The 57671-nt window shown below is 68.9% G+C and carries 49 protein-coding genes and 1 tRNA gene; 26 read left to right on the top strand and 24 right to left on the bottom strand.

The genetic code is table 11. The features are described 5' to 3' along the window. The first annotated feature begins 105 nt into the window (after positions 1-105). A complete protein-coding gene (locus AC07EQ_RS37405; protein ID WP_478392543.1) occupies positions 106-1242 on the top strand; it encodes an ATP-grasp domain-containing protein in 1137 nt (378 codons plus the stop codon). A 110-nt stretch (positions 1243-1352) separates the two neighbouring features. Further along, positions 1353-1426: transfer RNA gene (locus tag AC07EQ_RS37400), tRNA-Leu, on the top strand. A gap of 333 nt (positions 1427-1759) precedes the next feature. Here AC07EQ_RS37400 and kynU read toward each other — a convergent pair. The 4 genes from kynU to AC07EQ_RS37380 all read right to left on the bottom strand — a co-directional run bounded on the left by kynU (position 1760) and on the right by AC07EQ_RS37380 (position 7705). After that, entirely contained in the window at positions 1760-3034 is a 1275-nt protein-coding gene (gene kynU / locus AC07EQ_RS37395; RefSeq protein ID WP_478392542.1) for a kynureninase, read from the bottom strand. Between the two features lie 25 nt (positions 3035-3059). Then, positions 3060-4133: an amidohydrolase family protein gene (locus tag AC07EQ_RS37390; RefSeq protein WP_478392541.1), complete on the bottom strand. Its 1074-nt coding sequence runs from the start codon at positions 4131-4133 to the stop codon at positions 3060-3062. Next, positions 4130-5524 carry a cation:proton antiporter domain-containing protein gene (locus AC07EQ_RS37385; RefSeq protein ID WP_478392540.1) on the bottom strand — a complete coding sequence of 465 codons (1395 nt, stop codon included), beginning with the start codon at positions 5522-5524 and terminating at the stop codon, positions 4130-4132. Before AC07EQ_RS37385 ends, AC07EQ_RS37390 begins: the two co-directional genes overlap by 4 nt. Positions 5525-5623: 99 nt before the next feature. Further along, positions 5624-7705 (bottom strand): AMP-binding protein, encoded by a 2082-nt coding sequence (locus tag AC07EQ_RS37380; RefSeq protein WP_478392539.1) that lies wholly within the window; start codon positions 7703-7705, stop codon positions 5624-5626. A 585-nt stretch (positions 7706-8290) separates the two neighbouring features. On the opposite strand from AC07EQ_RS37380, the gene AC07EQ_RS37375 reads away from it, so the two are divergent. Together AC07EQ_RS37375 and AC07EQ_RS37370 are read left to right on the top strand one after the other, a co-directional pair. Next, complete coding sequence (locus tag AC07EQ_RS37375) at positions 8291-8818, top strand: flavin reductase family protein (protein WP_478392538.1); 528 nt, start codon at positions 8291-8293, stop codon at positions 8816-8818. 316 nt (positions 8819-9134) lie between these two features. Next, positions 9135-9722, top strand: a complete 588-nt coding sequence (locus tag AC07EQ_RS37370) for a ClpP family protease (RefSeq protein ID WP_478392571.1) — start codon at positions 9135-9137, stop codon at positions 9720-9722. A 564-nt stretch (positions 9723-10286) separates the two neighbouring features. Here AC07EQ_RS37370 and AC07EQ_RS37365 read toward each other — a convergent pair. Continuing rightward, positions 10287-10415, bottom strand: a complete 129-nt coding sequence (locus tag AC07EQ_RS37365; protein ID WP_478392537.1) for a hypothetical protein — start codon at positions 10413-10415, stop codon at positions 10287-10289. A gap of 283 nt (positions 10416-10698) precedes the next feature. Here AC07EQ_RS37365 and AC07EQ_RS37360 point away from each other — a divergent pair, with 283 nt between their 5' ends. The 5 genes from AC07EQ_RS37360 to AC07EQ_RS37340 all read left to right on the top strand — a co-directional run bounded on the left by AC07EQ_RS37360 (position 10699) and on the right by AC07EQ_RS37340 (position 30093). Then, positions 10699-21465, top strand: a complete 10767-nt coding sequence (locus AC07EQ_RS37360; protein WP_478392536.1) for an amino acid adenylation domain-containing protein — start codon at positions 10699-10701, stop codon at positions 21463-21465. Between the two features lie 25 nt (positions 21466-21490). Beyond that, positions 21491-26032, top strand: a complete 4542-nt coding sequence (locus AC07EQ_RS37355; RefSeq protein WP_478392535.1) for a beta-ketoacyl synthase N-terminal-like domain-containing protein — start codon at positions 21491-21493, stop codon at positions 26030-26032. A gap of 103 nt (positions 26033-26135) precedes the next feature. Then, positions 26136-27125 (top strand): ACP S-malonyltransferase, encoded by a 990-nt coding sequence (fabD, locus tag AC07EQ_RS37350; protein ID WP_478392534.1) that lies wholly within the window; start codon positions 26136-26138, stop codon positions 27123-27125. A gap of 54 nt (positions 27126-27179) precedes the next feature. After that, on the top strand, positions 27180-28742 hold the full coding sequence (locus AC07EQ_RS37345; protein ID WP_478392533.1) for an AMP-binding protein: 1563 nt from the start codon (positions 27180-27182) through the stop codon (positions 28740-28742). Between the two features lie 85 nt (positions 28743-28827). After that, the gene (locus tag AC07EQ_RS37340; RefSeq protein ID WP_478392532.1) at positions 28828-30093 is read left to right on the top strand and encodes an MFS transporter; all 1266 of its coding nucleotides are present in this window, start codon (positions 28828-28830) and stop codon (positions 30091-30093) included. A gap of 328 nt (positions 30094-30421) precedes the next feature. Here AC07EQ_RS37340 and AC07EQ_RS37335 read toward each other — a convergent pair whose 3' ends face one another. From AC07EQ_RS37335 to AC07EQ_RS37320, 4 genes are read right to left on the bottom strand one after another with little or no spacing between them, the layout of a single operon-like run. Beyond that, positions 30422-30610 carry a DUF397 domain-containing protein gene (locus AC07EQ_RS37335; protein ID WP_478392531.1) on the bottom strand — a complete coding sequence of 63 codons (189 nt, stop codon included), beginning with the start codon at positions 30608-30610 and terminating at the stop codon, positions 30422-30424. Between the two features lie 2 nt (positions 30611-30612). After that, a complete protein-coding gene (locus tag AC07EQ_RS37330) occupies positions 30613-31476 on the bottom strand; it encodes a helix-turn-helix domain-containing protein (protein ID WP_478392530.1) in 864 nt (287 codons plus the stop codon). A 4-nt stretch (positions 31477-31480) separates the two neighbouring features. Then, entirely contained in the window at positions 31481-32011 is a 531-nt protein-coding gene (locus AC07EQ_RS37325) for a DUF6879 family protein (RefSeq protein ID WP_478392529.1), read from the bottom strand. Beyond that, positions 32008-32217 (bottom strand): hypothetical protein, encoded by a 210-nt coding sequence (locus AC07EQ_RS37320; RefSeq protein ID WP_478392528.1) that lies wholly within the window; start codon positions 32215-32217, stop codon positions 32008-32010. Before AC07EQ_RS37320 ends, AC07EQ_RS37325 begins: the two co-directional genes overlap by 4 nt. Before the next feature lie 188 nt (positions 32218-32405). Between AC07EQ_RS37320 and AC07EQ_RS37315 the strand changes: the two genes are divergently transcribed. From AC07EQ_RS37315 to AC07EQ_RS37290, 6 genes are all read left to right on the top strand, one after another. Continuing rightward, positions 32406-32660, top strand: coding sequence for an HC3 family zinc finger protein (locus AC07EQ_RS37315; RefSeq protein ID WP_478392527.1), 255 nt, complete (start codon positions 32406-32408; stop codon positions 32658-32660). Further along, positions 32657-32881 (top strand): hypothetical protein, encoded by a 225-nt coding sequence (locus tag AC07EQ_RS37310; RefSeq protein ID WP_478392526.1) that lies wholly within the window; start codon positions 32657-32659, stop codon positions 32879-32881. Before AC07EQ_RS37315 ends, AC07EQ_RS37310 begins: the two co-directional genes overlap by 4 nt. Then, the gene (locus tag AC07EQ_RS37305; RefSeq protein ID WP_478392525.1) at positions 32878-33066 is read left to right on the top strand and encodes a hypothetical protein; all 189 of its coding nucleotides are present in this window, start codon (positions 32878-32880) and stop codon (positions 33064-33066) included. The genes AC07EQ_RS37310 and AC07EQ_RS37305 overlap by 4 nt, the downstream gene beginning before the upstream one ends. After that, a complete protein-coding gene (locus tag AC07EQ_RS37300; RefSeq protein ID WP_478392524.1) occupies positions 33063-33221 on the top strand; it encodes a hypothetical protein in 159 nt (52 codons plus the stop codon). The genes AC07EQ_RS37305 and AC07EQ_RS37300 overlap by 4 nt, the downstream gene beginning before the upstream one ends. 363 nt (positions 33222-33584) lie before the next feature. Next, on the top strand, positions 33585-34091 hold the full coding sequence (locus tag AC07EQ_RS37295) for a glycine-rich domain-containing protein (protein ID WP_478392523.1): 507 nt from the start codon (positions 33585-33587) through the stop codon (positions 34089-34091). Positions 34092-34105: 14 nt separating this feature from the next. Next, the gene (locus AC07EQ_RS37290; RefSeq protein WP_478392522.1) at positions 34106-34987 is read left to right on the top strand and encodes a phosphotransferase family protein; all 882 of its coding nucleotides are present in this window, start codon (positions 34106-34108) and stop codon (positions 34985-34987) included. 49 nt (positions 34988-35036) lie between these two features. On the opposite strand, the gene AC07EQ_RS37285 is transcribed toward AC07EQ_RS37290, so the two are convergent. Continuing rightward, positions 35037-35456 carry a pentapeptide repeat-containing protein gene (locus AC07EQ_RS37285; RefSeq protein WP_478392570.1) on the bottom strand — a complete coding sequence of 140 codons (420 nt, stop codon included), beginning with the start codon at positions 35454-35456 and terminating at the stop codon, positions 35037-35039. A gap of 365 nt (positions 35457-35821) precedes the next feature. Beyond that, on the bottom strand, positions 35822-36271 hold the full coding sequence (locus AC07EQ_RS37280; protein ID WP_478392521.1) for a hypothetical protein: 450 nt from the start codon (positions 36269-36271) through the stop codon (positions 35822-35824). A 390-nt stretch (positions 36272-36661) separates the two neighbouring features. On the opposite strand from AC07EQ_RS37280, the gene AC07EQ_RS37275 reads away from it, so the two are divergent. Continuing rightward, positions 36662-37993 (top strand): SGNH/GDSL hydrolase family protein, encoded by a 1332-nt coding sequence (locus tag AC07EQ_RS37275; protein WP_478392520.1) that lies wholly within the window; start codon positions 36662-36664, stop codon positions 37991-37993. Between the two features lie 193 nt (positions 37994-38186). Then, positions 38187-38432: a helix-turn-helix domain-containing protein gene (locus tag AC07EQ_RS37270; RefSeq protein WP_478392569.1), complete on the top strand. Its 246-nt coding sequence runs from the start codon at positions 38187-38189 to the stop codon at positions 38430-38432. Here AC07EQ_RS37270 and AC07EQ_RS37265 read toward each other — a convergent pair whose 3' ends face one another. From AC07EQ_RS37265 to AC07EQ_RS37255, 3 genes are all read right to left on the bottom strand, one after another. Beyond that, complete coding sequence (locus tag AC07EQ_RS37265; protein WP_478392568.1) at positions 38433-38597, bottom strand: Imm1 family immunity protein; 165 nt, start codon at positions 38595-38597, stop codon at positions 38433-38435. It abuts the gene before it with no gap. 270 nt (positions 38598-38867) lie between these two features. Next, positions 38868-39116, bottom strand: coding sequence for a hypothetical protein (locus AC07EQ_RS37260; RefSeq protein ID WP_478392519.1), 249 nt, complete (start codon positions 39114-39116; stop codon positions 38868-38870). A gap of 248 nt (positions 39117-39364) precedes the next feature. Beyond that, on the bottom strand, positions 39365-40903 hold the full coding sequence (locus tag AC07EQ_RS37255) for a tryptophan halogenase family protein (RefSeq protein ID WP_478392518.1): 1539 nt from the start codon (positions 40901-40903) through the stop codon (positions 39365-39367). 420 nt (positions 40904-41323) lie between these two features. Between AC07EQ_RS37255 and AC07EQ_RS37250 the strand changes: the two genes are divergently transcribed. Continuing rightward, entirely contained in the window at positions 41324-42118 is a 795-nt protein-coding gene (locus AC07EQ_RS37250; protein WP_478392517.1) for a tryptophan 2,3-dioxygenase, read from the top strand. A 92-nt stretch (positions 42119-42210) separates the two neighbouring features. Here the strand turns inward: AC07EQ_RS37250 and AC07EQ_RS37245 are convergent, their stop codons facing one another. Together AC07EQ_RS37245 and AC07EQ_RS37240 are read right to left on the bottom strand one after the other, a co-directional pair. Next, complete coding sequence (locus AC07EQ_RS37245; RefSeq protein ID WP_478392516.1) at positions 42211-42765, bottom strand: response regulator transcription factor; 555 nt, start codon at positions 42763-42765, stop codon at positions 42211-42213. Between the two features lie 832 nt (positions 42766-43597). Then, positions 43598-44152 (bottom strand): ATP-dependent Clp protease proteolytic subunit, encoded by a 555-nt coding sequence (locus AC07EQ_RS37240; RefSeq protein ID WP_478392515.1) that lies wholly within the window; start codon positions 44150-44152, stop codon positions 43598-43600. Positions 44153-44730: 578 nt separating this feature from the next. Here AC07EQ_RS37240 and AC07EQ_RS37235 point away from each other — a divergent pair. The 3 genes from AC07EQ_RS37235 to AC07EQ_RS37225 all read left to right on the top strand — a co-directional run bounded on the left by AC07EQ_RS37235 (position 44731) and on the right by AC07EQ_RS37225 (position 47504). Next, a complete protein-coding gene (locus tag AC07EQ_RS37235) occupies positions 44731-45606 on the top strand; it encodes a helix-turn-helix transcriptional regulator (protein WP_478392514.1) in 876 nt (291 codons plus the stop codon). A gap of 141 nt (positions 45607-45747) precedes the next feature. Continuing rightward, positions 45748-46602 (top strand): oxidoreductase, encoded by an 855-nt coding sequence (locus AC07EQ_RS37230; protein WP_478392513.1) that lies wholly within the window; start codon positions 45748-45750, stop codon positions 46600-46602. 332 nt (positions 46603-46934) lie between these two features. After that, a complete protein-coding gene (locus tag AC07EQ_RS37225; protein ID WP_478392512.1) occupies positions 46935-47504 on the top strand; it encodes a dihydrofolate reductase family protein in 570 nt (189 codons plus the stop codon). A gap of 16 nt (positions 47505-47520) precedes the next feature. Here the strand turns inward: AC07EQ_RS37225 and AC07EQ_RS37220 are convergent, their stop codons facing one another. Beyond that, the gene (locus AC07EQ_RS37220; RefSeq protein ID WP_478392511.1) at positions 47521-48366 is read right to left on the bottom strand and encodes a hypothetical protein; all 846 of its coding nucleotides are present in this window, start codon (positions 48364-48366) and stop codon (positions 47521-47523) included. A 264-nt stretch (positions 48367-48630) separates the two neighbouring features. Between AC07EQ_RS37220 and AC07EQ_RS37215 the strand changes: the two genes are divergently transcribed. Continuing rightward, entirely contained in the window at positions 48631-48810 is a 180-nt protein-coding gene (locus tag AC07EQ_RS37215) for a hypothetical protein (protein ID WP_478392510.1), read from the top strand. 58 nt (positions 48811-48868) lie between these two features. Here the strand turns inward: AC07EQ_RS37215 and AC07EQ_RS37210 are convergent, their stop codons facing one another. The 4 genes from AC07EQ_RS37210 to AC07EQ_RS37195 all read right to left on the bottom strand — a co-directional run bounded on the left by AC07EQ_RS37210 (position 48869) and on the right by AC07EQ_RS37195 (position 51578). Next, positions 48869-49081, bottom strand: coding sequence for a DUF397 domain-containing protein (locus AC07EQ_RS37210; protein WP_478392509.1), 213 nt, complete (start codon positions 49079-49081; stop codon positions 48869-48871). Positions 49082-49100: 19 nt separating this feature from the next. Beyond that, on the bottom strand, positions 49101-49673 hold the full coding sequence (locus AC07EQ_RS37205; protein WP_478392567.1) for a DUF5753 domain-containing protein: 573 nt from the start codon (positions 49671-49673) through the stop codon (positions 49101-49103). Positions 49674-49817: 144 nt separating this feature from the next. Beyond that, positions 49818-50273, bottom strand: a complete 456-nt coding sequence (locus tag AC07EQ_RS37200; protein ID WP_478392508.1) for a CPBP family glutamic-type intramembrane protease — start codon at positions 50271-50273, stop codon at positions 49818-49820. A 387-nt stretch (positions 50274-50660) separates the two neighbouring features. Continuing rightward, a complete protein-coding gene (locus AC07EQ_RS37195) occupies positions 50661-51578 on the bottom strand; it encodes an alpha/beta hydrolase (RefSeq protein WP_478392507.1) in 918 nt (305 codons plus the stop codon). 62 nt (positions 51579-51640) lie between these two features. Here AC07EQ_RS37195 and AC07EQ_RS37190 point away from each other — a divergent pair, with 62 nt between their 5' ends. Further along, on the top strand, positions 51641-52189 hold the full coding sequence (locus AC07EQ_RS37190; protein WP_478392506.1) for a helix-turn-helix domain-containing protein: 549 nt from the start codon (positions 51641-51643) through the stop codon (positions 52187-52189). 92 nt (positions 52190-52281) lie between these two features. Then, positions 52282-52845: a DUF4232 domain-containing protein gene (locus AC07EQ_RS37185; RefSeq protein ID WP_478392505.1), complete on the top strand. Its 564-nt coding sequence runs from the start codon at positions 52282-52284 to the stop codon at positions 52843-52845. Between the two features lie 264 nt (positions 52846-53109). On the opposite strand, the gene AC07EQ_RS37180 is transcribed toward AC07EQ_RS37185, so the two are convergent. The 3 genes from AC07EQ_RS37180 to AC07EQ_RS37170 are packed head-to-tail and all read right to left on the bottom strand — an operon-like array spanning position 53110 to position 54991. After that, entirely contained in the window at positions 53110-53763 is a 654-nt protein-coding gene (locus tag AC07EQ_RS37180; protein WP_478392504.1) for a TetR/AcrR family transcriptional regulator, read from the bottom strand. After that, complete coding sequence (locus tag AC07EQ_RS37175; protein WP_478392503.1) at positions 53763-54425, bottom strand: DUF4166 domain-containing protein; 663 nt, start codon at positions 54423-54425, stop codon at positions 53763-53765. Before AC07EQ_RS37175 ends, AC07EQ_RS37180 begins: the two co-directional genes overlap by 1 nt. Beyond that, positions 54422-54991 (bottom strand): hypothetical protein, encoded by a 570-nt coding sequence (locus tag AC07EQ_RS37170; protein ID WP_478392502.1) that lies wholly within the window; start codon positions 54989-54991, stop codon positions 54422-54424. The genes AC07EQ_RS37175 and AC07EQ_RS37170 overlap by 4 nt, the downstream gene beginning before the upstream one ends. 194 nt (positions 54992-55185) lie before the next feature. On the opposite strand from AC07EQ_RS37170, the gene AC07EQ_RS37165 reads away from it, so the two are divergent. Further along, entirely contained in the window at positions 55186-56352 is a 1167-nt protein-coding gene (locus tag AC07EQ_RS37165) for an ROK family transcriptional regulator (protein WP_478392501.1), read from the top strand. A 2-nt stretch (positions 56353-56354) separates the two neighbouring features. Beyond that, positions 56355-57383, top strand: a complete 1029-nt coding sequence (locus AC07EQ_RS37160; RefSeq protein WP_478392500.1) for an extracellular solute-binding protein — start codon at positions 56355-56357, stop codon at positions 57381-57383. Positions 57384-57671 lie beyond the last annotated feature (288 nt).

Below are 57671 nucleotides of genomic sequence, written 5' to 3'. Positions count from 1 at the left end.
TGCCGCCCTACTGCGGAGCGGTGCTGTTGAGGAAGGTCCGCTCGCGGACTTCGCGGAGGACTACCAGGAAGCGGCTCGGGTCTTCCGGAAGAAGGACGACTGAGCATGGACGAGGCCGGGGGACGGCCCGCCGACCTCGGAAACCCGCCCGGGGCGGCCGCCCAGCCGTTCCTCCGCCCGACCCCGATGCTGCTGCAGGGGCAGGACTACTTCTTCCGCTCGCCGGACACGCTGCTGGACTTCCAGGAGCGGGTGTTCGGCGCGGACCTCGTCGCCGATGAGCCCGGCGACCCGGTGCCGTGCGTGCTGGTGCTGGCGCGCGCCGCCGACATGGAGATGAACGAGCTGTCGCTGGCGCTGGCCGAGCACGACATCCGCATGGTGCGCCTCGATGCCGACCGCAGCCTGGACCTCGCCCTCACCATCTACACGGACACGCCGCTGATCGAGTTCCAGCGCTGGTTGCTGCGGCCGGTCCTGGTCTGGCGACGGCACTTCGACATCAGCGCGATCCCGGTCGACCCGACCACGGTGCACGGCGCCTACGTCCGCGAGCAGTGGAGCGCGGTGGCGAACTGGCTCGCCTGCCGGGATGACTGGGAGCAGGTGAACTCGGTGCGTTCCACCGAACACCTCGACCGGCTGACGCAGCTGCAGGGCGCGTCGGCGGTCGGCCTGCGGGTGCCCCGGACCGCGGTGACCACCATGCCCGGGCGGAGCCGTCCGGGCGGCGGCCGGTGCATCGTCAAGACGGCCGGGCACCACCTGCTCGAACCCGAGCCGGGCGCGCTGCGCGGCCTCTTCCCGCGCCCGCTGGACATCCGGCTCACCGGCGAGGCCCGCGAGCCGGCGCCGGTGCTGGTCCAGCAGTACCTCGACGCGGATCACGAGCTGCGCGTGTTCGTCATCGGCGATCGGGCGATCGGCTTCCGGGTGCAGAAGCTGGACCCGGCGCAGCTGTGGGTCGATCCTGATTCGGTAGTGGTGGAACGCGCGGAGGTGCCCGAGGACCTGGTCCAGCGGCTGTTGGCGCTGTGCCGGCAGTGGCGGCTGGACGTGGCCGGCTTCGACTTACTCGGCGTCGGCGGCGAATGGGTGTTCCTCGAGGTCAACGTCAACTGCGACTGGCGCTGGTTCGAGCACCGGGCCGACTGCGCGGACGTCTCGACCGCCGTGCACGACTGGGTGCGGAGCCGCTTCACCGAGCTCTCGACCGCGAGGAACGGCTGGGGGAGCTGGTGACCCAGCGCCCGCCGGGACACCGAGGTGTCCTTCAGCAGTTCGAGGGAACCGAGCGAAGCGCCACTGCGTCGTAACGTGTGCGGCATCCGCCGCGACGAGCAGTGCTGACCGCCCCCGTAGCCCAACTGGCAGAGGCAGACGACTTAAAATCGTCCAAGTGTCGGTTCGAACCCGACCGGGGGCACTCATCATCCCAGGTCAGAGACCTGCGTCGGTGTTTCCAGGCTTGTGTAGCATCGATAGCCCAGCGCTTAACCAGCGGTTTGGGCCAGCGCAAGGGAGTTGGTCGGCAGCCACGGCAAGATCAACGCGACGCGGCTGGATGACCCTGCCTCGATGTTCATGTCTGCGACACTCCCTGGTTTCCCAATGTCGAGCATGGCCGACCGAGCCGCTTGATCAATGCGAAGCAGCGGAAGATTTCGCTTAAAGCAGCGCGAACTGCCTTTTCGCGCACTCGAAACGCAGGTCACCAAGTCCGGGGCGTGGTCACCTCGTGCAGCTGTCGGCGACGACGTCAAGGAGTGGGTGAAGCCGGACCCATCCCGTCGAGCGGGGCGCTGCGGGAGCCGACGAGTTCGGCGAGCAGCGATAGTCCACGGTGGACTTCGGTGAAGCTGGTGCCCAGCGGTGCCAGGCCGATGCGGATGCCGTCGGGAGCGCGGAAGTCCGGGATGACGCCGCGTTGCCAGAGCCGGTCGTTGATCTCGCGGAAGTCCTCTCGGCGCAGCGTGATGTGGCCACCTCGACGTTCGGGGTCGCGCGGGGAGGCCAGTGCCACGCCGTGGTCGAGCAGCCAGGCGTCGGCCAGTTCGAGGGCGTAGTCGGTCAGCCGGAGCGATTTGGCGCGGACCGCTTCGATGCCGGCCTCCTCGAGCATGTCCAGGCCGGTCAGCAGCGGCAGCATGCCCAGGATCGGGGGAGTGCCGCTGAGCATGCCGCGCACACCTTCGACGGGTTGATATCCGGGATCCATCGCGAGCGGGTCGCGGTGTCCGATCCAGCCCCAGATGGGTTGCCGCACATGACCGTGGTGGCGCCGGTTGAGGTAGCCGAACGCGGGGGATCCGGGGCCGCCGTTGAGGTACTTGTAGGTGCAGCCGACGGCGAAGTCGGCGTTCCAGGAGTCGAGGTGGACGGGGACGGCGCCGACGGAGTGGCTGAGGTCCCAGAGCACCAGAGCGCCCGCATCCTGGGCGGTGCGGGTGATCGCTTCGGCGTCGGCCACGTACCCGGATCGGTAGGCGACGTGGCTGAACACGACGAGTGCGGTGCTCGGGCCGACCGCGCCCGCGACCTGTTCGGCGGTGATGCCCTCGGCGGGGTCGGTGTCGATCCACCTGAGGTTCAGGCCTCGCTCGGCGGCGATGCCTTCGAGAACGTAGCGGTCGGTGGGGAAGTTGTCGGTGTCGATGACGATCTCGTCGCGGCCGGGCCGGGCATCCACGGCGGCGCGGGCGAGCTTGTAGAGCAGCACCGTGGTCGAGTCGGCGACCAGGACCTGGCCGGGTGCTGCGCCGAGGGCCACCCGGCCGAGGCGGTTCCCGATCTCTTCGGGCCAGTCGAACCAGCCGTCGGTCCAGCCGCGGATCAGCTGCCGCCCCCACTGCTCGCGGATGAAGCGGTCCATCCGCTCGGCGGTGGCCAGCGCGGGGCGTCCCAGGGAGTTGCCGTCGAAGTAGGCGACGACATCGCTGTTCTCCGGGATCAGGAACCGGTCCCGGAAGCCGCGCAGCGGATCGGCTTCGTCCAGAACGCGTGCCTTCTCCAGGAGATCGGCGTGGCTGAGCATGTGTTCCTCACCTTCCGATGACGGATCAGGCGGGGAGGTCCGGTGCGACCGGATCCACTACCTGTGCGGAGCTGAGCGAGTCGGCGAAGCGCGAGGGGGTCGGGTCCAGCCCGCCGGGAACCCAGCACGGTGGGACCGGACTGCGCAGATCGGTCATGGCGGTGAGCACGTCGTCGGGCGCGAGGCCGGCGGCCAGCAGCGCGGTGACCTCGCGGGGGTTGACGCCCTGCGGTAGCGGCCCGTTGCCCAGGTCCGTTCCGTAGTGGATGGTTCCGCCGTGCTCGACGAAGCGCCGCAGGTTGTCCGTCGCGGTGCGCAGCTGCGGGGTGTCGGTGCCGAAGCCGTGGATGTCCAGGGTGCTGATCCAGCTCATCCGCTGTGCCGCATCGGCGAGGAGCCCTTCATCGACGCGTTCTGTCCACGGGGTGTGCGCCAGCCGGTCGATGCCCTTGTCGTAGGCCTGCCGCATGGTGCCTTCGCCTTCGACGTGCGCGATGACGGCGAGACCGGCGGCATGTGCGGCGGTGACGATCGCTGCGAGCACGGAGTCCCGAAGCACGGGGCCCGCGTCGGAGTTCAGGGCGACCTTGATGGCATGTGCGCCGACCTGCTGCTGCTCGCCCACGGCGGCCTCGGCGTCGAGCGGGGAAAGCACTTCGCGGAAACTCCCGGCAGCGGCCCAGGACCTGTCGCTGGGGTAACCGCGCGGAGCCGTCAGGAAGGCACCGACCACCCGCGCCCTCGGCAAGGCCGGGTCGTCGACGCGCAGGGCTTCGAGCACATCGGGGGCGCTGCCGAGATCGTGCACTTCGGCGATCCCTCCGGAGCGAACCGAACGGAGGTCCACCAGCCCGGAGTGCACGTGCGCATCGCGCAGTCCAGGAAGGACGGTGCCGCCGAGTCGTCTCGTCCGGGCGCCGGCCGGAACTTCTTCGGGGGCGACAGGCGTGGAACCGGCGGGTTCGCCGTTGCGGAGGCGCAGGGCGCACCGGCCGAACCAGCGGCGGGCGCCCCACCAGGCGGAGTCGGCCAACAGCCATTCCTCTGCGATGTCCATGTTCTCCAGCCCTTGTTCCCGAAGCAGGTCGACTCGCGTCACGCCGCGCTTCTCGCGGGAGTGGTGTGCAGCTGGAGCCGCCGCAACAGCGGTCCCGTGACCGCCGTGGTCACCAGCGCCATGCAGGTCAGCATGGTGAACAGGCGAGGCGACAGGACCCCGAGGGACAGCCCGATCTGCAACACGATCAACTCGGTGACACCTCGGCAGTTCATCATCAGCCCCAGGCCGGTCGACGACCGCCAGTCGTGGCCGAGCAGCCGGGCGAAGATCGCGACACCGGCGATCTTGCCCACCGCCGCGACGACGATGATCAGCGCGAGGACGCCCCAGTCCGCAGGCCCGCCGATGCTCGCGAGATCAAGCTTGAGCCCGACCACGGCGAAGAACAGGGGGAGCAGCAGCCACATCGTCAAGCCCTCGATCTTGCCGAGCACCTCGCGGACCGTGGCCGAATCGCGCGGCAGGACCAGACCGGCCAGGACCGCCCCGAAGATCGCGTGGGCACCGATCGAATCGGTGATCCACGCGGAGGCGAACACGCAGCACAACAGGAACGCGGCCACCGCCGTGTGACCGGACCGCTCGAACGCCGCCACCAGCCGGGGCATCGCGGGACGCATGAAGGCGATCAGAGCGCCGCCGTAACCGATCACCAGCGCGCAGGCGACGAACGCCGACAGGAGCGATCCATTGCCGATCACCGCGCTGACGACCATGAGCAGGCACCACGCGATGGCGTCTCCCGCTCCTGCCGTGGCCAGGCCGAGCGTGCCGACCGGCGTGTCCGCCAGCTTCTGCTCGTGCAGGATCCGCGCCAGCACCGGGAAAGCCGTGATCGCGAAGGCCACGCCGACGAAGAGCACCAGTGCCAGCAGAGGCGTGCCGTTCGTCCGGTAGTCGCCCAGCGCCCAGGCCGCGAGCAGCGCGCCGAACAGGAAGGGGACGACGGTGCTCACCTGCGCCAGCGCCAGCGCGGTGCCACCGCTGCGGCGGAGCAGGTCGAGCGGCATCTCCCTGCCGACCAGGAACATGAACAGGATGACGCCGAACTGCGACAGCGTTTCCAGCGAGGGCACCACGTCCGCGGGGAACAGCCACGCCGTTGCCTCCGGGAGCAGCAGCCCGAGGACGGAGGGGCCGAGGATGATCCCCGCGGTGATCTCGCCGACCACGCTCGGCTGGCCGACCAGCCGCAGCAGCGCGCCGAACAGCCTGGTCACGGCGAGGATGACCGCGATGGCCAGCAGCAGCCGGTGCCCGCTGGACACGATCGAATCCGCTCCCGGCAGGGCGGCGACACCGTTGTTCCCCAACGACTGGACCAGCGCAACGACCGCGACGAGGGGCAGCACCACGAGGAACAAGTAGCCGGGCAGGTAGCGGGTGCCGAGCTGCAGCCGGGGCGACAGAGGAGGTTCTTCGTTGTTCACGCGGGTCCTTCACTGCGGGATGCTGCTCGGCTGGTTGTTCGCGGCCAGGGGCAGGACGGCGTGGGCGAATGCCGATGGCGCCGCCAAGGTCCGGTCGGCTCAGTCGCCTTCCTGGTCGCCGACTTCGCGCAGCACCACCAGGGACAGGTCCTGGACGGTTCCGTTCATGAATTCGGACATGGGGAGGGAGACCCCGTAGTCCCGTTCCACGTCGTGGCGCAGCCTGATCATGCGCACCGACTCCATGCCCAAACCGATCAGCGGCTTGTCCTCGGGCAGTTCTTGCCAACTCGCGCCCAGCGCGGATGCGATCCGCTTGCGCAGCTCCGTGGTGACGGCGGAAGCCCGGACCTCGGGCGGCAGCGCGAGCAACAGGTCGCCCATGGCCGATCTGGCGGCCGTGGGTTCGGCGGCCGGCGCCACCCGCGTGCTCGTCGCCAGCGGTACGAGCTCGCCGTTGAGGTAGGACTCCCGGCAGCCGCGCCTCCGGACCTTTCCGCTCTGCGTGCGCGGGACCGCCGCCGGTTCGACGAGGACGACCTCGTACACCTCGACCTGGTGCGCGCTCGTGACCCCCAAGCGGATTCGCTCGGCGAGGTCGGTCAGGTCGGTCAGGTCGGCGTTGGCGCCCGACTCCACCGCCTGCACGACGACGAGCCGCTCCCCGTCCTCCGAATCGACCGAGAAGGCCGCGACCGGGAGGCTCGCCAGCGAGGGCGAGACCTGCTGGGCCGCGCCCTCGATGTCCTGCGGATACAGGTTGCGGCCGTTGATGATGATCAGTTCCTTGAGCCGGCCGCAGGGCACGAGGTCGCCGTCGTGGAAGAACGCGAGATCGCCGGTCCGGACGAACGGGCCGTCCCCGTCGGCCAGGGTGCCGCCGAAGGTCTCGGCCGTCTCCGCCGGCCGGTTCCAGTACTCCTGGCAGACGACCGGGCCGCTCACCCAGACCTCGCCCACCTGACCGGCGGCGCACTCGGTGCGGGACTCGGTGTCCACGACCAGCACGCGCCCGAACGGCCCGGCGCCCCCGCAACCCACGAGTTCTTGCGCCCGCGCGGAGCCCTCCGCCGGCACCAGCTCGGCGCGACCCCGCTCCAACTCGGCGGCATCGACCGCGACGCTGAGCGCGTCGGGTTCGCGCTTGCCCACGACGATCTGCATGGTCTCGGTGAGGCCGTACGCCGGGAACAACGAAGTGCGCCGGAAACCGGCAGGCCCGAAGGAGCCGACGAACCGTTCGAGGGTGGCTTCCTGAACTCGCTCGCCGCCGATGAGCGCGACCTCCCAGCCCGACAAGTCGAGCGCTGCCCGCTGGTCCTCGCCGATCAAACTGCAGCACCGCTCGTACGCGAAGTTCGGGCCCCCGCTGAACACCGGTCCCTCGGTCGCCGAGATCGCCGCCAGCCACCGGAAGGGATCGGCGACGAAGTCCTCCGGCGTCATCAGCACGGCTTCTCCGCCCGCCAGCTGCGCGAGCAGCACCTGCCCGAGCCCGAGCGCGTGGAGGGACGACATCCAGCACACGACGTTGCCGCCCGCCGGGAGTTCGGTGAGCGCCCGGAAGTTGGCGATCTGGGCCGCGAGGTTGCCGACCGACACCGCCACGCCCTTCGGCCGGCCGGTCGATCCCGAGGTGTACTGCAGCAGTGCCAGGTCATCCGCGACCGCTCGGGGCGGAACCCAGAGCCGTGCGTGGTCCTCGCCCAGCGCATCGACGTTGAACCACACCCCGGGCGGCGCGAGGTCCCCCCACCTGTCGCGCAACGCCGGCGCGAGATCTTCGGTGGTGAGCACCGCTGCCACGTCGGCGTCCGCTGCCATGGCGATCAACCGGTCGGCCGCGTCTTGCGTGGCATCGCCGATGTCCGGCGAGCACGGCACGGCCGCTACGCCCGCGTACAGGCATCCGAGGAATCCAGCGAGGAAATGCGGGCCGGGCGGCAGCAGCAGCAATGCCCGCGCGCCTGCGATGCCCTCCTGCTGCAGCGCCGCCGCGACGGAGCGCGCCCGCTGGTCCAGCTCCCCGCGGCTGAGGACCACGCCGCGCTCGCCCGGCGCGTGACCGGGAGGCAGGAACCGGAGAGCCGTGGCACCCGGCGCGCGCTCGGCGTTGTCCCGGAGCACCTCGAACAGCGAATCGATCCGGGCGTCCGGGCGGCGCGCGGCGAGATCGGTCATGCCCAGGCTCCTGTCCATCGGTTGCGTGCCACGTGGCATGCCGAGGATCACCAGCGCGGGAGCATCTGACCAACCCCGGAAGGAGCCGCCGAACGACTACGGGTGGGGTAGCCGTTCGGTGACGCTCCATTGGAATACACCGGTCGGGGACTCCCCTGTGGTGCCGCCGCACCAGCACCTCGGTGCCCTTCGCGCGAGGTCCCACTGAGGTTTTTCCAGCCTCGTTTTGCGTGGCGGTGCGGGTAGCGGAACCTCAGAGGCTTCCTGGACTGTGGGTGCCCTGACTTATGTATGGCCCGATACACGGCGTCAGGGCCGTCCTCGCCGGGAGAACCCCGGAGGGGTGGGCACGGTGAACCCGCGGCGGTGCCGGTGTCGTAGGTGGGTTATGCGCCTGCGGCGCATGCGACACCTCATCGACGTGCGGCTTTGCGGCCCGCGGCTGCGGGCCGACCAGGATGAAAGACGTTCAATGCCCATCTCGGGGGGCGCCGTTCAGGCACTCGCGGACTCCGCGCGGCTCTATATCGTCTTGATCGGCAGTCCGTCAGGGCGAGTGGACCGACGACCGAAGGGACCCACCTGATGCCAGACAGCGTGCCGGCCAGTGCCCTCGACAGCCCGGTGCAGCAGGACGCGGCAGCGTTCAAGGAACTGATGAGCGCGTTCCCCAGCGGCGTCGCCGTGGTCACCGTCACGGACCGCAGCGGCGAACCCCACGGATTCACCTGCTCATCGCTTTGCAGCGTCGGCTTGGCGCCACCGATGCTCTTGATCTGCGTTTCCAACCGCAGCGGAACTCTCGCCATCATCCGGGACCAGGGCCGATTCGCGGTCAACCTGCTCCACAGCCAGGGACGCCACGCCGCAGAGGTCTTCTCCTCGGGCGCCCCCGACCGGTTCTCCTCGCTGCCCTGGGCGCGGACCCGGCGCTTGGGCCTTCCCCATCTCGTGGAGCACGCCCATGCCATTGCCGAGTGCGAGGTCACCACGACCACGGTCGCCAGCGACCACGTGATCGTGCTGGGCGAAGTCGCGGCTGTGACGTACCGCCAGGAGCCGCCGCTGCTGTACGGCCTGCGGCAGTACGCCACCTGGCCTTCGGGTGTGTGAGGGGGCACCGCCGCTGGTGCGGCCGCCACGCGTTCAGCACCAGCACGACGCCCTCCGCCGCGGACGCTGATCCGGCGCATCGGCAGCACGTGATCAGCGCCGACCACCTCCGTTGACCTCATCGGCTGCCGAGCAGGCGGGGAGGCCTCGGCCGGGTCACGCTCTGAGCGAAAGTGGGCGGGTTCGGCGTTCCGCGCCGCGCATGTTGGTTAGGGTTGGTCACGTAATGTCGCAAGATCAGTCAGTCCTGACCGGGCGGCATGCGGTACGGGCGACGAGAAGGTAGGTAGACGTGACGCACGACCACAAACTGAGCATGCGGACCGGTGGTCTCAACCTGACCGACTCGGTGTACGAGCGACTGCTCCAGGAACGCATCGTCGTGCTCAATTCCCAGGTTGACGACGACGCGGCGGGCCGGATCACCGCACAGCTGCTGCTGCTGGCGGCCGAGGACCCGAAGTCCGACATCCGGTTCTACATCAACTCGCCGGGCGGTGCGGTGTCGGCCGCGTTCGCCATGTACGACACGATGCAGCTCATCGAGCCGGACGTGGCGACCTTCGCGCTGGGAATGGCGGCTTCCGCGGGCCAGTTCCTGCTCTCCTCAGGGACGCCGGGCAAGCGGTACTCGTTGCCGCACGCGCGCATCCTGATGCACCAGCCGTTGGCCGGCGTCGGTGGTACCGCGTCCGACATCGCCATCCAGGCCGACCTGTTCGTCAAGCAGAAGCACGAACTGGCCCGGCTCACCGCGGAGCAGACCGGCCAGCCCATCGAGAAGATCCTCGCGGACGCCGACCGGGACCGCTGGTTCACCGCGACCGAGGCCCAGGAGTACGGCCTCGTCGACCACGTGGTGAGCCGCGTGTCGATGTCCGGCGCGGCGAACGCGGACGGCTGAGCCGCGATCGTCGAGCATGAACTGCGCCTTCCCCCGCAGGCCGGCGTCGGCACGACCACGCTGCATTGGGCGAGCTGAGACCGCTTTCGGGTGGTCGCCGGGGTCGGCGTGCGGGGCCGGCGTGGGCATGCCCGCGCGAAGCGGGCGTGAGGTCCGCTGGTAGCGGAAATCCGGCCAGAGACATCTCGATCCGGCTGCGGACCCCACGTGCTCGTGAGCGAGCCGCGCTCGGTGCGCAGTGGTTCGCAGCGGGCGGCCCGGTTCTCCCGGGTCCTGAATCCGGCCGACTTCCTCCAGCCGACGTGGACTGCAGGGCTCGGTACGCGGTCGACGTCGCAGTGCGGGGCGAGGACCAGCGCCGGCCAAGCCCAAGACGTCGGCAACGACCGGCCCGCGACGACCGGCCCGTGATCGTGGTGCTTCCGGTGCGACCGGCTGCTGATATCTCACGAGGTCGTCGACGTGCTGGCCGACCAGGCCCCCGGCACCGCACGACGTCCGGTGCCGGATGACGGCGCCGCATATCTGATCTGAGCGGAAATCAATCGCCTCCGGCCTCGCCGATCACATGGCGAACTCCGCATTCGGTGCCGAACGCGTTGAGCGGCCGTGCTGAAAACCGGTATCGAAATCAACGCGCCGCCATGCTGTTTCAAAGCCCGTTTCAAAGAGGGCGGCGGCGTGGGTGGCCATACGGGCACCTCTGAAGGACACGCCAGCGAGGCGGTGTCGCTCTCCCCTGGATCTGTCAGCATCGGTGGGTACGGCAGCCAGCCCAGCGCGGTTTCTTCCAGAAAGGGCACTCATGCCTTCCAGTCGCCTACCTGAGAACAGGTCCGGAGGTGCCGGCGGCAACCCGGCCGTGCGGGCGGAGGATCTGCCTACTTCGTCTGATGGGCACGTTGGCATGCCACTTCGTGAAATCGTTCAGCGGTACGACGCGGGTACGCTTTCGACAACGGATTTGCTCACCGAATTGACGGAGCACGCAAAGCGTCCCCTGTCGGAAGGGCAGCGCGGTTTGTGGGCGCTGCACAAGATGGAGCCGGACACGTATTCGTACAACGTGCCGGTATGCCTATCGTGCGAGCACGTCGACCAGGCCGCTCTCGAGGACGCATTCCGCGATGCGGTATCGCGGTACCCGATTCTTTCGGCAGCCGTCCGGGAAGGGGTCGGCGGGCCTTCTTTGTCGCCTGGTGGCGCCGATCGTTTCCAGGTCGAATACGCGGACATCTCGGATGTCCCCGCCGATGATGTGCTCGAGCACCTGAAGCGGCGAGCGCAGCGGCCGTTCGACCTGGCCGGCGAGCCCCTGATCCGGCTGTCCGTGCTGCGTCGTGCCGAGTCCGAGGTGTACGTCCTCGTGGTCGTCCACCACATCATCCTCGACGGGCCGTCGCTGTGCCTCGTGCTCGACACCTTCCTGCGCGCCTACCAGGCCCGGGTCGGTGGCCGGGAACCATCGTCCCAGCCCGGCGCCGCGGAGTTCGGCGAGTTCGTCGCGTGGGAGGACGAGTACCTCGGTGATGCTCGCGCCGAGCGCGACCGGGATTTCTGGAAGCGGGAACTCGCCGGCAGAATTCCGCTCACCGGTTTGCCCACCGAGGCGACGCTGGCTCCCGACGCGCCGCACGAAGGCGAGGTGTGCACTCGGCGGTTGCCGAAGGAACAGGCCGATGCTATTTCCTCGTTCGCCGCGGCGAACGGGATCATTCCCGGCGTTTTCCTGCTCGCCGTCTTCAAGACATTGCTCCACCGGTACACGGGGCAGGAGGACATCGTCATCGGGATGCCGGTGTCCGGGCGCCCGTCGGAGCGCTTCGACTCGTCGGTCGGCTATTTCATCAACACCCTGCCCATTCGAAGCAAGCCGGCGGCATCGGACGAATTCGCGCTGTTCGCCCAGCGGCTGCAATCAACGGTTTTCGAGGCGATCGACCACGCTGCCTATCCATTCCCCCGCATCGTGCGGGATCTCGATGATCGCGATGCGGACCTCCGGTCACCGGTATTCCAGGTCGCCTACAACTACCAGAACTTCTCCCTGGCCGGAACTTTGCAGAACCTGGCGGACGAGCTCCGCGACACCTGGCCGTTCCGGGTGGTGGAAGGTCTGCACCAACTCGGTGAGTACGACCTGACGCTGGACGTGGTTCCCGGTGACGGATTCGAACTCGTCTGGAAATACCACCCCGCCGCTTTTTCCGCCGCCACCATCGCGCGGATGGCCGACCACTTCGTCAACCTGATCGATGACGTCGTGGCTTCGGGCGGCCATGCCGAACTCGGCCGGCTGAACCTCATGGACACCGCTGAGCGGCGGCTCCTCCTGGACGAGTGGAACCGCACGGACGCCGACCATCCCGAGGACCGGACGGTCTGGGATCTCTTCGCGGAGCGGGCGGGGTCGAATCCGGACGCGCCCGCGGTGACCTGCGGGGAGCAGACCCTGACCTATCGCGAACTCGCCGATCGCAGCTCGGCGCTGGCCGATGCGCTGCGGCGCCGAGGCGTCGGGGCCGGGGACAACGTGGGTGTCTGCTTCGAGCGTTCGCTCGATCTGATCGTGGGTCTGCTCGCGATCATGAAGCGAGGCGCGGCGTACGTGCCGTTGGATCCCGACTTCCCGGCAGAGCGCCTCTCGTACATGATCCGGGACAGCGGGGCCGAGCTCGTCGTCTGCCACGAGGCCGTGATGGGCGCGTTGTCCGCGGTGGAGACGCACGGGGCGAGGCTTTACGTGACGGACCGCCCGGACGACGGTGACGAGGTGCGGGAACCGCGGGCCGCGCGTCCCGGGTCGACGCCTGGTGTCGCGTACACCATCTACACCTCGGGCAGCACCGGACAGCCCAAGGGAGTGGTGGTCCCGCATCGGGCGCTGACCAATTTCCTGCTGGCCATGGCCGGGACCTTCGGGGTGACCGCGGGCGACCGGTTGCTGGCCGTCACCACGTACAGCTTCGACATCGCCGGCCTGGAGCTCTACCTGCCGCTGATCACCGGCGGGCATTGCCGCATCTGCGATTCGACGACGGTCAAGGACGCCACCTTGCTCGCGGCGGAGGTGGACGCGTGGCGGCCCACTCTCATGCAGGCCACCCCCGCTACCTGGGCCATGCTGCTGCGCGTGGGGTGGCAGAACGCCTCCGGTGTCAAGATCCTCTGCGGTGGGGAGGCGTTGCCGGAGAACCTCAAGGACCAGCTCGTGTCCCGTGGCGAGACTTGGAACCTGTACGGGCCGACGGAAACCACGATCTGGTCGACGGCGCGGCGGTTGCGCCGCGACGAGCCGGTGACCATCGGAACGCCGATCGCGAACACGCGGTTGTACGTCCTCGACGAGAACATGCAGCCGGTGCCCGTCGGGGTTCCGGGCGAACTGTGCATTTCGGGCCGTGGTGTCGCGCTGGGATACCACGGGAAGCAGGACCTGACGGCGCAGCGCTTCGTCGAGAACCCGTTCGTGCGCGGCGAGCGCCTCTACCGGACCGGTGACGTCGCACGCCGGCTGCCCGACGGCGAAATCGTCTTGCTCGGGCGGATGGACAACCAGATCAAGCTCCGCGGTTACCGCATCGAACTCGGTGAGATCGAGGCCGTGCTCAACGGTCATCCGGACGTCGCGAACAGCGTTGTCGTGGTGGAGCGCAAAGGCCGATCGGAACGGCTCGCCGCGTATTTCACGGTGCAAGGCGACAGTCGGCGTGCCATCGACGCCAAGGCGCTGCGCGCGCATCTGGAGAAGACCCTCCCGGCCTACATGGTGCCGAGTGCGTTCGTGGCGCTGGAATCCTTCCCGCTCACGGCCAACGGCAAGATCGATCGGGCGCGGCTGCACGACTCCGGTGAGCAGGCGCCGGTCGTGCGGTCCACCTCCGATGCCGCCGCGGGTGCGGTCCGCGTCGAGCGGAGTGTGCGCAAGATCTTCGGCCAGGTGCTCGGCCGCGAGGACGTCGACCGCGACGAAGCGTTCTTCGAGGCGGGCGGCGACTCCTTCTCGGCCATCGAAGTGGTGGAGGAGATCAACCGGACCTTCGGGTGCCGGCTGCGGCCGGTGGCGCTGTTCTCGAACCCGTCGATCGCGGCCATGGCTCGGCATGTGGCCGGGCTGCTGCCATCGGAAGCGGCACCCCCGGCGCGAGCAGCAGCGCAGAGTGCGCCCCGGCAGCTCGATCCGCTTCCCGACGGTCGTGCGGAGGAGCCTGCCATCGGTGACGGATACCTCGACGACTCGATCGCAGTGGTCGGCATGTCGTGCCACTTTCCCGGGGCCGGGAACCCCCGGGAGTTCTGGCGCAATCTTCAGGAAGGCAATGGCGGCAGCACGTTCTGGTCGCCCGAGGAGCTGCGTGCGCTCGGGGTGCCGGACGAACTGATCGGCCGGCCCGGGTACGTGCCGCAGCGGGCGGTCATCGATGGCAAAGCGGAATTCGATCCGGCGTTCTTCGGGATCTCGCCGCGCGACGCCGAACTCATGGACCCGCAGGGACGTCTCCTGCTGCTGCACGCGTGGAAGGCGTTGGAGGACGCCGGATACCGCCCGGAGGACGTGCCCAACACCAGCGTCTTCACGTCGACGAGCAACAACTTCTACCAGGCGCTGTTGCCGAGCCTGATGGAGAACGCGGCGGGCGCGCGCGTTCTGGCCAGCAATGAGGGATACGTGGCCTGGCTGCTCTCGCAGGGCGGCAGCGTGCCCACGATGATCTCGAGCAAGTTGGGGCTGAGCGGCCCCAGCATGGCTGTGAGCACCAACTGCTCCTCGGCATTGAGCGGACTCCACCTCGCGTGCCAGGGACTGCTCGCCAGCGAGGTCGATCAGGCGCTGGTCGGCGCGGCCAGCCTCTGCTCCACGATGGAGCTGGGCTACGTGCACCAGCCGGGCCTGAACTTCTCGAGCGACGGGCTTTGCAAGCCGTTCGACGACACGGCCGACGGCATGACCGGCGGTGAAGGCGTGGGCGTCGTCGTTCTCAAGCGCGCCCGCGATGCGTTCGCCGCCGGCGACCACGTCTACTGCCTGATCCGCGGGGTGGCGGTCAACAACGACGGCGGTGACAAGGCCGGGTTCTACGCCCCGAGCGTGCGAGGCCAGGTCGACGTCATCCGCAAGGCGCTGGACAAGTCGGGCGTGGACCCCGAGTCGATCCGCTACGTCGAAGCGCACGGCACGGGCACCAAGCTGGGCGATCCCATCGAGGTCGCGGCGTTGACCGAGGCGTACCGGCACTTCACGGATCGCAGCCGGTACTGCGGGATCGGGTCGGTCAAGAGCAACATCGGCCATCTCGACGCCGCCGCCGGGATCGCCGGTCTGATCAAGCTGGCCCTGAGCCTCCACCACGGCGAGGTTCCGAGATCCCTGAACTGCGACGTGCCGAACACGCAGATCGATTGGGAGAACTCCCCGTTCTTCGTGGTCGACCAGAACCTGCCGCTGAGCGGGACGGGCTCCGAGCCTCCGCGGGCGGGGCTGAGCTCGTTCGGCGTCGGCGGCACCAATGCGCACGTGGTGCTCGAGCAGGTGGCCCCGCGTTCGCGCGCGATACCTTCCGCCGAGAGTCCGGAGGAGCATCTGGTCGTCCTCTCGGGACGGGACGGCGAACGCCTCGAAGCCCTCGCCCGGGATCTCCTGGCGTTCCTGCCGGAGTACCGGGGCGCAGGCGGGGACCTGGCGTCGCTGGCGTACACGCTGCAGACCGGACGGCGGGCGATGGCCAGCCGGATAGCGTTCATCGCCGACGACTTCGAGACGTTGGCCGCGCAGCTCGGCGCCTACGTCGAAGGGAACGTGCCGGAAGCGGCTTTCGCCGGCACCGTCCGGCGCCAGGACGACGAACTGGTATCGCTGTTCGCCCGAACCGAGCAGCTCCAGGAGCTCGCGACGGAATGGTTCGAGCGCGGCGAGTGGGAGAAGGTCGCACCCCTGTGGGTCAGCGGCATCGACGTCGCCTGGAACTCGTACTACGGCGCGCAGGTGCCGGGACGGGTGAGCCTGCCGACGTACCCGTTCGACACGAAGCCGTTCTGGCCGACCGCGGAACCGGTGCGGCCGAGGCAGCCCGCGCAAGCGGTGGAGTCGGCCGTGCCCCAGGAGAGCGCGCCGGTCGACGCCGATGCTGTGCTCGGGGCCGGAACCGATGGGGTCGAACGGTTCCTGGCGCGGCACCAGCAGAGCACGGCCGAGATGAACGGGATCCTGCGGCAGCTGATGCTCGCGCAGCTGTCGACGATCGGGCTCTTCCGGGAGCCCGTGCGGTACGAGCAGGTCGGGGCGGGCGTGATCGCGCCCAGCTTCGCGAAGTGGCTCGACCACAGCGTGAACGTGCTGGTGGACGGCGGCGAGCTCGTCCGGGAAGGCGACTTCCTGCGGACGCGGGACGGCGCGCCGGACGCCGAGCAGGCGTGGCGAGCCTGGCGTGCGTGGCAGGACGGGCGCGGCAGCGATCCGGAGCTGGCAGCCAAGACCGCGCTGGTCGAGCGCATGGTCGAGGCCATGCCGGCGATCCTGACCGGAGAGCGGCCTGCCACGAGCATCATGTTCCCCGGTGGGACGCTGGAACTCGTCGAGGCGGTCTACCGGCGGAATGCGACCGCCGACTACTTCAACGCGATGACGGCCGGCGCGGTGCGTTCCGAGGTGGCGGAGCTCCTTCGCGGAGCGCGATCCGGGATCCGGGTGCTGGAGATCGGCGCCGGCACCGGGAGCGCCAGCGATCGCGTGTTCCAGCAGTTGGAGAGCTTCGAGCGCGATATCGCGGAGTACTGCTACACCGACATCTCCAAGGCGTTCCTGATCGAAGCGGAAAAGCGGTTCTCACCACGCGTTCCGTACCTGACGTGCAGGACGTTCAACGTGGAACTGCCGCCCGGCGAGCAGGGATTCGCGGCAGGGCACTACGACATCGTCATCGCCAACAACGTGCTGCACGCGACCAAGGACGTCGTGGAATCCGTCGAGCATGCCCGCGAGCTGCTCCGCCCTGGCGGTGTTCTCCTGCTCAACGAGCTCGCCGAGAACGAGCTGTGGTCGCACCTGACCTTCGGGTTCCTCGACGGCTGGTGGCGCTACACGGACGGCTGGCGCATCGATGGCGGCCCGGCGCTGTCGTCGGCTTCGTGGCGAGACGTGCTCCGCGACAAGGGATTCGGCACGGTGCACTTCCCGGCGGAGCGGGCCCGGTCGTTGGGACTGCAGACCGTGGTGGCGCGGGTCGGCGCGCGGGCGTCGCTTCCCGCCCCGAGGAAGGCCGATCGGGAACTCTCGCTCGAAACGCACGTCGAAGAGGCCCTCGTCCGGAGTCTGATGGCTTCGTTGAAGCTCCGCAGGGAAGAACTGGAGGACGACAAGCCGTTCGCCGACTACGGGCTGGACTCGCTCACGGGCGTCAATCTGGTGCAGCAGCTCAACGAATCGCTGGGCACCGACCTGGATCCCAGCGTCCTGTTCGACAATCCCTCCATCCGGAGGCTGGTGCGATTCGTTCTGGCGGAGCACGGCGACGCGATCACCGCCGACGCGGAACCCGAGACGAGCCCGCTCCCCGCTCCGGTCGAACCTGCGCGCGTCGAGGCGCCACGGACCATCGAAGCGCCACGCGTCGCCGAAGCACCTCGGGGCACCGAAGTGCCACGCACCATCGAAGCGCCACGCGTCAATGAGGCGCCACGGACCACGGAAGCGTCTCGGGGCGGCGACCCCATTGCCATCATCGGCATGAGCGGCCGGTTCCCGGGTGCGCGGAACGTCGATGAGTTCTGGAGCCAGCTGGTAGCGGGCCGCGATCCGGTGACAGAGGTGTCCCGCTGGGATCTGTCGTCCTTCGGAAGCCGTTGCCCGGACGGCGGATTCATGGACGGCATCTACGAGTTCGATCCGCTGTTCTTCGGGATTTCCGGGGTGGAGGCCTCCTACATGGAGCCGCAGCAGCGGTTGTTCCTGCAGGAGGCGTGGAAGGCGCTCGAGGACGCGGGTCATGCGGGCGAGTCGCTCGACCGCGAGCGTTGTGGGATCTACGTCGGTTGCGGCGCCGGTGACTACTTCGACCTGACGACGTCGTCCGATTACCCGGCGCAGGCGTTCTGGGGAAACATGAGCTCGCTGGTGCCCTCCAGGATGGCGTACTACCTGGATCTGCACGGACCGGCGATGGCCGTCGACACCGCGTGCTCCAGTTCGCTGGTGTCCATGTACCTGGCGTGCCAGGGATTGTGGGCGGGAGAGGCCGATCTGGCGATCGCCGGCGGCGTCTTCGTCCAGTGCTCGCCCCGCCTCTACATCGCGGGATCGCGCGCCGGGATGCTGTCCCCGACCGGAAGGTGCCACACGTTCGACCAGGCCGCCGACGGATTCGTCCCCGCCGAAGGCGTCGGAGCGCTGGTCCTGAAGCGGCTTTCGGATGCCGAGGCCGACGGGGACCACATCTACGGCGTGGTCAGCGGGATCGGCATCAACCAGGACGGCACGACCAACGGGATCACCGCGCCGAACGGGAATTCCCAGGAGAAGTTGATCCGGCAGATCTACCGGGACTTCGAGATCGACGCCGCGGGGATCCAGCTGATCGAGGCGCACGGCACCGGCACGAAGCTCGGCGATCCGGTGGAGTTCAACGCGCTCGTGCGCGCGTTCCGGGCGCACACGAGCGAGGAGCAGTTCTGCTCGCTGGGGTCGAGCAAGGCCAACATCGGCCACGCCCAAGCCGCGGCCGGCGTGATCGGGATCATCAAGACGCTGCTGGCCATGAAGCACGAGACGATGCCCGGGCTCCTGCACTACCGGACGACCAACCCAGGCATCGCGCTGGAGGGCAGCCCGTTCTACGTGCACGCGGAGCCGAAGGAGTGGGTCGTCCCGCAAGGCGGCAAGCGGCGCGCCGCGATCACGTCGCTCGGTGCCAGCGGGACGAACGCCCACGTCGTCATCGAGGAGGCCCCGGCATCGCCCCGGCGGAGCAGGCCGGAAGGCCCCCGGCTGATCGCGCTGTCGGCGCGAACGGGAGAGGCCCTGCGCCAGCAGGTTGCCGATCTCGCGCGAGCATGCCGGGAGCGCCGGGATCTGGATCTCGGTGATGTGAGCTGCACGCTCCTGCTCGGGCGGACGCACTTCCAGCACCGGTGGGCCCGCGTGGTCGACGATGTGGCCGAGCTGGAACGCGCGCTCACCGCTTGGCTTTCCGGCGATTCCGCGGAGACCGCAGTCGGGACGGCCGCGCGGCCGCACGTCCTCGCCGCGGAGTACCTCGACGGACGGACACCCGATTTCGGCGAGTTGTTCCGGGACGGGCGCTACGGGCGCGTGTCGTTGCCGGTCTATCCCTTCGACCGGGCCCGGTACGAGTTGCCGGGCGATGTATCGCCCAATGGCGTGCTGCTGAGCGGCATATCGCCGAGCGGCGCATCGCCGAGCGGCGACCGCCAGCCGGACCGGACGACGCTCACCGGCGACGAGTTCTACCTGCGCGAGCACCGGGTGCAGGGAACCGCCATCGTGCCGGGAGCGATGTACCTGCAGTGGGCCTACGAAGCCGCCCGGCACAACGCTTCGGACGGCGTTTGCTTGCAGGACATCGTCTTCCTGCGTCCCCTCGGCGTGGCGGAGGGGCCGCGCACGGTGCAGGTGGAGCTTCGTCCGGAAGGCAGCGGGACCCGCTTCGAGGTGCATTCCGCGGCAGCGGGTGCCGCGAACGCCGGCGGTGAGTCGGTGATTCATTGCCAGGGCGGGATTTCGCGCCTCGAGCGGTCGGCGCAGCCGATGATCGACCTGTCCGGGATGCTCCGGGACTTCCGGCGCACCGCGACGGGACCGGAACGCTTCTACGCGGAGTACCGGGAGCTCGGGATCGAGTACGGTCCGGCGTTCCAGGGCCGCGGCGCGGTGTACGAGGCCGAAGGAGCGGTGCTCGCGGAGTTGAAGTTGCCGGATGTCGTGCTGGACACCGCGCGCAGCTTCGCGCTGCACCCGTCGCTGGTGGACTCGGCGATGCAGTGCATGCGGCTGCTCGTCGGATCCGAGGGCAGCGACGTCGGGTTGGTCTTCTCCATCAAGAAGGCGGAGATCTTCGCACCGTGCGCCGAGAAGATGTGGGCCTGGGTTCGCTGGAGCGACGACGCTCGGGACGCCGGGCGGATCGACATCGACCTGGCCGACGAGCGCGGCAAGGTGTGCCTCGCCCTCCGGGGGATCACGGGCCGCCGCACCGCGCGCACGGCCGCCCCTGACGAGGGGAGCGAGTCGCCCGCGGTGACCCTGCTCCCCACGTGGGACCAGGCCCGCGAGGTCGAGACCGAGGCCTGGCCGCGGACTGCCGAATCGGTCGGCATCATCGCGGCGACGCAGGACGCGCGTGACGCCCTGGTCGCGAGGTACCCGTCGGCGCACGTGCTGGCGGTTCCACCGCACGGTTCGCAGCACGACATCGAAACCGCCATTCGGTCGGCTCCCGCGCTCGACCACCTGATCTGGGTGGCGCCCGAGTACGCGGAGGCGGCATCCGGTGAGGGCATCGTCGACGGCCAATCCGCTGGAACGCTGCAGGTCTTCCGCACGGTGAAGGCGCTGCTCGGGGCCGGCTACGGCAACCGCTCCCTGGGGTGGACCGTGATCACGAACCGCGCGCACCAGGTGCACGAGGCCGAGCCGATCGATCCGGCCAACGCCGGCGTTGCGGGCCTGGCCGGCTCGGTGGCGAAGGAGTACCCGAACTGGAAGATGCGGGTGGTGGACGTGGACGCGTACGACACCGCGTCGTTGTCCGCCGTGCTGAGCCTGCCCGCCGATCCGGACGGCAACATGCGGATTCGCCGGAGCAGCACGTGGTTCCGGCAGCACCTGACGACCGTTCGCCCGAGTTCGCCGACGTCATCCCGGTTCCGGGCAGGCGGCACCTACGTCATCGTCGGCGGGGCAGGTGGATTGGGCAGGGCCCTCAGCGCGCACCTGATCCGCCAGTACGGCGCGCAGGTGGTGTGGCTCGGGCGAAGCCCGCGGGACGCGCGAATCGAGGCGGCCATCGCCGAAGCAGCGGGTTCCGGCGGACCCGCACCGCTCTACCTGCAGGCCGACGCCACCAGCACCGAGTCCCTCCGGCAGGCGCGGGACGAAGTCGAACGGCGTTTCGGACGCGTGCACGGCGTCATCCACTCGGGCCTGGTCTTCTCGGGTGCGAGCCTGGCCAAGACGACCGAGGCGGAATTCCACGACGTGCTTCGGGGCAAGGTCGACGCGAGCGTGCGGTTGATGGACGTCTTCGGCGGCGACTCGCTGGAGGTCGCGCTCTTCCTCTCGTCCATCAACTCGTACCTCAAGGCCATCAAGCAGGCGAACTACGCCGCCGCTTGCACGTTCGTGGATTCCTTCGCGCACGCGGTGGAACGCCGCTACGGATGCGCCGCCAAGGTGATCAACCTCGGTTACTGCTTCAACAACGCGGTGGCGGAGAACGACCGTGCGGCGGTGGTGGGCGCCGGCGTTCCGCTCATCCAGGCGAGCGAGCTCATGGCGGCGATCGAGCTGCTGTGCGCGGGACCGGTGAACCAGCTGACCCTGATGAAGTTCAGCCCGGCCTTGAACACCCGGGGAATCACCGTGGGAGACGACGAAGTCGTGCTCCGCTGGGACGAGCCTTCGCCGTCGTTCGCCGCGGTCCACTCCGACCACCGGGAGCTGCGAGACGCGTTCGGCGATCTCGAGCGGCTGCGTGCACGAACCAAGGAACTGAACGCGCTCGTGATCTGATCGCGCAATTTCGGAGGGACCGATCATGAAACGGCTGCTGTGCGACTTCTTGTGGTCTCACCTGCGTGGTCTCGGGGCGTTCAGCCGATCCGAGCAGACGTTGGGTGCGGCGCGGGAAGCGGCCGGTCTGCTGCCGGTGTACGACTTGTGGTTCGCCGAGTGCGTTCGCGTCCTCGAGATCGAGGGCTACCTCGAGCGCCGGGACGACGGCATCCTGGTCGGCGAAGCCCGGGGGCACCGGCCGCTCGACGAGCTGTGGCGCGAGTGGGAGGCGGAAAAGCCGCGCTGGCAGGGGAATCCCGACCTGGCCGCCACCCATCTGCTGGTGGAGACGACACTCCGGGTCCTGCCCGACATCCTCACCGGGAAGCGGCGTGCCACGGAGGTCATGTTCCCGGGTGCGTCGGTGGAGCTGGTCGAGAACGCGTACAAGTCCAACCCGGCATCGATCTACTTCAGCACGGCACTGGCCGCCAAGCTGGTCGCCCACCTGCGGCGCCGGGCCGATGCCGAGGCCGGTTTCGAGCCGCGGATCCTGGAGATCGGCGCGGGCACGGGCGCGACGAGCGCGATCGTCCTGGACGCCATCCGGGCCGAGGGGCTGGCGGTGCGGGAGTACCGCTACACGGATCTCTCCCGGGCGTTCCTGGAACACGCCGAGCGGTCCTACGGGCCGACCAGCCCGTTCCTGGCCTACGGCATTCTGGACATCGAGAACGCGGTGGCGGAGCAGGGAATCCCCGTCGGCGAGTACGACGTGGTCATCGCCGCCAACGTGCTGCACGCCACCCGGAACATCCGGAACACGTTGCGAAACGCCAAGGCGCCCCTGAAGAGGGGCGGAATCCTGCTGCTCAACGAGGTGACGGCGAACAACTTCCTCAACGCGTTCACCTTCGGTCTACTCGAAGGGTGGTGGCTCTACGACGACGCGGAGTCGCGCATCCCGGGCAGCCCCCTCCTGTCGGTCGAAGGCTGGCAGCGCGTCCTCGCCGAGGAGGGGTACGGGCCGGTCACCCTGCCGCTGCGGGAAGCCACGGATCTCGGTCAGCAGATCATCGTGGCCGAGAGCGACGGAGTCGTGCGGCAGGCGAGCCCTGCGGCGCGCGAATCCGTGCCGGATCTCGCGCCGGAGTCGGTTGAGAGGGCGCCGGTGCGCGAAAACCCGGCCGCGGCCGGCCCGGGCGGCGAGTCCGCGCCCGCGGATCGCCTGCTCGACCACGTTGCGGGGACAGTGCTCGACGTGCTGGCGGAATCGCTGCGCATCGACCGCTCCCGCATCGCGCGTGACGAGCCGTTCTCGAACTACGGCCTCGATTCCATCTTCGCCGTGAACGTGGCCCGTGCCGTCGGTGAGCAGCTCGACATCGACCTGGACATCACGGTGCTCTTCGAGCACGGGACCGTAGCGGATCTCAGCGAGTTCATCGTCACCGAGTACGCCTCCGAGATCCAAGCCCCGCTCGCGCCCGGAACCCCTGGCCCCAGCGGAGAAAGCAGCGCTCCCGCGGAAGTGAGCGCACCTGCTGAAGCGGAACCGGTCGGGGAGGAGGCCGAGCCCGAGGGGATGGCCATCGTGGGGATGTCCGCGAGGTTCCCCCAGGCCGACGACATCGAGGAGTTCTGGCGAGTCGTCGAACAGGGCGAACGGTGCATCACCAGCCCGCCGATGCGGCGTGCTGACTGGGCGCTCCAGGGCGACGGCGTGGACGCGGCCGCGATCCGGGGCGGGTTCATGGACGAGATCCACGAATTCGACCCGCTCTTCTTCGGCATGTCGATGACCGAGGCGCGGCAGGTGACTCCCGAGCTCCGCTTGATGTTGATGGCGGCGTGGAACGCCATCGAGGACGCGGGTTATCAGCCCGCGGAGCTGCGGACGCGGCCCACGGGGGTCTTCGTCGCCGCCACCGCCAGCGAGTACGAGCCCGGAGCGCCGGACGCCGACGGCGGGCCGAGCCTGATGAGCTCGCCGGCGCCCGCGCTGATCCCCAATCGCATTTCCTACCTGTTCGACCTGCAAGGCCCGAGCGAGCAGTGCGACACGACGTGCTCGTCGTCGCTGGTGGCCCTGCACCGCGCCATCCGGTCCATCCGCGACGGGGAGTGCGACCAGGCCCTCGTCGGCGGCGTGAACCTGATCATGTCACCGGCCCGCTTCGCCGGAATGCGGGCGGCGGGGATGCTCAGCCCCAGCGGGGACGTGCGCCCGTTCCAGCAGGACGCCGACGGCACCGTGCGCAGCGAGGGTGCCGGCGCCGTGCTGATCAAGCCGCTCAGCAGGGCGATCGACGACGGGGACACCATCTACGGCGTTGTGCGCGGCACCGGCGTCGCCCACGGCGGCAAGGGCGTGTCGTTCACGGCGCCGAACGTCCGCGGCATGAAGTCCGCCATCGCACGCGCCTACGCCGACGCGGGTATCGACCCCGGCACCGTCTCCTACGTCGAAGCCCACGGCATGAGCTCGATGCTGGCGGACAGCGCGGAGATCGCGGCGCTCCGCGCGAGCCTGGGAGGCGACACCGCGGCGCCGGACGGCGAAGACTCCGCCATCTACCTCGGCAGCGTGAAGCCGTCCATCGGGCACACCGAGGTGTTCTCGGGTCTGGCGGCGCTGGTGAAAACGGTCCAGGCCGTGCGGCGCGGCGTGGTACCGGCGATTCCCGGTTTCGGGCGGCTGCACGAGAACATCTCCCTGGCGGGAACCCGGCTCCGGGTGGCCGCGGAGACCGTCCCGTGGCCCGTCCGCACCGGCGACGACGGCCGTGCGCTCCCGCGTCGTGCGAGCATCAACAGCTTCGGGATCGGGGGCGTGAACGCGCACGCGGTGCTCGAACAGCACCTGCCCGTCCACGGCGAGGACGCGCAGGAGAGCGCGCTTTCCCCGCAGATCCTCGTGCTTTCGGCCAAGACCGGGAACGCCCTCCGCGAACGGGCGAAGCAGTTCGTCGACTGGGCTGCGAAGGCGGGCCCGGAGAATTGGGCGGACGTCGCATACACCCTGCAGGCCGGGCGCGAGGCGATGGACTGCAGGCTGGCGCTGATCGCGGCCACCGCTGAGGAGGCGGCCGAGGTGCTCCGCGGATGGCTCGGCGACGACCCGGAGATGCGCGCGCGGGTGGCAGTCGCCGACGGTGCGCAGCGCGACCGCGGCATCGTCGACTCGTCCGCCGACACCGACGAGTTCCTCCGTTCCCTCGTGGCGCAGCGGCGCATGGATCTCCTGGCCGACCGCTGGGTGGCGGGCGCGTCCGTGGATTGGAGCCTGCTGCACCAGGGAACGCGACGCCGGAGGATTCCGCTGCCGGGTTACCCGTTCGAACGGCGGATGTGCTTCGGCATGCGGTCTCCGGGCCGGTCGGCCCCCGCCCCGGCGGCCGTCGGTGAACACGTCGGCAATGCGGGACCGGAGGACTTCGTCACCGGTCTCGTGGCCTCGGTGCTGGGCCTGGAAAAGCACGAGGTCGACGGCTCGAAGGCGCTGGCCGACTACGGTCTCAACTCGCTGCTCCTGGTGGCGGTGCTGGGCCGCCTCCGCGGCGCGTTCCCGGCGTTCCAGCCGGATTGGCTGCAGCCGAACGACACCCTGGACGACGTGGTCGCGCGGCTGTCGACCGTGGCCGCGGACGGCAGCCTGCCCGGGGGCCCGCAGTTCCCGGAGCTCGTGCACTTGAACGGCGTGACCGAGGGCAGGCCGGTGTTCTGGATCCACGGCGCGTTGGCCAGCGTCGAGTCGTACCGCACGATCGCCGCGAAGATCGACCGCCCGTTCTACGGAATCCAGGCCCGTGGCTTCATGACGGAACACGCGCCCGTCGAAGGCATTCCGAAGATGGCCGAGTACTACACCGAGATCATCCGCGCGGTGCAGCCCGAGGGGCCCTACGACGTCGGCGGGTTCTGCCTGGGCGGAATCGTCTCCTACGAGATCACCCGCCTGCTCCAGCAGCAGGGGCAGGTCGTGAACTCGCTGATCATGGTGGATTCGCCGGACGGCACCGGCCTGGCGAAGTCGAACGCCAACGGGTCCGCGACGGCCCGGAGCGCGGCCATCCAGGTGGTGAACTCGTTGCTCTGGCCGGCCGGGGTCAAGGACCTCGCCGAGGTGACGCGACTGCTGATCCACCAGGACGAGGTCGACGCCACGATGGACGAGGCCGGACTCGTGCGGCGGCTCGCCGATCTCGCCGTCGAGCGGGGCCTGTCCATGAGCCGCGAGCAGATCGTGGACTTCACCCTCCGCAACATCGGGGTGCAGCTCGCCTACGGGCTCGCCGACTACGAGGTCCGGCCGCTGGTGGACCCGACGGCCGTGGACTGCACGTACTTCCGGAACCGCAGGGGGCTCTTCCTCGGTGATCTCGAACCGTACTTCCAAGTGGCCGGCGAGACCTTCTCCCTGGACCACGTCAACTACCGGCAGGACTGGGAGCGCGAGCTCCCGGCGTTGCGGGTGGTGGACATCGACGCGGCCAACCACATGACCATCCTGCACGACGACGGGCCGCTCGCCGCGATCGAGCAGACGTGCGTGGAGACCTACGTCGAAGTCGGTGCCGCCTGATGAGCCCTTTTCGTCCTGCTGCGACCGCAGCCGCGACGCCCGAGCGCGCACCGCTGGGCAGAACGAGGTTGCAAAACCCTCACTTCCGATGCGAGGTCAGTTGATGCGATCCTACGTCTTCCCGGGTCAGGGAGTGCAGAAGAAGGGAATGGGCAAGGGCCTGTTCGAGCACTTCCCGGAGCTGTGCCGGCAAGCCGACGAGGTGCTCGGGTATTCGATCGAGGCGCTGTGCCTGGAAAATCCCGACCGGCAGCTGAGCAGAACCACGTACGCGCAGCCCGCGATCTACGTCGTGAACGCGCTGCACTACCTGACGGCGCGCCGGCAGGACGCGGCGCCCGCGGACTACCTGGCAGGCCACAGCCTCGGCGAGTACAACGCGCTTTTCGCGGCAGGAGCCTTCGACTTCGAAACCGGCTTGCGGCTGGTGAAGCGTCGCGCGGAGCTGATGGGCCAGGCCGACGGCGGCGGGATGGCGGCGGTGGTCGGCGTGTCCGGGGAAACCATCGCGGAGACGCTGGAAGCGCATGGCGTCGCGGGCGTCGTCATCGCCAACTACAACGCCCCCGAGCAGCACGTGCTGTCCGGGAGCAAGGAAGGACTGGAGCGGATCAAGCCGGTCTTCGAAAAGCTGGAAGGCGTCCGGGGATTCGTTCCGCTGCGGGTCAGCGGGGCCTTCCACTCGCCGTGGATGGCGACGGCCGCCGAGGAGTTCCGGGCGTTCCTGGACACGGTCGAGTTCGGTGAACTCCGGACGCCGGTCGTCTCCAACGTGACCGGCCTGCCCTTCGGATCGGACGCGCAAGCCGTCCGGGAAGCGCTGGCCGAGCAGATCACCCACGCGGTCCGATGGGTGGAGTGCGTGCGGTACATGCGAAAAGCCGGCGTGTCGGCCTTCGAGGAACTGGGCGGGAGCAAGGTCCTGACGTCCCTCATCGACCAGATCCCGGCGGAGGAGCCGAAAAACGCCGCGCCCTGGCGCGAATACCGCGACGAGCGCGTACTGGCACTGCTTCGCGATTGCGCGAACGGAAACCGCGGCGTCGACGAAGTCGTTGCAACGATCCGCGCCGGCGGAACGTCTCATCGGTGAGCGACCGAGCCGTCGCTCAAGCGCACATCTCGCAGCAATGGAGTTCTTCCAGTCATGATGTTCATCGACTACCTCGACCGAGGTTCCAGCATCAACCCCCAGGCGCCGTGCATGGTCGATCCCGACGGCACCGTGCTGATGACGCACGAGGAGTTCACCTCGGTCAGCCACCGGGTGGCGGTGGGGCTGTTGAACGAGGGCTTAGAGCAGGGCGAACGCGTGTCGATACTGAGCCCGCCCGACGCGTACGCGTTCGCCTGCGCGGTCGGCGTGATCCGGGCGGGCGGCATCTGGATGGCGGGGCACGCGGCCAGCGCGGCGGACGACCTCGTCGACTTCCTCAACCTCGCGAAGTGCACCCGGCTGATCTACCACGGTTCTCAGGCCGATCTCGCCGCAACGCTCATCGAGCGCGTCCCCACCCTGCGGACGACGGTGTCGATCGGTCCTGGCCGCGACGGCGACCCGGAACTGACCACCTGGATGGCACCGGAAGGCGTGACGGCGCCGCTGCTCCCGGTGGATTCCAGCCAGAACATGCTGTTCATCAGGACCGGCGGCACCACCGGCAAACCGAAGATCGTGCCGATCAACAACCGGCAGGCGCACCTGATGTACGTCGCGGTGAGCGCGCACGCCGCCGAACCCGAGCCGCCCCGCTACATCTGCGCGACGCCGCTGGCCCACGCCGGCGGTTCGTTCGCCTTCCCGGCGATCGGCGCAGGGGGATCGGTCATCATCCACCGGGAAGCGGCGCCCGAGGAGATCCTGACCTCGATCGAGCGCAACCGGGTGACCCGCATCTTCCTGCCGCCCTCGAACCTGTACGAGCTGCTGGCGCATCCGTCGGTCCGCGACCACGACTACTCCTCGCTGCGCCACTTCTTCCTGACGGCATCGCCCGTCGCCCCCGAGCGAATGGCCGAGGCCGTGGACGTGTTCGGGCCGGTCATGACCCAGTTCTACTCGCAGTCCGAGGCGCCGCTGGCCCTCACGGTGCTCACCGCCGAGGACGCCGCACGGGCCGTGGCCCCGGGCGGTGACCGCAGGCTGCTCGCCTCCTGCGGCAAACCGACGGTCGTCGCCCGCGTCGAGATCATCGACGACGACGGCAACGTCCTGCCTCCCGAGCGGACCGGCGAGATCGCGGTCCGCTCCGACCTGGTTTTCCCCGGCTACTGGGAGAACCCGGAGGCGACCGCCGAAACCCGGCGGCCGGGCGGCTGGCACGGCACCGGCGACATCGGCCTGCGCGACGCGAACGGCTACATCTACATCGTCGACCGCAAGAAGGACCTGATCGTCACCCGCGGCGGGCTCAACGTGTTCTCCTCGGAGGTGGAGGCGGTGATCCACACCTTCCCCGAGGTCCACGACTGCGCGGTGATCGGCCTGCCGGACGACGAGTGGGGCGAGGCGGTCACGGCGGTCGTCGAGCCGAAGCCGGGGCGGGACATCGATGCCGAGGCGATCATCCGGACCTGCGAGGAGCGGCTCGGCCCGGTGAAGGCGCCCAAGTCGATCCTGGTCCGCGGCCTGCCCCGGTCGCCCGCCGGGAAGGTGCTCAAGCGCGAGCTGCGCGACGAGTACTGGAACGCCCAGGCGCGGAAGGTGTGATGGCGGCAGTGCGTCAGGACCCGCCGGCGGCGGACTTCCGCCCGGCCTGGCGGTGGAAGTCGAAGTACGTCGCCAGGAGGAATCAATGAGTGAAACAGCGGGGGGCAGGCTCGGCCGCGATCAGGTGGCCGGGCCCGGTGCCGAGATCCTGCACGGCTGGCGGCCGTTGACCGCCGCCACGATCGGTATCGGTCTCGGGATCGCGTCGCTGCCGTTCTACACCTTCGGGTTGTTCATCCCGGAGCTCGAGGCGGAGTTCGGCTGGAGCCGCAGCCAGATCTCGTCGGTGCTGTTCATCGGCTCCATCATCAACATCATCCTGTCGCCCCTGATCGGCTTGGTCGTCGACCGCTACGGCGTGCGGATCCCGTCGGCGGTGTCCCTTGCCGCGCTCGGTGGGATCTTCATGGCGCTCTCGGCCGTCGGGCAGCCCTTCACGAGCTTCCTGTTGCTGTCGGCCCTGATGTACGTGCTGGCGGCGGCCTCGTCGCCGGTCTCGTTCACGCGCGCGGTCAACGAGCGGTTCGACCGGGCTCGCGGGATCGCGCTCGGCATCGCCTTGGCAGGTGCGGGGCTCGTCGCCTTTCTCGCACCGCAGATCCTCGGCGCGCAGATCGCGGAGGACTGGCGCGGTGTCTACCGCATCCTGGGGATCGTGGTGCTGGTGGGCGCGGTGGTCGTCGGCGTGCTGATGCCGCGCTCGCGCGGGCTCGCTCGCGCGGCAGCCCGCAAGGAGGTGTCCGCCGCCCCGCGGCTCGCGCCGCTGCTGCGCACCGCGCTTTTCGGCCGCCTCGCGGTGACTTTCCTCCTTCTCGCGCTCGCCCTCGGCGGCATGTCGGTGCACTTGGTCCCGCTGTTGCGCGACGCCGGTGTGTCGCCCGCCTCCGCGGCGGGAACGGCCAGCCTCGTCGGCGTGGCGCTGATCGTCGGGCGACTGGTGGTGGGTCTGCTCGTCGACCGCTTCTTCGCGCCGAAGGTCGCCGCCATCGTCCTCGCCGTCGCCGCGGCCGGGTTCCTCGCCCTGCTGCTCGGCGGTCCCGACCTCGCCGTCGTGGCCGCGATCGGCCTCGGCCTGTCGCTGGGCGGCGAGGTGGACGTCATGGGGTACCTCACCGCCCGCTACTACGACCTGGCCTGCTACGGCCGCCTGTTCGGCGTGCTGTACGCGATCTTCGTGGTCGGGATCGGTGCCAGCCCGTTGCTGATCTCGTGGCTGCGCAGCGCGACCGGTGGTTACGACATCGCCCTCGTCGCGTCCGTGGGACTTCTCGCCGTCGCGAGCGTTCTGCTGCTGACCGCACCGCGGTTCCCGGACAAGACCACGGCAGAGCGGGAAGAAGTGAGCGCGTGAAGCAGCCTCCCGAGGTCTGCTCATCGCGATCTAGTTGATGACGCCTTCTGCGGCGCCGTCCCGTCGGGTAGGTGAGCCCGGCGGTGGACGGCGCCGCAGTCTTCGTGCGAGCCGGCGAGCGAGGACGAGGAGAGCGTGACCGGCGAGGATCGCCTGCGCGGGAAACGCCGCAATCGCCACGCCTCGTGAACGTCGGGATCGGACGGGGCGAACACGGTCACTTCCTCCGCATCAGGCCGGTTTCGAGGTACTCCTCAGACTGGATAGCCGCGGTGCCGGAAAACGATGAAGCGCCCCGCCGGCGGGGCGGGCGCTTCTTTGTTACGGGTCAGGCGTCGAACTTGCCGCCCTTGATCGCGGTGAGGAAGTCCGCCCAACGCTCGTTGGTGAAGCTGAGCAGGCTGCCGTCGCGGTCCTTGGTGTCGCGCACGCCGGTCATGTAGGGGGCGGCACCGACCTCGACGCACTGTTCGGGGTTGTGCAGGCTCTTGGTGGACTTGCGCCAGTTTGTGAACATGGTCAGTCCTTCGTACTCGGTGGATCAGGCAGCCGGGCGATATCCGTGGAGATCTGCACAAGCAACCGCCGTGCCTCGTCTCCTTCGACGGCGGCCTGCCACAGGCTGTCGGCGAGCCGGTTGTAAAGGGCGACGTCGTCGGGGTCGTCCGTGTTGATCTCGGTGTTGACGGTCTCGACGAACACGGTGTCGCCGATGATCCAGAACCCGCTGGCCGGGATGTGCGGCAACCGGGTGTTGAGCGGGATGATGCCGAACCGGACGGTTGCCAATCCGCACAGGGCGATCAGCCGGTCGACCTGCGCCACCATCGTCTGCAGCGGGCAGGCGAAGTACCGCAGGGCCGACTCGGCGATGAGCAGTTCGACGTGCTTGGCCGAGTCGTAGAGCGCGTGCTGCCGCTCCAGGCGAATCTGCACGGCGGCGTCGGTGTCGTGCGGCACCTGCTGTAGCGCGGCGGCCGAACTGAACACGTGGCGGGCGTAGTCGGCGGTCTGGACGAGACCAGGCACGACGACGAGTTCGAACGCGCGGATCGTGCCTGCTTCGGCCTCGATACCGCGGCTGCGCTCTTGCCGTCGCCGGTGCCCGGTACGCAGCTGCCGCTTCCAGCTGGAGGACTCCAGCCGGATCGTCCGCAACTCGTCGCGGAACTCGGTGGCCCTCGGCTCCGGAACTTCGGTGAGTCGCACCCAGATCAGCAGATCGGCGTCGGTCGGGAGCTGCCTGCCGTTCTCGATCTTGGAGATCTTGGACGGTTGCCACCCGGTGGCGCTGGCGAACTCCCTGCCGGAGTAGCCGGCGCGCTCCCGGAGTTCGCGGAGTCGATCGCCGAATTCGAGCTTGTGCCGTTCGGGTGTGCTCACTGGTTCATCTCGTCGGGTCAGGGGTCAGGACTGTTTCAAAGGGTGCCGCATGACTCCAGGCGATCTCGCGCCACCTCCTGTGCCTTGCCACGGTGTCGGCGTCGTCGATGAGTTCTGCGGCGATCATGCCGTGGGCGTCGAAATGCATGATCGCCACCAACTCGTCGTCGAACAACCAGAAGTCGTGATCGGGCAGGTTGTACTCAACGGCAGCGGTGGTCGACATGACGCGGATGTCTTCACCCGCCGCGGCGTTGCCTGGCGCCGCGAACATCTCGAACCGCAGGTAGTCGGTCAGCGGCTCGGTGAGCACCCGCACCCGTTCGAAATGCCGCCCTGACACAGTGGCCTGCCTGACGTTGGCCAGCCATTCCATGGTGAACGACATGTCGGGCGTTTCGCCTGCGAGGAACTGCCGGAACGCCTCGGCCTCGTGCGGTTCCCGATACTCAGGCTGGCATTCCCAGCGCCAGGCCGAGCGCGTGAAGGTCTCGAACAGCCGCCCGAAGTCCTCGCCGCGTACCAGTCGGGTCATCGCGTGTCCTTCGGCGCGAACGACAGCAGTCCGGCGGGGATCTCGACCGCGGTTTCCGTCTCGGGCATCCCTCGGTCATGGAGAGCCGCGAGGGCTTCCGGGTCATCGATCTTGTAGCCCTGCACGACGTAGGTGCCCCGGTCGGTGGCGTACAGGTTCGGGCACGAGCCGTTGATGCTGGTGGTTCCCAAGAACGTGAGCTTCATAGCCCCTCCAGGTCGTCGAAACATCGAGCATCATGCAAGCAACACGAGCAACGGTCAACGCCCAGTTGGGTGCCGCCCTTAGGCTCAGCTCCACTCGACGCAGCACAGCTACCCCAGTTGGGCGTAGTTGCTTCAAAATTTCTCAAATTGCTTGCTTAGTTGCTCGACCGAGAGTCACAGTCATCGCCATGACCAGCATTGGCGCGACGTACAAGCCGCACCCCTTCCATTGGGTTCCGGCTGATGGTCAGCGGCACGCGAGCGCTGACGAGCACCCGCCGGGCGCGTCGATCTACCCGGACGGCACCGCGGTCACCACGCTGTGCGAACAGAGCCTTGCCGCCGAGACCAGCGACACTGCATGGCTGTGGGTGACCTGCCCGGATTGCAACGCCGCGGTGCGGACGCGCATCGGGCTGCCGCCGATGGCGAGCGCGCGATGACCCCGGAAGATCGCCAGAAGTTCGCGAAGCTCGCGACGACGATCCGGGGCGCGATCTTTGCGCTCGGATACGCGGTCGACGACATCGAGGCGGGCCGTTGGAGCTCTGCCGAACTGCTGAACCTGGCGAAGAGCATGGACAAAGTGGGGGAAGAGCTGCGCGGTAGCGCGGCCATCGAGAGCAGCCGCGTTGTCATCGACTCGGTGAGGGCTGACCGATGATGGCCGCGTTCGTCGCAACGGCCCTGCTGGGTGTTGGCGGAGTCGCGCTGTGGGCGACGTTCTACTACGCCCCGGCCCGCCACGCCGGTAGCGGCGAAGGGGCGTTGACGGTCGCCTACCTGGTGGCGCGAGTCGACGCGGAACCCGCGGCCATGGTCGGCACCGATTGCGCGAGCCGGTCGTGATGCGCGGCGACCTCGCCGACGCCGTCGCCGCCGAGGAAACCCGACATCTACCTGTGATCGAGTCCGGGTTGCCAGTCGACGACCGCGAGGCGATGCAGTGGCATCCGGGGATGCTGCGCCGTCTCCTGGACGCGCTGCGCGACCTCGCCCGCTGATCCCGGTGGAGACGTCGCCGCCCCGAACCGGCGTCCCCACCGTCACCACGTGCCCAAGCGCCACCAACCCCAGCGGTGGCCGGGCACACCGATGGGGTCGGGCCGCGGAAGCCCCCCGACGTGGCCCGACTCCATCCCCTCCAGCTCCCCGGCGCGGCGCGGGTCGCGAATTCGGGACGGACCGCTGATCCGAGCGCCCCGCGGCAGGGGTTGACGCGCGGCAGTTGGGCCGCAACCGGCCCCGACCGCGCCGGGAACCCCCTTTCCGATCCAGCCAGAAAGGAGGACACCAGCGCGGGCCGTGCGCCCGCTGCACATCGACCCACCGGCCGAAGTCCGCACACGTACTGACAGGAGGACCACATGACCGCTGTCATCGAGCAGGCAGCAGCACGAACCCTGATCGACCCCACGCTGTTCGACCGGCTCACCGCCCGCATCGCCAGTGAGCACCAGGTGCCCATCGACTACGCCGAACGCATCATGGACCAGGCGCTAGCGTTCCTCGCCGTCTCGGCCGACCACGTAGGCGAACCACTCGCACCGACCCCCGAGGTCGACAAAGGCTGGCACACCTTCATCCTCTACACCCGCGAGTACGCCGAGTTCTGCAACCGGATCGCGGGGCGGCTCATTCACCACGTGCCCAACGACGCCCCGAACGCGCTACCCAGCAGGAACACCCCCGGTGCGGCTCGGGCCCGTACGGTGACGGCGATCCAGCGCGCCGGGTACCTGGTCGACGGCGCGCTGTGGACCGACGTGGCCGCCAAGTGCTCGCCCGGTGACGCCGAGGACGGTTGCTGTGCGGCATCGGGCGTCGACGGCAACGAGAACACCGAGAATCAGACGCCACCACCGGTCAGGTAAGGAGATGGGCCGACGTGACCACCTGGCACGAACTACCCGATCACGTACGGGACGCCGTACAGGGGCACGTCGGCCCCGTCTCGGCGGCCACCGACATCACCGTGGGCCTGCACAGCGACCTCGCTGCGGTGCTGGACACCAGCGCCGGGCGGGTGTTCGTCAAGGGCGTCGAGAGTGTCAGCCGCCGGATGTGGTTCCTACGCAACGAAATCACAGCCGGACAGTTGGCGGTCGGCATCGCGCCCGCGGTGGTGTTCTCCGAAGACGTCGGCGAGTGGCTGGTGGTCGGGTTCGAGTACGTGCCCGGCCGACCGGCCGACCTTTCTCCCGGGTCGCCGGACCTGCCGCTCGTCGCCGAGGTCGTCGACCGGCTCGGGGAATGCCCCGCGACGGGACTGCGGTCGCTGCGGGATCGGTGGGGCGCTGCGGACTGGTGGGGCCGTCTCGCCGAACAGGCGCCCGAGGTGGTGCATGGCTGGGACATTGCGGGCATGCGGCAATGGGCGGCGCAGCTACCCGAGCTGGCCCACGGCGACCGGCTCACGCACACCGACCTCCACGGCGAGCAGTTCCGCATCGGGCCAGACGGCGCGGTGCACCTGATCGACTGGGGCTTTCCCGGAGCCGCGGCCCCGTGGGTCGACGGCGCGTATCTGGTGCTGCGCCTGGTCGAAGCAGGACACGCGCCCAGCAAGGCGGAATCATGGGCGCACGCCAACCTGACCGCGTTCGCCGACATCGCCGGCGAGCACCTGACCACGTTCGCCGCGTACCTGGCGGGCATGTGGTCGCACTGGGCCGCCACGAAGAACGGGTCCGGGATGCAGAACCGGGCCCGACTCGCGCGGGACTACGCAGCATGGCGCCTGCGCCAATCCCTCGCAGCCACTCGCTGATCGCAGAAACGCGCCCCGGGCCCGGTGGTGGATGCGGGCACACCCCGCATCATCGACTCGGAGACGTTCGATTTCCCGTCATCTCCACAACAGCGTGACCGTTTGTGCCGTCTCCTGGCTTGTCCTCAACAAGCACCACCCACCCGTCAGATGGTGCGGACAGGGATGCCTCAGGGTAGTGAGGTTGCCAACCAGCAGGGAGGACGGAATCCTCTGGCGAGCGAACCTTAACGTCCCGGAACACGAGATCATCGTGGAAGGTCGCGGTCGCGAACTGGACGGCGCCGTGGAACGTCGTCTTCTCGAACTGGACGGCGTCGTGGAACGTTGAACTCGCGAACCAGGCGGAGTCTCGGAAGGTCGCGTGGCCGAACCAGAGTCCAGCTCGGAATGTCGCGTTCGTGAACGAGGCGAAACCATGAAATGTTGCGCCGTCGAATCGGCAGTGTAAGGCGTGACACTGCTGCATGTCCCAGTCGATGAGGGTGGCGCCGGTGAGGTCAAGGTTGATGTCGTTCCAGAACTCGTCGGCGCGGGGGTTGCCTTCCTCATCGGGGTAAGCACGTAGGTGGCCTGTGATTAGGCGTTGTGCAGTGAGGCGAACTTTGAGTTCCTGCTGGGCACTCTCGGCGTGGCCGCTGCGAGCAGCTGTGCCGACTGCGGTCGATACGCGCTGCGTGCTGCGATATCGATCTGGAGGACGTAGTCCGAGACGACGTGTGGTGCTCGGTGCGGAGCGGCGTTGTGCGGTTGTCTCGGGTGGGGTAAAGGGCATGCACAGGTACGAGCAGAAGACATCGATGACGGTCTGGCGGTAGTCAGGATTGTTCCGCCCTAGCCGGTCAAGGGCGTGCAGGCCGGCCAGGCGGACCGGGCCCTTGTCCGAACCGAGTTGTTCAGTCGCGGCGGTGAACTGCTCGGAGACACGACGGTCGGTGGCATCGTGCTCGGTGACGGCGGCGATGCGCTCCCGCTGCGCGTGGTCGAGAGCGCCGCGGTGTGGGCCTTGTGCGCAAGGTCGAGCTCGGTGGTGCGTTGCCGCCGGGCGGCGAGCAGGAGTGCGACCGCGCCACCGGTGCCGATCACGATGCTCCCGGCGAGCTTGACCACCTCCAGCCGGACCTTGTCCTGCTCGGTGCCCCCACCGAACAGGCTCAGTAGGACGAACACCGATACCGACGCGACGACCAGCAGCACTCCGGTACCGGCCCAGATGACCCAGGCGGGCATCACCGGGATCGGTTTGGGACGGTGCTGCTCAATGTTCGGCTCAGGACTACTCATGATCTACAGGGTGCCCCCAAATCGATCGGCACTGGGCTGGTTTCGGCGTACGCGCCTTGCATGGCGAACGCGCCCCCCACACCCCCCGGTATCGGCCGGGGCGCTTTCGGCTTGATCGCAAGCCGCCGAGCTCTCCAGCCTTGACTGCTGAGAGGAAGGGAGCACGGCCTTCGCAGATGATCATCCGCATTGGACGTTGCCGTGCGGTCGGCGCTGATCGCCATGGCTCGCGACCGGGTATGGCCAGCCATACCCGGGGTTCGGGTAGTAGCCGTACTGACCTGCGGCCGGTGACGCGGTGAGATCGGTGGGACTGCACGCCGCCCTGCCGACAGGGCGCAGATACGGAGGCAATTCCCCATGTCCAGCCCGAGAAAACCCCGGCAACAGATGAGAACTGCCACGGCACTCGCCGGTGCGGTACTCGCCGGGAGCACGCTGCTCGGTGCCGTCGGCTGCGCGTCGCCGCGGGACACCGGACCAGTCGCGGAGGCGGGCGGAACCGGTCCGGGGTGGGCGGTGGCGTGGGCGGCCGCGGCGCAACGGCCGGTGGCCGGCGACGACGACCTCGGGCCGAACTGGTCTGAGCAGGGCTTCGCCGACCAGACGCTTCGCCAGGTGGTCCGGGTCAGCACCGGCGGTTCCCAGGTCCGGATCAGGGTGTCGAACGTCTACGGCAGTTCGCCGCTGCGGGTGGCCGGTGCGTCGGTCGGCCTGCCGGGCGCTGCCGATCCCGCCCGGCCCGGCCTGGCCAACGGCGGAAACGCCCAGGTGTGGCCCGGCACGATGCGGACGCTGACGTTCGCCGGCGCTCCGGACGTGGCGATCCCGGCCGGGCAGGAACTGGTCAGCGATCCGGTTCCACTGCCGACCGAGCCGCTGGAGAAGCTGTCGGTGACGCTGCGATTCACCGATCCCACCGGTCCGGCGACCTTCCACCGGCTGGGACTCGCCACGTCCTACCTGGCGGCCGGGGACCACCTGGCGGACAGCGACGGCGGTGCCTACACCGAGTCCACCGAGTCGTCCTACTACCTCGCCGCTGTGGAAGTCGCCGATCCCGCTCTGGCGGAGCGGAACACGGTGGTGGCCTTCGGCGACTCCGCCACCGACGGTGCCGGCTCGACCTCCGGTGCCAGCAGCAGGTACCCGGACGTCCTGGCCGAGCGGCTAGCTGCGGCGCACCGCCCGGTCGCCGTGGCCAACGCCGGGATCGCCGGTAACCGGCTGCTGTCCGACTCGCCTTGCTACGGGCAGGCCGGTCGCACCCGGTTCCAGCGCGACGTGCTGTCCCGGCCGGGCGTTCGCACGGTGATCATCGAGTTGGGCGGCAACGATCTGCTCGGCGGCTTTCTCGATAGCCCCGAGCAGTGCTTCCCCCCGGATGGCGAGGTGACCGCACAGCGGATGATCGAGGGCTACCGGGAGCTAGTCCGAGCCGCACGCGAGCACGGCATCAAGCCGGTCGGCGCGACCATAATCCCGTTGCGCGGCTTGCAGTTCCCCTACGACCAGGACTCGGCCGAGCAGGTTCGCGTCGAGGTCAACGAGTGGATTCGGACCAGCGGCGAGTTCGATTCGGTCATCGACTTCGACCGGGTGATGGCCGACCCCGCCCGGCCGGGACTGCCCCGGCCCGGCTACGTCTACGACGACAGCCTGCACCCGAACGACACCGGCTACCACGCGATCGCCAACAGCATCGATCTCGATCAGCTCTGATCCGGTGGCAGCCCGCTGCGGCATCCCCCGGGTCCGCCCCGAGGGATGCCGCAGCGTGGAACCACTTCCTGATGCATCTGCCCCGGGGCATCGGGAACGCCGATACCCGGGGCACGTGTCCCGCTGAACGGAACAATCCGGATTCCGGTGTTGCCAGAGTTGCCGCCCTCGACGCGCAACACGCGGGTCGGAGATCGCGCGGTGCGCCGGGTTGCCGAAGTCGACGACCTCGCGTTCGGTCCGGGATCTGGTCGAGCACGGGTTCCTGGCGCGCGACGGGGCGAACCTGCACTTCGGGACGCGGTTGTTCGAGTTCGGTGCCGAAGGCATTGCCGAGATCCGCAGGTGTCATCCCGAAGACCAGGTCAGCTTCCAGGATCGCTACGTCTTCGTAGTGGCGAAGGCATCCGGCCCGACCGACAATCACCGGTCGGGGTAGTCACAGGTCAGGCAACGGAAAGGGATCGGGTTGCCACTCCACGGCCGTCGGCCGCTGTGCAGTCCGCAGGAATTCCTCCAGTGCGCTCTCGACAAGGTTGCGGGGCACCCAGGCGTCGGCGGGGGGGGGGGGGGGGGGGGGGGCGCAATGTTCTCGTCTTCCCAGCCTTCGACCGCGGGACCGCTTCCTCGGCTGTAGTGTCGCGGTGTTTCGGTGTCCCAGTACGACAACGCGGCCCTGCCGTCCGTACCGAACGCCACCACAAGCTCGTGGTCGGGGCCCTGCTCGTTCCAGCTGGGGCGGTCCTGGTGCGTGATGATCGCGGACCCGGTGTCCTCTGCGGCAAGCTGGTCGACGAGAGCCGGCAGCTGGTCCACATGCTCTACGACGACATGCCGTTCGTGTCCGCCTTCGGAAAAGACCCGGACCGAGACGTCAAGCTTCATCGCGCTGCTCTCCCTGGACCTCGCGGCAGATCTGCCATGCCCGGTCAATGTCCTCGCGAACGCCGCCCATCGCGGCGATCGCCTCGGCCAGTTCGCCGTCGTCGGTCTCCTCGGCGAGCGAGTACAGCACCGTACCCGCCTCATCGAGGCATTCCCCGGCCTGCTGCAACGCGGCAGGCGGCAGCGTTGCTATCGCCGCACGAATCTTCGCGGCCACCGCCGCCACGTCATCGCCCACGCAAACTGATACTCGGCACGACTACGACAGAATTCCGGCCCAGCAGCCGACCATCACCGAACCCGACGAGCAACACCACCCGAACAGCCCAGAGAACACCGAGTTGCGCTGCCGCCGCCACAGCTCCTCGTCCGGGAGGTCCTGGCTCGGTGATCCCGTGCAAAGCAATCGGGCCTCTGCGGATCACGGTGTGATCCGCAGAGGCCCTCCTGCTATCCGTCACCGGGATCAGGACGGGAACCCGGCGGTCAAGACGTCAGGTATTCGTACTGGCTCGGCAGGGAAGCGACGAGCCGGGCGCTCTCCTCCCGCACCCGGGCCATTTCCGCACGCGCCGCGGTGTCGTCGAGGAAGTCGAGCGCGGGCAGCGACCGCTTGGGCAGATGACCGCCGAGGCCGAGCAGCATGACGTTGTAGGAGTACGGCTCGAAACCGTGGTAGTAGGGGTAGACCGACGTGTGGTCGGGTAGCCGGACGGACCACGCCTCCAGCCGCTCGTCCAGACCGGGCGGCAACGGCCGCTCCTTGGTCGCCTTCCAGTACGGCGTGTCGGCCCGTGCGGCGCACCGGTAGTGCACCACCAGGAAGTCGCGGACGCCGTCCAGGCAGCGCGCGACCGCCCGGTTGTAGCTGGCGATCAGCTCCGGTTCCCAGTTGGCGTCCGGGAAGTGCTTCACCAGCTGCTCGACGCCGTGCTGGATGAAGAAGATCCCGGTGGACTCCAGCGGCTCGACGAACCCGCTGGAAAGCCCGATCGCCACGCAGTTGCGCACCCAGGAGTTCCGGTTGCGGCCGATGCGCATCCGGATGTGGTTGGCTTCGGTGTCGGCGGCCTCCGGGCCGACGAACTCGCGCAGGGTCTTCTCGGCTTCCTCCGGCGAGCAGAACTCGTCGGCGTAGACGTAGCCGGTGCCGATGCGGTTGGACAGCGGAATCGTCCAGATCCAGCCGGAATCCTGCGCGGTGGCCGTCGTGCACGGGCGCATTCCGGTCTGCTCCACGTCGGCCGGGACGCGCAGCGCCACGGCGCGGTTGTTCGGCAGGTACTCCTGGTAGGACTCGAACGGCTCCTCGAGCACCTGGTTGATCAGCAGGCCGCGGAATCCGGTGCAGTCGATGAACAGGTCACCGGTGATCTCGCCGTGTTCGCGGGTGACCAGGTGGCTGATCCAGCCCCGCTCGTCCTGGCGCACCTCCAGCACGTCGTCGCGCACCCGGCGGATTCCCCGGCGGGTGCCGAAGTCGGCGAGGAACTCGGCCAGCAGGGATGCGTCGAAGTGGTAGGCGTACGGGAACTGGGTGTCCTGATCGGACATCGTGCTCTGGCGCTTCCGGTCACCGCCGTCGTGCAGGGACCGCTCGAACAGTTCGCCGTCCGAGTACTTGGGCGCCCGCTTGGCGTCGACCAGCTCGGGAATCACCATGCAGTCCTTGTCGAACCGCTCGCCGCCGAGCTTGAGCCACCAGTCGGCCATGGTGAACCCGTGCACCTTGGCCATCCGTTCGAACGGGTGGTAGAAGACGTGGCCCGGTTCGCGCCAGTTCTCGAACCTGATGGCCAGCTTGTAGGACGCGTGGCAGGCCGGCATCCAGTCCCGTTCGGCCAACCCCAGGTAGTCGAAGAAGTGCCGAACGGTGCTGAAGGTCGCCTCTCCCACGCCGATGGTGGGCACGCGGGCGGACTCGACCAGGGTCACCGAAATCCGGTCGCCGAGTGCTTCCTTCAGGTAAGTCGCGGTCATCCAACCGGCAGTACCTCCACCGACTATGACGACGTTGCGGAGCATGTCCCACCTCTTCGCGGATCTTCACCGGTTTTCCAGCCGCAGTGCAGCACGGCCGGCCGTCCGCGCGCGACTGCTCGTTCGGGCACTGGTCGTGGACCATTGGTGGGGCTCGTTGGGGCGTCCGTTTGGGCACTGGCCACCGAACGGCCCCGTTCCTAACCTTGGCTTCGTGACCGCCCAGAGCAGTCCCTCCGCCGAACCGGCGCGCGAACGACGGGCGCGGCCGCGTTCGAGGAGCCGATGAGCGGTTTCCCGGTGGAGTCGCCGTGGTGAAGTCCATCGGACGCGACGCCGTACCGCGGGGACTGCCCCGCGTTTCGTCGTGGCCGAGTCGGTCTCCGGCGACACTCCGCTGCGGTGCGGCAGGCACGGTTCACGACCGCGCCCCCGCCGGCAGTGCCGAGCCGAACGGTTTCCGAGATGTTGTCGACCGAGGAGGTTTCCGTGGTCCAGCCGGACCGGCGAAACTGCGCTGAGCACGCTGTGGGGTCCCGCTACCGCGAAGTACTGCGGCTCGATCAACTCCTGAGCTGCCAACCGGAAAAGGGCACGCACGACGAATTGATGTTCGTCGTCGTCCACCAGGTGCACGAGCTGTGGTTCAAGCTGATGCTGTTCGAACTGGAGGAGGCGCGCGACCTCCTGCTGGCCGACCGGCTCGACGCGGCCGAACACCTGCTGCGCCGGCTCGTCGCGATCCAGAACGTGCTGATCTCGCAGTGGGCCGTGCTCGACACCATGCTGCCGATGGACTTCCTCGCCTTCCGGGACACCCTCCAGGGCGGCAGCGGCTTCGAGTCCGTGCAGCATCGCGAGATCGAGTTCCTGGCCGGGCGGAAGGACGCCGGCTACCTCGACAAGGTGCAGCTCACCGACGCCGAGCGCGAACGCCTGGTCCGCAGGCTGGAAGAACCCAGCTTGCGGGAGGCGTTCATCGCCCTGGTCGAGAAGCGGGGGGTCGATTCGCTCGCCAAGGTCTGGCAGCACGGCTATCAAGACCTGCCCGCCGCGCACTGGGAACTGCTGCGCGTGGCCGAGGCCCTGCTCGACGTCGATCAGGCGTACGGCCGGTGGCGAACGCACCACGCGCTGAGCGTCGAGCGCCAGATCGGGTACAAACCGGGCACCGGTGGATCATCCGGAGTGGAATACCTGCGCTCTCGCATAACTTCCCGCCTCTTCCCGGAACTCTGGGAGGTCCGGTCCCAGCTGTGACGCCGGTGGTGCTTGCGCGGATCCTCCTCCGCGGCCGAGGTTCGTGGGGTGGGCGTGTGCTCCGCTGCAGCGCCCACCCCGCCCCCTTCAGGTCAACTGGTCAACAAGCCATCGCGGATGGCGTAGGCGACCGCGAGAGTCCGATTGGGACAGTTCAGCTTGGCCAGCAGGTTGGCGACATGCCGCTTGGCTCCGTGCGCGGAGATGCCGAGCCGGCGGCCGACCTGCTTGTTGCTCATCCCCTCGGCGAGCAAGCCGAGGACCTGCCGTTCGCGCGGCGTGAGGCGGACGGTGCTCGTTCGCGGTTGGCCTCGGCGGCGAAGCTCCGTGATCAGCTTCCTGGCGAGCGAGGACGGCAGCGCCATATCGCCACGCTGCAGTCGGAGCAGGGCATCCTCGAGGTGCTGCGGATCGACCGCGGACTCCAGGAGGAATCCATCCGCGGACAGCGTCGCAGCCTGGGCGACCACGTCATCGCTGGCGTCGCGCAGCAGCGCCACCGTCTTCACCCCGCGCTTCGCCGCGACCGAGGAGATCTGCTCGAACTCCGCCAATTCGTCGGCGGAAATGAGGGCAACGTCGAAAGGGCGGTTTTCCAGGAGGGTCACGGCCTCTCGGAAATCGGCACAGCCGTGCACGAAGTTCACCAGGGAAAGACTGCGCAGCATGTACGTGAGGCCCCATCGCGAGACCTCGTTGGGAAGGGACACCAGGACGGCCAGTTCCGCGTTGCGGAATCGGGCGGTGCCATCCGCATCATGTCGACCTGTGGCGGGTTCCCATTTGTTTCCTAATGGAATTATATCCCCGTTGATGACGCAACTTCCTTTCGTGCGGGGCGGACTGCTCGTATCGTTGGAATTGCTCCGTACTTCTTCGATGCGGACATCTTTGTCGGCGTGGCGTCGCGCTATCGCTGGCCGTGCTCGTGCTGCATCCCCAGATTTCCCGGTTTCGTACGTCCCAACCGCGCCGTACCGGCCCTGCCGGTCCCAGCGGCCTTATCGGGGCGGGCGCCGCCGTTCGTTACTCATCGCTCCGTGCCCTGCCCCTCCGTCTGCTCCCGCTGGGAAACCGAACGCCGATGCTACCGACGTCAGGTGACAAGTCGAAAATATCGAGTGCATCACGAGTATGTCACTGTGATCCCGGAAGATACGCTCAATGCAGTAGCGGAGCACTAGGCGAAAATCGTCAAATGGTGCAGTCGGGGCCGCCGGAAGACGCAGCGGCGTGGGGGCGGTGTCCGATATCGGTCGTAACCCCACCCGCCAAGTGGTCGGTCTCGCGCCGGGCCGGTGTGCCCGGATTCGGAAGTAAGTGACGTGCAGGACAATGCGCTGGTCAGCGCGTTGGGTGCACCCTTGGGTCGACTGGTCCTGATCTTGGCGGCGGAGACCCGTTCCCGGCGTGGAGTGCGTTCGCCGATCGTGGTGGCGGTCACGCCGACCGCCCTCGATCGGGAACGGGACTCGCGCGTCAGTTTCCCTGCGGGGCGTACTTGCCGTCGGCCATGACCTGATCGACGATGCCGTAGGGGGCCGCATCGGTGGTCGAGAGGCGAAGGTGGTTGCGGAGATCGCGAGCGATGGTGTCCGAATCCTGCCCGGTCTTCGCGACGAGGAGTTGCACCATTTCATCGGACCATTTCTGATGGTCCGCCGTCGTCGGCGTCACGGGCTCCCCGTCGAGACCCTCGTCGTGGTCGGGTTGCCGTAGGACCACGTTCGATCCCGGGAGCATGTACCTCTTGCCGTTCGCTCCGGAGCACAGCACGAGAATCGCCGCTGATCCCACCGTGCCGATCGCCCAGGTCGAAACCTCCGGCTTGATGCAGTTGATCGCATCGCAAATCGCGAATCCGGCCGGTAAGGATCCGGTGGCACTGTCGATGTAGAGCTTGATTTCCGCATCCGGATCTGTGGCGTTCAGCAGCAGCAACTGCGATATCGCGGCGGTCGAGGTATTTCTGCTCAGCTCGCCGCTGATGACGATCGTCCGATCATCGAACATATCGCTCATCAACTTGTTCATCGCCCAACTGTGTATGGGCATCTCGCGCTGCTCGCTTCCCTCGTCGCGGTTTCGCGTGCGAAGATCACTGTAGTCTTGATCGCCGGACCACGTGCTTTCGGCGCGAGCGGTTCGCTGAGAGCGTACGTCCGCGGCAAGGAAAATAGAGGTCTTGGAAGCGTTCGACCGAACGCATTGCGCGCGCTCCGCGGCACAACGCCGACACCGGCACGGTTCAGGCTCGGCCTTTCGTGGCCTGTCCTAACAGGACGATCGTTTTCCGGCTCGGGAGTTCAGGCGGGGACGGGGTGCCGGTCGGAGCCGTCGAAGGGCGGGTAGTTCTCGCCGACCGTGCAGGGCAGCAGATACGCGGTGTCCTCTGAGGACAGACCCGCAGTGCGGGCGGCCGATACGCCACCGGCGCGGACGGTCAGCGCTCTGGGAGGAGTGGGTTTAGCGGGCGACACAGTCCTTCACGAGTTCCGAGATCGCCAAGTTTGGGCCGCCGCCAAGCTCCCGACCTGCGGATCTGCCTGGGTGGTCCTCGCAGGGCCACCTTCCCCATTGGCGGGTGACCACAGCGAGCTCAGACTTGAGGCATGGCCAACAAGGAACTGGGCGACTTCCTCCGCGCCCGCCGCGCCGGACTCACACCGGAGGAGATCGGGCTCCCGGTCGAGCTCGGTGCCGGTCGCCGCGTCGCCGGCCTGCGGCGCGGCGAGGTCGCCCGGCTGGCCGGGGTGAGCGCCGAGTACTACGCCCGGCTTGAACAAGGCCGCGTCGGACAGCCCTCCGAGCAGGTGCTGCTTGCCCTGTCCGACGCCCTACGGCTGGACGACGTCGAGCGACGGCACCTGTTCACCCTCGCCGGCACCGCATCCGGGATGCGGGACCGCGGCGATCACTCGGCGCGACTGCGGCCGGCGATGCGACAGGTGCTGGAATCGATGGACTTGTGCCCTGCCTACGTCCGCGACGGCAATCTCGAGATCGTCGCCGGGAACGCGCTGTGGGCACTGCTGTTCCCCGATATCGCCACACTGCCCCGCCGGGAACGCAACATGGTCCGCTTTACGCTGCTGGACCCCCGCGCGCGCCTGGTCTGGTGCGACTGGGAGCGCGTGGCCCGTGACTACGTCCACGTGCTGCGGCTGGCCGCCGCGGACCAGCCCCGCAACCAGCGCATCGCCAACCTGATCGGCGAGCTTATGGTGCGGTCACCGGAGTTCCCGGCGTGGTGGTCCGAGCACCGCGTCCACGAACGCAGCACCGGCAGGAAACGGATCCACCACCACATCGTCGGTGACCTCGAGCTGCAGTTCGAGATCTTCACCCCGGTCGCCGACCCGAGCCTGTCGATGCTGGTCTACTCCGCCCCGACCGGCTCCCCCAGTGAGGAGCGCCTACGGCTGCTCGCCAGCTGGGGAAGCGAGCCCACGGCCGCGGCGACCCGGAGCGCTGACGCCGACTCCTGACCGGCCCCAGCGGGCATCCGGCCACCCCCCCATCACCCGGACACGTGTGCGCCGCGCACGCGGAGTCGATATCGCCGTGCGCACACGCGCCCGGCGGCGCTCGATCACGGCTTGCGGGCCGTCACTGAAAGGAAATCCCTGATGAGCAAGACGTTCCTGGTCACCGGTGTCAGCACCGGGCTCGGACTGGCGATCGCCCGGCGGGCGCTGGCGGCCGGGCACCGGGTGGCCGGCACGGTGCGCACCGACCAGCACGCGGCCGCCTTCCAGTCCCTGGACCCCGAACGCGCCCGGGCCTTCATCCTCGACCTGACCGACGAGGACCGGATCGAGCCGACCGTGCGCGCCGCCGAAGCCGCGTTGGGGCCGATCGAGGTGCTCGTGGCCAACGCCGGCTACGGCGTCGAGGGCACCTTCGAGGAGTCCCCGATGGCCGATCTGCGCCGCCAGTTCGAGGTCAACGTGTTCGGCACGGTGGCGACCATGAAGGCGGTGCTGCCCGGTATGCGCGAACGGCGGGGCGGTCACATCTTCGTGATCACCTCGATGGGCGGGATGACCACGTTCCCCGGCCTGTCGTTCTACGAGGGCAGCAAGCATGCGATGGAGGGCATCACCGAGGGACTCGCACAAGAGGTCGCGCAGTTCGGAGTGCGGGTGACCGCGGTGGCCCCCGGCGCGTTCGCGACCGACTGGGCGGGCCGGTCGCTGGCCCGCGCGCCCCGCGGCATCCCCGACTACGACGAGCTGTTCGATCCGATCCGCGCCCGCCGCCAGGCCCTGGCCGGCCAGGGGATCGGCGATCCCGACCGCGCCGGCCAGGCCATCCTCACCGTGCTCGACGCCGACACACCACCCGTGCACCTGCTGCTCGGCTCGGACGCCCTGCGCCTGGTCACGGCCGGACGCCAGCGTGTCCAGGACGACATCGACACCTGGAAGGACCTCAGCCTGTCCACCGATCGCTCCGATGGCGGAGTCACCGTCTCCGCCTGACACAGCGGTCGCCGTCGCGGTGAGCGCGTGGTCGACCAGTCGTCGAACCTGGTCGGCCACGTCGACGGACTCCCTCGATGGGCTGCGGTGCGCCTAGGTCTTGACACCACTTCATCTGCAGTACTACATTTTGAGTACGACAGCCGAAGTACTAAAATCGAGGTGGTCAGCCGATGCGAAAGCCCGTCACTGCTCAGTGCTCGTTCTCGTCGGCCAAGGGCGGCAAGCGGGTTCAGCCGCACCCGCGCATGCCCCGGTCGGTTCCGGCTCGGCGTCCGCTGCCCAAGCCCGGCACCCGTCGCTGATCGACCACTTCGAAGAAGGGAAACCCCATGCGAAAGCTCACCTACTTCGTCGGCTGCAGCGTCGACGGCTACATCGCCGGCGCCGATGGCTCGCTCGACGCGTTCTTCCCGCTGCCCGACGGGCTCGTCGAGCACCTCGTCGCGGAGTACCCGCAGACGCTGCCGGCGCACCTGCACGGCGCGCTGGGGGTCACCGACCTGGGCAACCGCTTCGACGCGGTGGTGATGGGGCGCGGCACGTACGAGCCGGGCGTGCGGGACGGCATCACCAGCCCGTACTCCCACCTGGACCAGTACGTGGTTTCGGGCAGCCTCACCAGCCCGGACCCCGCGGTCACCGTCCTCTCCGGCGACCCCGTCGAGGCCGTGCGGGCGCTCAAGCGCGAGCCGGGCGGCGGGATCTGGCTGGCCGGCGGCGGTAGCCTCGCCGCCTCGCTGCTGCCGGAGATCGACGAACTGGTCCTGAAGATCTACCCGTTCGTCCTCGGCAAGGGCATCGGCGTGTTCGACGGCGACATCGCGCCCACGCACCTCGTCCTCGCCGACACGCACGTCCTCGACAGCGGCGCGGCGATCCACACCTACGCCCGGAAGTGAGGCCGCCTTGTGAAGTTCACTCGCCCACGTAGCGGAGGCCGGTCCGGCGCAGCACGACCCACTGCTCGCCGGGCCGGTCCACGACGACCGGGTACCAGCGCGGCTGCAGCGCCGCGTGCAACTCCTCGCCCCGGCTGATCAGCGAGCTCACCGCGGGTTCGCCCACGACGATCAGGGCCGACCAGTCGACGTGCGCCATGAGGTGGTCCTCGGTGACGCCGAACTGGGCTTCCAGGAGCGTGACCACGTCGTGGCCGGTGTCCGGGCCCGACCGGACATCGCCGATGTCGGGCACCTCGATGGCTTCGTCGGCGGTGTCCTCGTCGTCTTCCCCGGTTTCGTCGTCGGTGGCGTCCTCGTCGTCTTCTTCGTCTTCGTCGCGCTGCTCGTCCCACACGTACTGGTCGAGCTTGTAGATGCGCGTGCACATGTCGAACGCCTGGTCATCGGAGAGGATCAGCGTCACCGTGCGGCCGTTGACCAGGGTGAACGTCAGCTCCGCTGCCGGGGTTCCGTTGGTGCCGGGTTCGGCCTCGACGTTCCCGGCGACTTCCTCGAAAAGCTCGGAATCGGCGGGGCTTTCGTTGCCCGCGCCCAGTGAGGGGAGGTTCGCGGCCATCTCCACCACGCAGCGCGCGGCGGTCCAGAACGCCTCCTTGTCCCGGAATTCCTTGCGGCTGCTGGTCAGCGTCCGGCCGAATCCCAGCGTCTCGACGCGCGCATCGACCGTGCCGGTGCCGGTCGCGTTCTCCCAGATCGCGGTGACCGTGACGTTGTTGGCCAGTCGCTTCCGGTAGTTCTCGATGTGGCCGTGCCTGGCGAGTTCCCAGCCGCCCACCTGCTGGGGCCAATCGTCGTTCACTGCGGAATTCCCTTCGGGCGAATGAGATGTCGTTCCCTCCGACGTGTCATTGACCGCGATCGTTCCCGCAGTGCGCGGCCGGATGGCGAACCGCGGTCCATCATCGTCCACAGTGGTCAGATCTCGGTCCGGTCCACCGACGCCGGGCGGACGGGACCGGGATCTCCTGGGCGATCTCCGCCCTGTTCGTCCTGGTGATCGTGGCGATCGGGAACGTGGTCTACGTCTACCCGGCGGAGCTGTTCCCGGGGCAGCGGAGTGGGCATGGCGGTCGCGGCGAGCCGCCTGGGCTCGGCGGTGACGACCTTCCTGATGCCGATCGTCGTCGGAACCTGCGGAATCGCCACCGCCCTGGCCTCCTGCGTGGTCCTCCTGCTGGTCGGCTCCCTCGCGGGCTACTTCTGGGGCCTGGAAACCTCGGGCCGAGAACTCGCCGACAGGTGACCTGCCGAACGAAGAGCTCCGCCCGGACACCGTCGGGCGGAGCTCTCGGCGCGTCCAGTCAGCGCAGGTCGTGCTTCCCGGTCCTCACGTCGCGCAGGAAGGCCGACCACGCCGAGGTCGTGAACGGGAGAACAGGGCTGGCGGAGCCGAGCTTGCTGTCCTTCACACCAGCAGCCCCCGGGACGCGCGCCACCATGACGCATGCGCCTCCACCCCCGTTGCTTCGGCTGCTTTTACGCCAATGCGCCTGGGTGAAGTCCGGGGTTAACATGACGCGCTCCTTGCCGTGCTTACAACTCCCGAGTGAGCCGGTTCAAGAAGGTGATCGATTCCTTCTGGCTCAGCGCCCTGGACCGCAAGGCGCTGTAGTTCAGGGTATATGCCTCAACCTCGGCTGGATCCTCCATGTAGACGCTGCCAGTGAGGTGTTCCGCGAAGGCCACGTCGGGATCTTCCTGGTCGGGGAAGGACAGCACGATGAAGGGTGCGCCGAGCGCGGGGATTGCGCCGGTGCTGAACGGCAGAACCTGAACCGTCACATTCGGCAGCTTCGCGCTGGCTGCGAGGTGCTTGAGCTGTTCGCGCATCACGTCGGGTCCGCCGACGAGTTGGTGCAGCGCTGACTCGTGGATGACGGTTCCCAAGGTGAGCGGGTTCGTCTCGTGCAGGCGTGCCTGTCGCTGTGAGCGAAGGTCGGTGCGCTCCTTCATGACGACCTCGTCGGCTCGCGGTATCCATGCCTGCATGAGTTCGGTGGCATAGCGCTCCGTCTGCAGCAGCCCGGGAATCAGCTCGCCGGAGAACTCGTGCACCTCGGCGGCTTCGGACTCCAGTCCGACGTACTCCTCGAAGTTCGACGCCAGCGCGTCTTGGCCGTACCGGGCGTCTTCCCCGCCCCGCGCCCGGTCACCGGCCCGAACGCGCTGAAGTCCGCTTTGGACGGACGTTCCTTTCCGGCCTCCGTGCCGCCGGACCCCGGCCCGGCGGCACGGTTCCGCCCTGGACGCTCAGCGGTGGGCCGGGACGAGTTCCTGGTGTGCCGGTTCGGGCGTCGCGCTGACCTTCTTCCGGTCGCGGTGCACGGCCAGCAGGAACAGGGCGACGACGGTCTGCACACCGACGATGAGCGCTTGCGGCAGCAGCTCGCTGACGCCCACCAGGGACATCGTCGCGTTGGCGCCGAAGTGGATCGCGATCGCTCCCAGGACGCCGGCGCGTTCGTAGGCGTAGCCGGCCAGCAGCGCCATCGGGATCACGCTGAGCATGTAGACCAGGCCGCTCCAGGTGAGCAGGCCGAAGGCTGCCTGGACGGTTCCGGGGACGAAGAACAGCGGCAGGTGCCACACCGACCAGATGATCCCCAGCAGCAGTCCGGCGAGAAGGCGGCCCATCGACGCGCGCAGGCGCGGGTGCGCCGTGCCGCGCCAACCGAACTCCTCGGCCAGCGGACCGAAGAGGAGCATGGTGGCGACGCGAGCACGGTCCCCGATGCCACCACTAGCAGGATCGGTACCCAGACCAGGCTGATCAGCGGCAGTCGCACCGCATGGGCGGGGGCGGGGAGGCGGCGGGAGGCGCGGCGCAGCCGGATCACGATCGCGCCGATCATCGGGCCGAACGCGCCGAGCAGGTACGGGATGACGGTGGGGAAGCTCATCGCCGGCCCACCGACGGCTATCGCTATCAGCCACGACAGCCAGCTCGCCACGAATGTGACGGCCAGGAACAGGACGAGGCCGCTCTTCCGGCGAGCTGGGTTTGCCGTTGTCATGTCGAATTCCTTCCACGGGTCGGTTCGGTAGGCGAGAAGTGCTTGCGGTCGAAGGGATTCCGACCGGTGCGGGTCGCTATCAGCGGGAATCCGCGAGTCGTGCTTCGTGGAGCCGGTCGGCGAGCCAGCCGGTCACCTGCGCCAGCAGGCCGGCGTCGACGGGCCTGCGCAGCAGGCGGCGGTAGGCGCGCACCGACGGTCGGCCTGGGTCCCTGCGCAGCAGGTGGGTGAGGTCGGGGATCCGGTGGACCTCGGCCTCGCCGGGCACCAGCCGGTGGATCTCGTCCAGGTCGGCGGGGTCGACCTGGACGTCCTTGCCGCCGGTGATCGCCAGCACGGGCGCCTGGATGTTCGCCAGGTCCGCGCGCGGGTCGTGGCCGAGCATCTCCCGGAACCACCGGGCGTTCACGGGAAGTCCGTGGACGCGCGCCACGTCTGTGCTGGTCGCCTTGATCCGGGCGAGGTGCCGGGAACCGAGGGCGCGCAGCAGCGGCCGAACGGGCGCGGGCAGGTCGCGGGCGATCATTCCGGCCTGCCAGCGCAGCGCGTCCTCGCCGCGGCGGGCGAACCCGGCCAGCAGTACCACCGCCTGGACCAGCGGGTCCGAGCCGAGGGACATGGCGTGGACGGCGCCCTCGCTGTGGCCGATCACGCCGATGGCATCGGCCCGGATGTCGGGCCGTGCGGCCAAGGCGCGGAGCGCTGCGGCGGCGTCGCGAGTGTTGTCGGTGAACCCGGTCGCCCGCCAGTCGCCGGATGTGGCGCCGACGCCGCGTCGGTCGTAGCGCAGTGCGGCGATGCCCCGCGCCGCGAGCGCGGCGGCCAGCGGCGGCCCGAGTTCCATGCGGAGTCCCCGGGAGTTGGCGTCGCGGTCCAGCCGCCCGGATCCGTGCAGCAGCAGGACCGCCGGGTGCGGGCCGGGGCCCGCGGGCAGGGTCAGCGTGCCTATCAGGGGCAGCCCGTCGTCCGCGGTCGCCGTCATGTCGGTGTCGGGCAAGATCCAACCCTTCTCATTGTTATCGATTTTGAGAACGTTATCAGGCGTGAGAACATTGGTCCATGGCAACCGCGGACCTCCTCCTGCACCCAGTCCGGGCGCGCATCCTGCAGACGCTGTTCGGCTCGGATCCGCTGACCACCGCGCAGCTGCGCGAACGCCTGCCAGACGTCGCGCCGGCGACGATGTACCGGCACGTCGCAGTGCTCGCGGAGGCGGGCGTGCTGGAAGTGGTGGAGGAGAAGCGGGTGCGCGGCACGGTGGAGCGCAGCTACCGGGTGCGCCAGGAGCAGGCGGTGGTGGACCCGGCCGCCCGGGAGGCGATGGCCCTGGAGGACCACCGCCGCGCCTTCACCGCGTTCTCGGCGTCGCTCATGGCGGACTTCGAGCGCTATCTCGCCAGCCATGGTGCCGATCCCGCCGGCGACGGTGTCGCCTACCGGCAGGGGGCGGTGTGGCTGACGAAGGAGGAGTTCGCCGAACTGATCGAGGAACTCGACGCGGCGGTCGTCGCGCGGACCGGCAACGCCCCGACCGCAGACCGGGTCCGCCACGTGTTCAGCCTCGTCTCCGTACCGGACAAGGCAGCGGAACCGCCCGGCGAAGAGTGATCGGGAAGGCGAGCTCCGGGGCTTCGCCGGCTGGACTGCCGTGATCACCGCGAATGGGACGATCCCGGCCGCGGATGTGGAAAGATCGGTCCGTGAACCTGACTCCGGCAACGCTTTTCGGCCGCTGCGCAGTGGTGCTCGCTGGTGCCGCGGTGCTCGCCGCTTGCACCGGCCCCGACTCCGCGCCGCCGCCGGAACCCGCTCCGACCAGCCAGGCCGCGGGCTGCCCGGAGTCCGGCGTCGAGATCACCGCGGGCCCGGTGGACGCCGCGATGGGTCTGCGCGCGATGGGCATCGTCATGACCAACTGCGGCACCCGCGACTACACGGCGAACGGGTTCCCGGTGGTCCGGGTGCTGGACGCGGCCCGCCGGCCGCTGGACGTCGTGGTCGGCAACGGATCGGAGCCGGTCAGCGCCCCGGACAGCTACGACGTGCCGCCCGAGCCGGTCACGCTGCGGCCCGGCGATCAGGTGACCGCGCGGGTCCTGTGGCGAAACGACGTGGCGGACTCGACGGTGCCCGCCGTGGACGGCAGCTACCTGGAGATCGCTCCGGCGGCGGGCGAACCGGTCCAGGTCGTCGAGCCGGACGGCGGGATCGATCTGGGCACCACCGGTCGGCTGGCCGTGAACGCCTGGGCCGTCGACTCCTGACCCGGGGGACAGCGGTCTACCGGCAGGCCGCGGTGTGGCCGACGGGAAGAAGAATTCGCAGTTTCAATTGAAACTGCGGCTCTTCGGCATGTTGGGCCCCGACACGCCGGGTCCTGTGGACAACTTCCGCAATTTCAATGGAAATCAGACCTCTGATTTCCATTGAAATTGCGGAGGACCGAACCTGGGGTGCCGCCGTGTGCCGCGCTGATCGACGCCCGAGGAGAGTCCATTTCGGACAGATGGCTGCCGGAGTTCGCGGGGCTACGGCTTGGCGTTCTTGCGGAGCTTTGCGCGGACCGCTCGGGTGGCGATCGGGCCGAGCCCTTCCAGGACGTCCACCAGCTCGGCGAGCCGGCCGAGGGCTTCGAGCGCCTGCTCGCCGCCTTCGGGGTCGACCGACTCGAACATCGTGAGGCCGAGGAAGCTCGCCGACACCGCGTGCGCCAGCGCGCCCGGGTCGGTCACCTCGGCCAGCGGCGACCCGGCCAGCACCCGCTCCAGCGCCGTGCGCACCTCGACGATCCACTTGTCCAGCGCCGTGCGGGTGGCCTCCGCTAGCCGGCCGCCGGCCTGTGCCCCGGCGAGGGTCTGGGCCAGCACGACCATGTTGCCGTCGGCGCGTTCCCCGACGTGGATCTCCCGGCCCAGCGCAAGCAGTTCGCCCAGCGTGGACACCTCGGCGAACCGCGCCCGGTAGTGGGCGACCCGGTCTTCGGTCGCCGTGATGCAGGCCTGCGCGACCAGCTCGTCGACGCTGCCGAAGTGGTAGAAGATCAGCGCCTGGTTGACGTCGGCGGCGGCGGCGACGGTCCGCGCGGAAACCGCGGTGATGCCCTGCAGCCGGATGACTTCCATGGCCGCGTCCACCAAGCGCTGCTTGGTGGCCACGCTGCTGGTTCGCCGGCCCGTGCTCATCAGTCCAGGACCTTCTCACGGAGCGGCTTGACCGCCCCGCTCACCCCGCTGCCGAGCCGGACGTACCGCGCGGCGAAGCTGCCGCGGTAGCCGAACAGCGGCCCGAACCGCCGGTTCGCAACGGCGACCTGGATCCGGAACAGCCCGCTGTCCTCGTCGAACCACTCGTCGACGTGCGCGGTGCCCGCGAGCGCCTGCGGGACGGGCGTGCGTGCTCCGACGCGGAACCCGCCGGAGCGGATCCGGAACCCGCCGTCGGGGCGCACCGCGATGTCCAGGTCCACCGCGAGGTGCTGGTGCGTGCCGAGGTAGTCGACGATCCGGTCGCCGGTGTAGAGCATCTGCGCGTCGAATCGCCGTCGCCGCCGCGGGAATTCGAAGGTGCGGACGAACGAAACCGTCTCGCGGCCGTAGGAGTCGACGTACGGGTAGTTCTCGATGACGAACGGGATGTTCCGGCCGCGTTCGGGGAACAAGATGTGCCGCGTCGAACCGAGCCACAGGAACGGGAGGGTGAACGCGGGTCCGCGCCACACGCGGTCCATCACGCCGTGCCCGATCATCCCGACGCCGTCCGCCACCGACAGGTCGAGGCGTTCCCGCATCCGCGGGTGCAGGTTCGCGAACTCCGCGCCGAGCGCGCGGGCGAAGATGCCGGTCACGGTCGCTCCAGCGCGGCGAGCGCCCGGGGCGCCGCACCGTGGCTGCCGGCCGGGCGGGATCGGCGGCACCGCGCGGCGGATGGCGTCAGCGGCGATTGCCGCTCGGGCGCTGTCCCGGTCTCCAGCCAGATCCGGAGCCGGTCGAACGACCACGCGGTCATCCAGCCGAAGAGCGGCCGGAACGCGACGTCGGCCAGCCTCCCGAAGCGGCCCCAACGCGTGGCGTAGTCGAACCCGGTGATGAAGCGGATCCCGTCGTCGGTGGGGGTGTAGCGCCAGAAACCGGAGCCGGAGCGGATGAGCGAGAGCGGGTCGGCCGAGGCGAACCGCAGCACGGAGGTCCGGGTGCCGTCGGGCCGGAACCGCTCGCCGGAATGCGTGCCGAGACCGGTGACGCGCAGCCCCAGGACCTTCGTCGCGTAGCGGAACCGGCCCGCGGTCAGCGGGGCGATGTCGGTGAACCGCAGGTCCCAGCGGCGGTGCAGGGCCGGGTCCTGCGTGTGCTGCCAGAGCGCGTCGAGGTCGGTGCGGATCAGCGCCTCCACGTAGAGGGGCTTCGGATGCATCGCTTCTGCCTCCTCATTTGAGCGACTGCTCAAACAGTAGCCGAAAAGTTTGAGCAGTCGCTCAAGAACGCACGATGTCACTGCCCGTGATCGGTTCGTGGCGTTCGGGAGTCGCGAAAGGTGTTGTGGGGCTTGGGGATTTTGGCGGTGGCGAAGTATTGGAAACTTACTTCGGATGACGTATAAAGTTACGCATGTCCGAGGTCAACGAGCGTTCGGCGCCCACCGGGAACGAGGCCCTGCGTCGCATCCGCACCGATGCGGTGCTGGCCGCGCTTCGCGAGCACGGCCCCGTTTCCCGCACCGAGCTCGCCGGGCTGACCGGGTACCGGCCCTCTTCGCTGACCGAGATCGTGCGCGAACTGATGGCCTCCGGGCACGTCGTCGAGGCCGGTGCCGGCGACTCCTCCGGCGGCCGTCGGCCGCGGATGCTGGAGTTCAACCCGGCCGCCGAATCGCTGATCGCCGTGTCCCTGGAGGGGGAGCAGGCGCGCGTTTCCGTGGTCGACCTGGCCGGTGTGCTGCTCGGCGCGCACAGCCGCGCCGTTGATCCGCACGAGCCGCTGGACGGGTTGGTCGCCATCATCGAGCAGGCGCTGAAGGAACATCCGCGGCCTCGCCCCGGGCGCGTGGTGTTCTCGCTCCCCGGCGTCGCCACCGCGGAGGGTGCCGTGACGCTCTCGCCAGTGCTGGAGGCGCTCGGCGGGCGGTCGCTCACCGACGCGCTGACCGAGCGGGTCGGGCTGCCCGTGCAGGTTTCCAACGACGTCAACCTCATCGCGCTGGGGGAGCGCGACCGGGGTGCCGCCGCCGACGTCGACGACCTGGTGCTGATCTACGTCGGTTACGGCATCGGCGCCGCCGTGGTCTCCGGCGGCACGCTCTGCCGGGGCGCCGCCGGGTTCGCCGGTGAGATCGGCTTCCTGCCCGCCGGGCTGCCGCCCACGCCGCACACCGGCGGGCGCGGCGAGTTCGAGCGGCGCTGGAGCGTACCGGGAATCCGGCAGGCGCTGTCCGAAATGGACGGTGGATCGACCGGTGCGCCGGTCGCCGAGCTGGCCGACCGGGCCGGTGAACCCGCCGTCGCCGCGCTGCGCAGGCAGGTCATCGAGGCCTGGGCCTACGCCGCCATCGTCTGCGCGTGCGTGGTCAACCCGGCGCGCGTGGTCTTCGCCGGTGCCGCGACCGAACTCGGTCCGGACGGGCTCGCCGAACTCGCCGAGCTGGTCGGTTCGGCGGCGCCGTCCGCACCCGAGGTCGTGTTCGCCGAACTGGGCGCGCAGGCGCTGCACATCGGCGCCGTTTCCCCGTCCCTGATGTCCCCCGCTGCGAACACCACGCAGCCCTCGCGCGAAGGGTAGCCATGCGCAGAATCCTCTCCATCGTCGCCGGCGTGCTGATGCTCGCCGGTGTGACCGCCGGCTGCGGCCTGACCCCCGCCGGCGGCGACTCCGGCCTCACCATCTACACCGCCCGCGACAAGGCGCTCGCCGAGAGCGTGGTCAAGGACTTCGAGGCCGCCTACCCCGAATACCAGGGCAAGGTCCGGATCCTGACGCTCGGCGCGCAGGAGGCGTCCGAGCGGGTGTCCGCCGAGAAGGGCCGCCCGCAGGCAGACATCTGGTGGGGCGGCTCGCAGCAGCAGTTCACCCAGGCCGCGAACGCCGACCTGCTCGCCCCCGTGCCGGACCAGGTGCGCGACCGGGTTCCGGAGCGCTACCGCGACGCGCAGGGCCGCTGGGTCGGCGAGATGGTGCTCGCCGAGGTCGTCTTCTACAACGACCAGATGCTCACCCCCGAGCAGGCCCCGAAGGACTGGGACGACCTGCTCAAGCCGGAGTACCGGGACAAGATCGTCATCCGCGACGTGGCCGCGTCCGGCACGATGCGCAGCATCTACTCGGCGATGATCACCCGCAACGGCGGCGCGAACCCCGAGCCGGGCTACGAGTGGCTGCGCAAGCTCGACGCCAACACGAAGGTCTACGCGGCCAACCCGACCGACCTGTACCTGCGCATCCAGCGGCAGGAAGCGCCGATCAGCGTGTGGAACCTGCAGGACGTCATGCTGCAGCAGAAGAAGACCGGCGCGCCGTTCAAGCCGGTGGCGACCACCTCCGGCGTCCCGCAGCTGATCGACGGCATCGCCAAGGTCAAGGGCGGCCCCAACGGCGCCGCCGCGGACAAGTTCCTCGACTTCCTGCTCGGCGTCGAGAAGCAGAAGCAGCTGGCCGAGGAGTACTTCCAGATCCCGACCGTCGAGCAGGCCGGTCAGCCGAGCTGGCTGGCGCCGCTGAACCTGCACGAGATGCCGGTCGACTGGAGCCTGGCCGCCGAGAAGGAGACCGAGTGGATCTCCCACTGGAGCGAACACATCAAGAACAAGAACTAGAACCTGTCGCCGGACTCACTTTGCGTGGCGGTGCGGGTGGCGGCCCCCCTGCGGGAATTACGGCCGCCGCCTGGACTGTGGGAGCCCCGACTTACGTATGACCAATACGCGGCCTCGGGGCTGTCCTCGCCCAGTAGCCCAGAAGGGCGGGCACCGTCTGAGAACCCGCGGCGGTGCAAGCTGCGAGGGTGGGCTAAGGGGTCGTTTCAGAATGGGGTGAGTTTGCGGGCGAGGATCATGCAGTGTCCTAGCTGGAGGAAGGCGTCGTGCATGAAGTCGTGGGCTTCC

This window comes from Saccharopolyspora sp. NPDC045839 (genome assembly GCF_056431645.1).
The sequence above is the reverse complement of the archived record's forward strand: the minus strand, read 5'-3'. Positions and strand labels throughout refer to the sequence as shown.

Excerpts from the sequence above, each read along its gene's own strand:
- AC07EQ_RS37405 (WP_478392543.1), top strand. The coding sequence starts at position 106 with ATGGACGAGGCCGGGGGACGGCCCGCCGACCTCGGAAACCCGCCCGGG.
- kynU (WP_478392542.1), bottom strand. The coding sequence starts at position 3,034 with ATGCTCAGCCACGCCGATCTCCTGGAGAAGGCACGCGTTCTGGACGAA.
- AC07EQ_RS37380 (WP_478392539.1), bottom strand. The coding sequence starts at position 7,705 with ATGACCGATCTCGCCGCGCGCCGCCCGGACGCCCGGATCGATTCGCTG.
- AC07EQ_RS37375 (WP_478392538.1), top strand. The coding sequence starts at position 8,291 with ATGCCAGACAGCGTGCCGGCCAGTGCCCTCGACAGCCCGGTGCAGCAG.
- AC07EQ_RS37370 (WP_478392571.1), top strand. The coding sequence starts at position 9,135 with ATGCGGACCGGTGGTCTCAACCTGACCGACTCGGTGTACGAGCGACTG.
- AC07EQ_RS37365 (WP_478392537.1), bottom strand. The coding sequence starts at position 10,415 with ATGGCCACCCACGCCGCCGCCCTCTTTGAAACGGGCTTTGAAACAGCA.
- AC07EQ_RS37355 (WP_478392535.1), top strand. The coding sequence starts at position 21,491 with ATGAAACGGCTGCTGTGCGACTTCTTGTGGTCTCACCTGCGTGGTCTC.
- fabD (WP_478392534.1), top strand. The coding sequence starts at position 26,136 with ATGCGATCCTACGTCTTCCCGGGTCAGGGAGTGCAGAAGAAGGGAATG.
- AC07EQ_RS37345 (WP_478392533.1), top strand. The coding sequence starts at position 27,180 with ATGATGTTCATCGACTACCTCGACCGAGGTTCCAGCATCAACCCCCAG.
- AC07EQ_RS37340 (WP_478392532.1), top strand. The coding sequence starts at position 28,828 with ATGAGTGAAACAGCGGGGGGCAGGCTCGGCCGCGATCAGGTGGCCGGG.
- AC07EQ_RS37335 (WP_478392531.1), bottom strand. The coding sequence starts at position 30,610 with ATGTTCACAAACTGGCGCAAGTCCACCAAGAGCCTGCACAACCCCGAA.
- AC07EQ_RS37325 (WP_478392529.1), bottom strand. The coding sequence starts at position 32,011 with ATGACCCGACTGGTACGCGGCGAGGACTTCGGGCGGCTGTTCGAGACC.
- AC07EQ_RS37320 (WP_478392528.1), bottom strand. The coding sequence starts at position 32,217 with ATGAAGCTCACGTTCTTGGGAACCACCAGCATCAACGGCTCGTGCCCG.
- AC07EQ_RS37315 (WP_478392527.1), top strand. The coding sequence starts at position 32,406 with ATGACCAGCATTGGCGCGACGTACAAGCCGCACCCCTTCCATTGGGTT.
- AC07EQ_RS37310 (WP_478392526.1), top strand. The coding sequence starts at position 32,657 with ATGACCCCGGAAGATCGCCAGAAGTTCGCGAAGCTCGCGACGACGATC.
- AC07EQ_RS37305 (WP_478392525.1), top strand. The coding sequence starts at position 32,878 with ATGATGGCCGCGTTCGTCGCAACGGCCCTGCTGGGTGTTGGCGGAGTC.
- AC07EQ_RS37295 (WP_478392523.1), top strand. The coding sequence starts at position 33,585 with ATGACCGCTGTCATCGAGCAGGCAGCAGCACGAACCCTGATCGACCCC.
- AC07EQ_RS37285 (WP_478392570.1), bottom strand. The coding sequence starts at position 35,456 with ATGCAGCAGTGTCACGCCTTACACTGCCGATTCGACGGCGCAACATTT.
- AC07EQ_RS37280 (WP_478392521.1), bottom strand. The coding sequence starts at position 36,271 with ATGAGTAGTCCTGAGCCGAACATTGAGCAGCACCGTCCCAAACCGATC.
- AC07EQ_RS37275 (WP_478392520.1), top strand. The coding sequence starts at position 36,662 with ATGAGAACTGCCACGGCACTCGCCGGTGCGGTACTCGCCGGGAGCACG.
- AC07EQ_RS37255 (WP_478392518.1), bottom strand. The coding sequence starts at position 40,903 with ATGCTCCGCAACGTCGTCATAGTCGGTGGAGGTACTGCCGGTTGGATG.
- AC07EQ_RS37250 (WP_478392517.1), top strand. The coding sequence starts at position 41,324 with ATGTTGTCGACCGAGGAGGTTTCCGTGGTCCAGCCGGACCGGCGAAAC.
- AC07EQ_RS37240 (WP_478392515.1), bottom strand. The coding sequence starts at position 44,152 with ATGAACAAGTTGATGAGCGATATGTTCGATGATCGGACGATCGTCATC.
- AC07EQ_RS37235 (WP_478392514.1), top strand. The coding sequence starts at position 44,731 with ATGGCCAACAAGGAACTGGGCGACTTCCTCCGCGCCCGCCGCGCCGGA.
- AC07EQ_RS37230 (WP_478392513.1), top strand. The coding sequence starts at position 45,748 with ATGAGCAAGACGTTCCTGGTCACCGGTGTCAGCACCGGGCTCGGACTG.
- AC07EQ_RS37225 (WP_478392512.1), top strand. The coding sequence starts at position 46,935 with ATGCGAAAGCTCACCTACTTCGTCGGCTGCAGCGTCGACGGCTACATC.
- AC07EQ_RS37215 (WP_478392510.1), top strand. The coding sequence starts at position 48,631 with ATGGCGGTCGCGGCGAGCCGCCTGGGCTCGGCGGTGACGACCTTCCTG.
- AC07EQ_RS37210 (WP_478392509.1), bottom strand. The coding sequence starts at position 49,081 with ATGTTAACCCCGGACTTCACCCAGGCGCATTGGCGTAAAAGCAGCCGA.
- AC07EQ_RS37200 (WP_478392508.1), bottom strand. The coding sequence starts at position 50,273 with ATGCTCCTCTTCGGTCCGCTGGCCGAGGAGTTCGGTTGGCGCGGCACG.
- AC07EQ_RS37190 (WP_478392506.1), top strand. The coding sequence starts at position 51,641 with ATGGCAACCGCGGACCTCCTCCTGCACCCAGTCCGGGCGCGCATCCTG.
- AC07EQ_RS37180 (WP_478392504.1), bottom strand. The coding sequence starts at position 53,763 with ATGAGCACGGGCCGGCGAACCAGCAGCGTGGCCACCAAGCAGCGCTTG.
- AC07EQ_RS37170 (WP_478392502.1), bottom strand. The coding sequence starts at position 54,991 with ATGCATCCGAAGCCCCTCTACGTGGAGGCGCTGATCCGCACCGACCTC.
- AC07EQ_RS37165 (WP_478392501.1), top strand. The coding sequence starts at position 55,186 with ATGTCCGAGGTCAACGAGCGTTCGGCGCCCACCGGGAACGAGGCCCTG.
- AC07EQ_RS37160 (WP_478392500.1), top strand. The coding sequence starts at position 56,355 with ATGCGCAGAATCCTCTCCATCGTCGCCGGCGTGCTGATGCTCGCCGGT.